General features: G+C 53.5%; 50 protein-coding genes and 3 pseudogenes (2 of these 53 only partly in view). 37 read left to right on the top strand and 16 right to left on the bottom strand.

What is annotated here, in order from left to right; translation table 11 throughout:
• Positions 1–4025 carry the 5' portion of a hypothetical protein gene (locus AC6I6U_RS00525; RefSeq protein ID WP_497880151.1) on the bottom strand. It extends 1432 nt beyond the left edge of the window, so the window shows 4025 of its 5457 coding nt (coding positions 1–4025); its start codon is at positions 4023–4025; its stop codon lies beyond the left edge, outside the window.
• A gap of 171 nt (positions 4026–4196) precedes the next feature.
• Here AC6I6U_RS00525 and ssp4 (AC6I6U_RS00520) point away from each other — a divergent pair, with 171 nt between their 5' ends.
• Together ssp4 (AC6I6U_RS00520) and AC6I6U_RS00515 are read left to right on the top strand one after the other, a co-directional pair.
• Positions 4197–5117, top strand: coding sequence for an Ssp4 family T6SS effector (gene ssp4 / locus AC6I6U_RS00520; RefSeq protein ID WP_497880150.1), 921 nt, complete (start codon positions 4197–4199; stop codon positions 5115–5117).
• Complete coding sequence (locus AC6I6U_RS00515) at positions 5117–5566, top strand: hypothetical protein (RefSeq protein ID WP_497880149.1); 450 nt, start codon at positions 5117–5119, stop codon at positions 5564–5566. The genes ssp4 (AC6I6U_RS00520) and AC6I6U_RS00515 overlap by 1 nt, the downstream gene beginning before the upstream one ends.
• 10 nt (positions 5567–5576) lie before the next feature.
• Here AC6I6U_RS00515 and AC6I6U_RS00510 read toward each other — a convergent pair whose 3' ends face one another.
• Positions 5577–6065 (bottom strand): Hcp family type VI secretion system effector, encoded by a 489-nt coding sequence (locus AC6I6U_RS00510; protein ID WP_497880148.1) that lies wholly within the window; start codon positions 6063–6065, stop codon positions 5577–5579.
• Between the two features lie 191 nt (positions 6066–6256).
• On the opposite strand from AC6I6U_RS00510, the gene ssp4 (AC6I6U_RS00505) reads away from it, so the two are divergent.
• The 4 genes from ssp4 (AC6I6U_RS00505) to azu all read left to right on the top strand — a co-directional run bounded on the left by ssp4 (AC6I6U_RS00505) (position 6257) and on the right by azu (position 9096).
• Positions 6257–7171 carry an Ssp4 family T6SS effector gene (gene ssp4 / locus AC6I6U_RS00505; protein WP_497880147.1) on the top strand — a complete coding sequence of 305 codons (915 nt, stop codon included), beginning with the start codon at positions 6257–6259 and terminating at the stop codon, positions 7169–7171.
• Positions 7168–7602 carry a hypothetical protein gene (locus tag AC6I6U_RS00500; protein ID WP_497880146.1) on the top strand — a complete coding sequence of 145 codons (435 nt, stop codon included), beginning with the start codon at positions 7168–7170 and terminating at the stop codon, positions 7600–7602. The genes ssp4 (AC6I6U_RS00505) and AC6I6U_RS00500 overlap by 4 nt, the downstream gene beginning before the upstream one ends.
• A 78-nt stretch (positions 7603–7680) precedes the next feature.
• Entirely contained in the window at positions 7681–8136 is a 456-nt protein-coding gene (locus AC6I6U_RS00495; RefSeq protein WP_497880145.1) for a hypothetical protein, read from the top strand.
• A gap of 513 nt (positions 8137–8649) precedes the next feature.
• Entirely contained in the window at positions 8650–9096 is a 447-nt protein-coding gene (gene azu / locus AC6I6U_RS00490; RefSeq protein WP_497880144.1) for an azurin, read from the top strand.
• Between the two features lie 31 nt (positions 9097–9127).
• Here azu and AC6I6U_RS00485 read toward each other — a convergent pair whose 3' ends face one another.
• Together AC6I6U_RS00485 and nadE are read right to left on the bottom strand one after the other, a co-directional pair.
• Entirely contained in the window at positions 9128–9823 is a 696-nt protein-coding gene (locus tag AC6I6U_RS00485) for a hypothetical protein (RefSeq protein ID WP_497880143.1), read from the bottom strand.
• Between the two features lie 145 nt (positions 9824–9968).
• Positions 9969–10268, bottom strand: a pseudogene (nadE, locus tag AC6I6U_RS00480) (NAD(+) synthase); the annotation flags it as partial.
• A gap of 316 nt (positions 10269–10584) precedes the next feature.
• Between nadE and AC6I6U_RS00475 the strand changes: the two are divergent.
• Together AC6I6U_RS00475 and AC6I6U_RS00470 are read left to right on the top strand one after the other, a co-directional pair.
• Entirely contained in the window at positions 10585–12237 is a 1653-nt protein-coding gene (locus tag AC6I6U_RS00475) for an NAD+ synthase (protein ID WP_497880142.1), read from the top strand.
• A 285-nt stretch (positions 12238–12522) separates the two neighbouring features.
• Positions 12523–14184: a hypothetical protein gene (locus AC6I6U_RS00470; RefSeq protein WP_497880141.1), complete on the top strand. Its 1662-nt coding sequence runs from the start codon at positions 12523–12525 to the stop codon at positions 14182–14184.
• Positions 14185–14401: 217 nt separating this feature from the next.
• Here the strand turns inward: AC6I6U_RS00470 and AC6I6U_RS00465 are convergent, their stop codons facing one another.
• Entirely contained in the window at positions 14402–14812 is a 411-nt protein-coding gene (locus tag AC6I6U_RS00465) for a sigma-70 family RNA polymerase sigma factor (RefSeq protein ID WP_497880140.1), read from the bottom strand.
• A gap of 296 nt (positions 14813–15108) precedes the next feature.
• On the opposite strand from AC6I6U_RS00465, the gene AC6I6U_RS00460 reads away from it, so the two are divergent.
• From AC6I6U_RS00460 to AC6I6U_RS00450, 3 genes are all read left to right on the top strand, one after another.
• Positions 15109–15489, top strand: a complete 381-nt coding sequence (locus AC6I6U_RS00460) for a hypothetical protein (RefSeq protein ID WP_497880139.1) — start codon at positions 15109–15111, stop codon at positions 15487–15489.
• 3 nt (positions 15490–15492) lie between these two features.
• Entirely contained in the window at positions 15493–15888 is a 396-nt protein-coding gene (locus tag AC6I6U_RS00455; protein ID WP_497880138.1) for a DUF6957 family protein, read from the top strand.
• Between the two features lie 74 nt (positions 15889–15962).
• Positions 15963–16691 carry a metallophosphoesterase gene (locus AC6I6U_RS00450; protein WP_497880137.1) on the top strand — a complete coding sequence of 243 codons (729 nt, stop codon included), beginning with the start codon at positions 15963–15965 and terminating at the stop codon, positions 16689–16691.
• 1472 nt (positions 16692–18163) lie between these two features.
• Here AC6I6U_RS00450 and AC6I6U_RS00445 read toward each other — a convergent pair.
• Positions 18164–19687: a M81 family metallopeptidase gene (locus AC6I6U_RS00445; protein ID WP_497880136.1), complete on the bottom strand. Its 1524-nt coding sequence runs from the start codon at positions 19685–19687 to the stop codon at positions 18164–18166.
• Between the two features lie 51 nt (positions 19688–19738).
• A complete protein-coding gene (locus AC6I6U_RS00440) occupies positions 19739–21040 on the bottom strand; it encodes an MFS transporter (RefSeq protein WP_497880135.1) in 1302 nt (433 codons plus the stop codon).
• Between the two features lie 145 nt (positions 21041–21185).
• Between AC6I6U_RS00440 and AC6I6U_RS00435 the strand changes: the two genes are divergently transcribed.
• The gene (locus tag AC6I6U_RS00435) at positions 21186–22097 is read left to right on the top strand and encodes a LysR family transcriptional regulator (protein WP_497880134.1); all 912 of its coding nucleotides are present in this window, start codon (positions 21186–21188) and stop codon (positions 22095–22097) included.
• Positions 22098–22982: 885 nt separating this feature from the next.
• On the opposite strand, the gene AC6I6U_RS00430 is transcribed toward AC6I6U_RS00435, so the two are convergent.
• Positions 22983–24133, bottom strand: a protein-coding gene (locus AC6I6U_RS00430; RefSeq protein ID WP_497880133.1) for an IS3 family transposase whose coding sequence is annotated in 2 segments (ribosomal slippage) — positions 22983–23899 and positions 23899–24133 — 1152 coding nt in all. Because the reading frame shifts where the segments join, the coding sequence is not laid out codon by codon here.
• Positions 24134–24561: 428 nt separating this feature from the next.
• Between AC6I6U_RS00430 and AC6I6U_RS00425 the strand changes: the two genes are divergently transcribed.
• The 6 genes and pseudogenes from AC6I6U_RS00425 to AC6I6U_RS00400 all read left to right on the top strand — a co-directional run bounded on the left by AC6I6U_RS00425 (position 24562) and on the right by AC6I6U_RS00400 (position 30427).
• Entirely contained in the window at positions 24562–25611 is a 1050-nt protein-coding gene (locus tag AC6I6U_RS00425; RefSeq protein ID WP_497880132.1) for a homoserine dehydrogenase, read from the top strand.
• A gap of 2 nt (positions 25612–25613) precedes the next feature.
• Complete coding sequence (locus tag AC6I6U_RS00420; protein WP_497880131.1) at positions 25614–27029, top strand: aldehyde dehydrogenase family protein; 1416 nt, start codon at positions 25614–25616, stop codon at positions 27027–27029.
• 85 nt (positions 27030–27114) lie between these two features.
• On the top strand, positions 27115–27492 hold the full coding sequence (locus tag AC6I6U_RS00415; RefSeq protein WP_497880130.1) for a RidA family protein: 378 nt from the start codon (positions 27115–27117) through the stop codon (positions 27490–27492).
• A gap of 160 nt (positions 27493–27652) precedes the next feature.
• Complete coding sequence (locus tag AC6I6U_RS00410; protein WP_497880129.1) at positions 27653–27913, top strand: hypothetical protein; 261 nt, start codon at positions 27653–27655, stop codon at positions 27911–27913.
• Positions 27868–29205 (top strand): annotated as a pseudogene (locus AC6I6U_RS00405) (amino acid permease). The gene AC6I6U_RS00410 and the pseudogene AC6I6U_RS00405 overlap by 46 nt, the downstream one beginning before the upstream one ends.
• 16 nt (positions 29206–29221) lie before the next feature.
• Positions 29222–30427 (top strand): trans-sulfuration enzyme family protein, encoded by a 1206-nt coding sequence (locus AC6I6U_RS00400; protein WP_497880128.1) that lies wholly within the window; start codon positions 29222–29224, stop codon positions 30425–30427.
• Positions 30428–30528: 101 nt separating this feature from the next.
• On the opposite strand, the gene AC6I6U_RS00395 is transcribed toward AC6I6U_RS00400, so the two are convergent.
• A complete protein-coding gene (locus tag AC6I6U_RS00395; protein WP_497880127.1) occupies positions 30529–31131 on the bottom strand; it encodes an XRE family transcriptional regulator in 603 nt (200 codons plus the stop codon).
• A 46-nt stretch (positions 31132–31177) separates the two neighbouring features.
• On the opposite strand from AC6I6U_RS00395, the gene AC6I6U_RS00390 reads away from it, so the two are divergent.
• The 4 genes from AC6I6U_RS00390 (at position 31178) to AC6I6U_RS00375 (ending at position 34333) form a co-directional block, all read left to right on the top strand.
• The gene (locus tag AC6I6U_RS00390) at positions 31178–31864 is read left to right on the top strand and encodes a B3/B4 domain-containing protein (RefSeq protein ID WP_497880126.1); all 687 of its coding nucleotides are present in this window, start codon (positions 31178–31180) and stop codon (positions 31862–31864) included.
• Between the two features lie 91 nt (positions 31865–31955).
• Positions 31956–32276, top strand: a complete 321-nt coding sequence (locus tag AC6I6U_RS00385) for a DMT family transporter (RefSeq protein ID WP_497880125.1) — start codon at positions 31956–31958, stop codon at positions 32274–32276.
• Positions 32277–32515: 239 nt separating this feature from the next.
• Positions 32516–33886: a pyridoxal-phosphate dependent enzyme gene (locus tag AC6I6U_RS00380; RefSeq protein ID WP_497880124.1), complete on the top strand. Its 1371-nt coding sequence runs from the start codon at positions 32516–32518 to the stop codon at positions 33884–33886.
• Between the two features lie 9 nt (positions 33887–33895).
• The gene (locus AC6I6U_RS00375) at positions 33896–34333 is read left to right on the top strand and encodes an Lrp/AsnC family transcriptional regulator (protein ID WP_497880123.1); all 438 of its coding nucleotides are present in this window, start codon (positions 33896–33898) and stop codon (positions 34331–34333) included.
• Positions 34334–34385: 52 nt separating this feature from the next.
• Here the strand turns inward: AC6I6U_RS00375 and AC6I6U_RS00370 are convergent, their stop codons facing one another.
• Both AC6I6U_RS00370 and AC6I6U_RS00365 read right to left on the bottom strand, forming a co-directional pair.
• Positions 34386–35816: an amino acid permease gene (locus tag AC6I6U_RS00370; protein WP_497880122.1), complete on the bottom strand. Its 1431-nt coding sequence runs from the start codon at positions 35814–35816 to the stop codon at positions 34386–34388.
• Positions 35817–36198: 382 nt separating this feature from the next.
• Positions 36199–36591 carry a hypothetical protein gene (locus AC6I6U_RS00365; protein WP_497880121.1) on the bottom strand — a complete coding sequence of 131 codons (393 nt, stop codon included), beginning with the start codon at positions 36589–36591 and terminating at the stop codon, positions 36199–36201.
• Positions 36592–36643: 52 nt separating this feature from the next.
• On the opposite strand from AC6I6U_RS00365, the pseudogene AC6I6U_RS00360 reads away from it, so the two are divergent.
• Positions 36644–37318, top strand: a pseudogene (locus tag AC6I6U_RS00360) (dihydrodipicolinate synthase family protein); the annotation flags it as partial.
• An 18-nt stretch (positions 37319–37336) separates the two neighbouring features.
• Here AC6I6U_RS00360 and AC6I6U_RS00355 read toward each other — a convergent pair.
• The 3 genes from AC6I6U_RS00355 to AC6I6U_RS00345 all read right to left on the bottom strand — a co-directional run bounded on the left by AC6I6U_RS00355 (position 37337) and on the right by AC6I6U_RS00345 (position 40566).
• Positions 37337–38233 (bottom strand): LysR family transcriptional regulator ArgP, encoded by an 897-nt coding sequence (locus AC6I6U_RS00355; protein ID WP_497880120.1) that lies wholly within the window; start codon positions 38231–38233, stop codon positions 37337–37339.
• 304 nt (positions 38234–38537) lie between these two features.
• Positions 38538–39170, bottom strand: coding sequence for a LysE family translocator (locus tag AC6I6U_RS00350; RefSeq protein ID WP_497880119.1), 633 nt, complete (start codon positions 39168–39170; stop codon positions 38538–38540).
• A gap of 388 nt (positions 39171–39558) precedes the next feature.
• Positions 39559–40566 carry a GntR family transcriptional regulator gene (locus AC6I6U_RS00345; RefSeq protein WP_497880118.1) on the bottom strand — a complete coding sequence of 336 codons (1008 nt, stop codon included), beginning with the start codon at positions 40564–40566 and terminating at the stop codon, positions 39559–39561.
• Positions 40567–40866: 300 nt separating this feature from the next.
• Between AC6I6U_RS00345 and AC6I6U_RS00340 the strand changes: the two genes are divergently transcribed.
• The 8 genes from AC6I6U_RS00340 (at position 40867) to AC6I6U_RS00305 (ending at position 48634) form a co-directional block, all read left to right on the top strand.
• A complete protein-coding gene (locus tag AC6I6U_RS00340) occupies positions 40867–42225 on the top strand; it encodes an amidase (RefSeq protein WP_497880117.1) in 1359 nt (452 codons plus the stop codon).
• Positions 42226–42289: 64 nt separating this feature from the next.
• Positions 42290–43171 carry a polysaccharide deacetylase family protein gene (locus AC6I6U_RS00335; RefSeq protein ID WP_427123285.1) on the top strand — a complete coding sequence of 294 codons (882 nt, stop codon included), beginning with the start codon at positions 42290–42292 and terminating at the stop codon, positions 43169–43171.
• A gap of 59 nt (positions 43172–43230) precedes the next feature.
• Positions 43231–44589, top strand: coding sequence for an MFS transporter (locus AC6I6U_RS00330; protein WP_427123284.1), 1359 nt, complete (start codon positions 43231–43233; stop codon positions 44587–44589).
• A gap of 14 nt (positions 44590–44603) precedes the next feature.
• Entirely contained in the window at positions 44604–45365 is a 762-nt protein-coding gene (locus AC6I6U_RS00325; protein ID WP_024652025.1) for an SDR family NAD(P)-dependent oxidoreductase, read from the top strand.
• A gap of 47 nt (positions 45366–45412) precedes the next feature.
• Positions 45413–46162, top strand: coding sequence for an SDR family NAD(P)-dependent oxidoreductase (locus tag AC6I6U_RS00320; protein WP_497880116.1), 750 nt, complete (start codon positions 45413–45415; stop codon positions 46160–46162).
• Positions 46163–46170: 8 nt separating this feature from the next.
• A complete protein-coding gene (locus AC6I6U_RS00315; RefSeq protein ID WP_497880115.1) occupies positions 46171–46470 on the top strand; it encodes a hypothetical protein in 300 nt (99 codons plus the stop codon).
• Entirely contained in the window at positions 46467–47456 is a 990-nt protein-coding gene (locus AC6I6U_RS00310; protein WP_497880114.1) for a CobW family GTP-binding protein, read from the top strand. Before AC6I6U_RS00315 ends, AC6I6U_RS00310 begins: the two co-directional genes overlap by 4 nt.
• Entirely contained in the window at positions 47453–48634 is a 1182-nt protein-coding gene (locus AC6I6U_RS00305; RefSeq protein WP_497880113.1) for an ABC transporter substrate-binding protein, read from the top strand. Before AC6I6U_RS00310 ends, AC6I6U_RS00305 begins: the two co-directional genes overlap by 4 nt.
• Before the next feature lie 25 nt (positions 48635–48659).
• On the opposite strand, the gene AC6I6U_RS00300 is transcribed toward AC6I6U_RS00305, so the two are convergent.
• Positions 48660–49541 (bottom strand): LysR family transcriptional regulator, encoded by an 882-nt coding sequence (locus AC6I6U_RS00300; protein ID WP_497880112.1) that lies wholly within the window; start codon positions 49539–49541, stop codon positions 48660–48662.
• 116 nt (positions 49542–49657) lie between these two features.
• On the opposite strand from AC6I6U_RS00300, the gene AC6I6U_RS00295 reads away from it, so the two are divergent.
• From AC6I6U_RS00295 to AC6I6U_RS00270, 6 genes are all read left to right on the top strand, one after another.
• The gene (locus AC6I6U_RS00295) at positions 49658–50755 is read left to right on the top strand and encodes an NADH:flavin oxidoreductase (RefSeq protein ID WP_497880111.1); all 1098 of its coding nucleotides are present in this window, start codon (positions 49658–49660) and stop codon (positions 50753–50755) included.
• A 126-nt stretch (positions 50756–50881) separates the two neighbouring features.
• Entirely contained in the window at positions 50882–51505 is a 624-nt protein-coding gene (locus AC6I6U_RS00290) for a DsbA family oxidoreductase (protein WP_497880110.1), read from the top strand.
• Between the two features lie 150 nt (positions 51506–51655).
• A complete protein-coding gene (locus AC6I6U_RS00285; protein ID WP_497880109.1) occupies positions 51656–52561 on the top strand; it encodes an MFS transporter in 906 nt (301 codons plus the stop codon).
• Positions 52562–53000: 439 nt separating this feature from the next.
• On the top strand, positions 53001–53375 hold the full coding sequence (locus tag AC6I6U_RS00280; protein ID WP_497880108.1) for a RidA family protein: 375 nt from the start codon (positions 53001–53003) through the stop codon (positions 53373–53375).
• A gap of 57 nt (positions 53376–53432) precedes the next feature.
• Positions 53433–54863, top strand: coding sequence for a Na+/H+ antiporter NhaC (nhaC, locus tag AC6I6U_RS00275; protein WP_497880107.1), 1431 nt, complete (start codon positions 53433–53435; stop codon positions 54861–54863).
• Between the two features lie 882 nt (positions 54864–55745).
• The gene (locus AC6I6U_RS00270) at positions 55746–56711 is read left to right on the top strand and encodes an SLAC1 family transporter (protein WP_497880106.1); all 966 of its coding nucleotides are present in this window, start codon (positions 55746–55748) and stop codon (positions 56709–56711) included.
• An 85-nt stretch (positions 56712–56796) separates the two neighbouring features.
• Here the strand turns inward: AC6I6U_RS00270 and AC6I6U_RS00265 are convergent, their stop codons facing one another.
• A protein-coding gene (locus tag AC6I6U_RS00265; RefSeq protein ID WP_497880105.1) for a MalY/PatB family protein crosses the window boundary here: on the bottom strand, positions 56797–57671 show its 3' portion. Its footprint extends 298 nt past the window's final position; the window shows 875 of its 1173 coding nt (coding positions 299–1173); its start codon lies off the right edge, out of view; its stop codon occupies positions 56797–56799.

Raw genomic sequence — 57671 nt, 5'->3', positions numbered from 1 at the left:
CTGTTGAAGTCACGGAACTGTCGCAGGTGGGTCAATGGGTTCGGCAGGGGCCCGCCGACCTGGGCGATAAAGTTGTCGTCCTCGGCCAGGAACAGTCGGGAGTAGAACTCCACCTGGCTGAACCGGATGCTTTTCAGTTCGCTGCGGTAACCATCGGTCGCCTGTTGCCTGACCCAGAGTTGCTGATGGGTTTCGTAGCGTTTGGCATGCTGATCCAGCAGGTTGAGATGGGTGCGCAGGTAAACCTCGTGGGCGATCCTGGCCACCCTGCGGGCGTTTTCGTCAGTCGCCTGCCTGAGGGCGTCGAGCATTGGGTTTAGCCGGTTCTGTGAGGCCTGCACCGCGCGGTGGTGGGTTTCCAGCTCCAGGAGAAGGTTGTTGTCCTGCAGCTTGCTCGCTTCCAGCCGGCCCAGCTTGCGCGGCATGCCGCCCGCACCGCCTACGACAATCCCGACCCATTGGCCGTCGGCGCGGCGAGTGATCGGTTCGCTTCTCCCGGGGCGTGTCGCGACGTAGCGATTCTCGGGGTCGGTGGCCACCGGATCTCCCGGCTTGACGATGCGGTAGACATTGCGGTCCGGCGTGGAGGCCTCGCGATCATCCATGATCTGATAGGCCCCACCATCGATGGTCGCGTAGCGCTTGCCGGCGAAGTTGTACAGCGATGGCTCGTCGTCGGCGATGGGCAGGTGTTTGTCCTGACGAAAATGCGCGAGTCGGCCAGGCGTGAGCAGGTACTGGTCGTCAATCGGGAGCAGGTCCTTGAGGTCTTCGCGATGCCCCTGTGCGACCTGCAGCAGATCGTCGACCAGGCGCTGCTGCTCGTCGAGTCGATAGCCCAGGGCATCCCGCTGGGCGTCATTGAGTGAGCGCAGCAGGCTGTCGGCCAGGTTGTGTTCGGCCGAGGCGCCGTAGATCAAGCTGCCGGTGGCGTCGATACCCATGTAGCGCTCGCCGTTTCTGAACAACCTGAGGGTGGTCGTGGCATCCTCCAACCCGTAGCTGCGCGAGGGGGTTGCCGAGATGATGGGGCGGCCATTGCTGTCGATTCCGGAGTCGATGCGGATCTTCAGGTGACCGGGCCAGCGTGGCAGGGTGCACAACAGCCGGCAGAACAAGGCTTCGCTGTCTTCGCCAAGGCCGCGCTCGCTCCTGTCCGCCCAACTGGCCAGCGCACTGATGATCCGGCTCTGTTGTTGGGACGCCTGCACGGTCACCAGCACCGAGGGTTCGAGTCGGCTGTCCAGGTCGATGCCGTGAAGCGACGGATGGGTGTTCACAAGGTCGATGGCCGCTGCTTGGCTCAACCCCGGAAAGCGTTCGCGCAGTATGCCGACGGCGGGCTGGAGGGGCGTACCGGGTAGGCTGACGGGCGCAAAGGCGTAGGCCGGGTGGCTGGGCTTGAGTTGGGCGCGCGTCGGGGTGTCGAGCAGGGCCAGGTACAGGGCATGCTGGTGATTCTGCAGGTCGCTGGCGAGCGCCTTGCGCAAGTTTGCCAGGCGTCGTTCGAAGTTCGGTTCGACCACCTCCGCCGTCTCGCTCGCCCAACTGCGCCGGTTGAGGTGTTCATGGGCCTTGAGGGTGGTTTCCAGCAGCGTACCCGTTTCGCCCGATATCGGTTCATAGGCGGGTCGGTAGCGCCCTGGGTGGACTTCGATCAGCGTGATCGTCGGTTTCGGCCTGGCATCCGGGCGTTGCACGTCGGCGTAGCGGCTGAGGGTGCCCGACTCGTTGTTCTCGATCAGCAGGGGGGCCTGCATCTGCCGGGCGAGGAGGGCGGGCAAGGCCCTGTCGGCATGGAGCGGCAGTTCGGCGTCGGGGCTGTCGAGTGCGGCTTGCAACTGATCGAGGGCCTTGCGCACCTGCAACTCGCCAATGGCCTGATTCGCTTCCCAGGGGGCGGTTTCGTCGCCCTGCCAGATCTTTTGCAGTTTCGAGCGGGAAAGGTCTGACCATGACATCAATCGAGCCAACTCCTGCTCACTGAGCGACGGCAGATCGCGCCGCAGCATTTTTTGCAGCAACTGGGTATCGGAGAGGGAACTGATATCGACCGGTGCCAGTTTCCAGTACCGGGTGGCAGGATCGAACACCATGGCCGGCCTGTAGCGCCCGGCATCCGCGTGCATCAGGTGATAACGTCCGGTGTGGGTGTCCAGGATGACCTCGCCGATTCGCACCTCGGTGTCGAACTTGACCTGGACATAGAGCCTGCCGTCTTTTTTGAACAGGCCCTGGGCATCCATCGCCAGCCCGTCCACGATGGTTTGGGCGAGTGGCGTGTAGGGTCGCAAGTCACTCAGCCAGAGGTTATCGCCGGCCGCCTGTGTCACGGTGCGGGGTCTGCCCAGGGACTCGATCAGGGTGCGGGTGCGGCGGGCCGAAAGACGTGCGCCGATCGCCTGGATTCGAGCGGTGATGAGCAGCTCGGCGACATCGGTGACGGCCTGGACGAATTCCATTTTTCTACCGCTGGCCAGCTCGGTGGTGGCCACGAGGCTCTGGTAGGCCAGGGTACCGAGGCTGGCGCTGATCATGAGCGGGTTGAGGCCCAGCACTCCGCCAGGCAAGGGCAGCAGGAGCAGTTCCAGGGTCTCGCTGGCCATCCATTGCAGCGTGTTGATCAACGTTTGCCAGTCGAGGCTGCGTCGGGTGGTGGCGATGTTGGTGATGTCGGCGAGCAGTCTCAGGGATTGGGTCCGGGTCAGGGTGCCCAGCACGGAGCTGTCTTGCTCGCGTTCCGACTGCGGCGTCCTGACCAGGTTGATGCGCCGGGCCGGTGGTTCGGTATCGCCAAAAGCCCGGTGCAGCCATCGGGCAGGGGTGGTCAGTTCGTTTTCATCGACACTCGGGGCCTTGAGCTTGCCGTAGAAGTCGGCCTGGTTCATCAACGACAGGGTGCGTGTGAGCCAGGTGATCTGGCCTGTGCCCGCATCCTCGCGGATCTGTTTGCGCAGATCCTCGAGTGCCAGCGCGGGCGTCAGGTGGTAGCGCAGGGCGCCACCCGGACGGTCCGGGAAATAACTGAACACGCCCTGGGGTGCTCCGCGCTCGAAACGCATCAGGCAGAAGGGCAGTGGCAGCGATTGCAGGTCGCCGAAATTGGGCAGGTAGTCGCGACCAAAATCAAGGCTGTAGAACTGCGCGCTCATGAGCTGTTTGTCAGCCACCGCCCGCATGAATGTGTCCGCCGAGGGCTGATCGGTGCCGGGCAATGTCTGCTGGCGCAAGGCTTCCAGGACGGCAAGTTCCAGGCTGGCTTTCTGGTGGGCGCGCAGTGGGTCGCCGATCAGGTTGATCATTTGTTCGTGCAGTTCGCGTCTCAGGCGCGACCCCAGGTCCAGGGAGCGAACGATCGAGATGAAGCGATCCACACCCAGGGACACTTTCTGCGCAGGGTCTTCGCAGACGACACTGATGCTGCTGTGTCTTTGGAAATCGAAGCCGGAAGGAAACGAGGCCGTGGCCCCGGTAAAGGAGAAATTCTCCTTGGCCGCCTGCCACAGGGAAATGGAGATGATTTCCTCTACCGGGGCGCTCGGGTCCAGGGCTCTGCGGTGCCTGGCTTTCTGATATTGCTCGATGATCCTGTAGATCAGTTCGATCGGGTCCTTGGCGTCGGTACGCGGGGGGACTTTCAGCGTTCTGGTATTGAGCCGGGACTTTTCCGGATCGATGTACTGGCCGGTTTCCTCGTGGAGTGCCGTGCGCAGATCGCGCCTGGCATTGCGTTCGAAATCGGCCTTGAACCCTTGCAGGGATTCGGCCAGGTTTTTCTTGAGTCGTGGCTCTTCCCGGCACAGTGCCAGGTAGCGTTCCCGTTCCCCGGCCTTGAGTGGTGCGAGGAAAGTGGTCAGTTGGTTTTCGATGGTACTCAGCGCGTCGTAGTCGCACCAGGTATCACTGGACATCAGATAGTCGCCAGGTGAGTCGGCTACGGGCAAGGGGGCGATTGCGGTCATGGAGACACTCTCTTCAGTGGCCTTGCCGGCATCGGTCAGGGCCAGAAACAGTCGGAGTGTCATCTAAGGACGGCAGGGCGTTGCCAAGGTGGCAGATATCTATGGCGGTATTGGCTTCCCGCCGGATAGCGGGGGCCTGGCGCGATACTGGCGTTTTGCTTTCTATCGAAGCGTGGGTTCGTTTGTTAAGGTTGCCACGAATTTTCCACCGTTCGACTCAAGGATGAATACCGCGTGAGCTCTTCGCTACCCGGCATCGGCATGGACTCCAGTCCCTCGCAGTTCTTCGCCCGCAAACGCATCGAAAGCCAGATCGACCTGCCTCGGCTGTTCGCCGCGATCGACGCCGACCCCGGCATCGTCGGTGCGGGCGTGGTGTATATCGATGCCGAATTCAACGTGGTGACTTTGCGCGAGTTCCAGCCGATCTGCAGCATCAAGCCCAAGCGCGTGATCCTGCGCGAGGCACAGAAATACATCGCGCCGAAGCAGTTTGCCCAGCAGGTGCAGGACAATCCCCGGGAGTCGCGGCTGGTCAGCGAGGCGATCAATACCAGCCTGTCGTGTGCCGGTGCGGTGATCGGTTGGGTGGTGGTGCTCAGTGGCTCGGTGGCCGTGCCGTTTTCGGCCGGCGCCAGTTCGGTGCTGGTTGCCATCGGCTATACCGCTGCGGCTGCCAGTACCGCGCAGTGCCTCGTCGGTGGCTATCGGACGGTCAACGAAGTGACCAATCCGGCACGCAACGACTATCTCGACAGCGAGGCCTGGTACCAGTACACCTCGATCGCCCTGGATGCCGCTTCGCTGCTGGGTGTGGGGGCCTCTGCGCTGACCTCCATCAAGTTGGTGCGCCTGACCAAGGCCACTACCGGCAAGAGTGTTCGTGACGTGCTGCGTGGGCTCAACCGGCAGGAACGGGCCAAGCTGACCAAGGAACTGCTGAGTATCAACGACCCGCGCCTGACTTCGAAAATGCTCAAGCTGAAACAACTGGCCGGCGAATTGCCCAAGCGCTTCACCCCGACCGAGATCCGCCACGCCACCATCACCCAGATCAAGGACTCCCTGGGCGCGGCGATCGGACTGACCGGCAGTGCCTTGTCCGGCAACGTGAAAACCGTTGCCGTAGGGCTTTACGAGGAGATCGACGAGTAATGGAAACGTTGAGCCTGCGCCAGTTCCTCGCACGCTACTTTCCCACCTTCATCGGCGGGATCTTTGCCGCGCTGATCGGCATCGCCTGTGGCGTGCCGTTGGCGGGTGATCATTACTTTCCAGCGGCTTCACTGGAGGAGCAGGCGACCGGTATGTTCGCCGCGATCATGCTGTTGGGGTTCGTGGTAGCCCACTGCAACTTCATGATCGTGCGCGGCCGTCCGCAGTGGGTGCGTGGCCTAGTGTTGGTCTTCGCCCTATGTCTTCTGGCTGTCCTGCCGACCATCACCTCGCACCCGCATCGGATCGTGTACGCATTGGCCGTCTTCGCGCCGCTGTTGGGCCTGCTGTTGCTCAACAGCAGGCGCCACCGTGAGATGCGCGAGCGCCTGGTGGAGATCCGCAAGCAGCGCGAAAACCTGCGTCGCAAGTTGCCAGGGCGGCGTTAGCCGGCTCGTTTCAGATCTTCGCATTCTCGCGAATGTTCCAGCCGTACTTGATACTGCCGCCGTCCTTGCCGCCGTCGGCCTTCTGCGGCTGGTAGCTGACTTCGACCCTGGCGAAGTTCAGCCCCACATCCTCGTGCAGCGCGTCGCGGCCCTGGTTCCCGTCGGTCGAGTAGGAGGCCACCATCACCTCCTTCAGGGTGATCACCAGGTATTCCACAGGCGCTGCGCCACCGGACTTGCGCACAGTCAGCGTCGCTTCGGGGTAGTGCTTGCCGCTGGAGCAGGCCGCCATGAGGTTGGGTGATGACTTGTCCATGGCCTTGCCGATCGACAGGTTGCCGATGCTGACCTTGCCGGCACCACCGCCGCTGCCGGTGTGCATGGAGCCGGACTGGGTCATGCCCCATTGAATCGACTGTATTTCGATCGCGTCGCGGTGCTGCTGGTCCCTGGACTCACCCTTGATATCACCGAGCTTCAAGAACATATCGGTTGCCATATTCACTCCTTGTCGTTGATTCGCGCCAACAGGCGGTCGGAGCAGACTTTCCGCGCAAGGGTGGGTACTGAACAAGGTGTTGAACGTCGAAAGGGAAGTAGCCTTCCTGATTAACTCCAGGATCCTACAGTTACGGCTGATTGGACTGCCTATGCTCGCAGACCTGTGATAACGGGTCAGGGAGTGACGGCATGGTTTCCGAGTTATTGAAGAGCGGCGTGCCCACAGCGCACCGCAATGCTCGCCAACGGGTGCAGGGCAAGGTCGATCTGCCACGGCTGTTCCAGGCCATCGACGCCGATCCGGCCATCGTCGGGGCGGGGGTGGTCTACATCGAAAGTGACCTCACGGTAGTGACGCTGAGAGAGTTTCAGGCGGTTTGCAGCATCGCGCCGAAGAAAATCGTTCTGCGTGAGGCGCCAAGGCACATGGCTCCGTTGGAGTTCGTGCGTGAGCTGGAAACGCAGCCGCGGGAGTCGCGGTGGATGGCGGAGGCCGTGAGTATGGGGTGGACATGCTCCGGAGTACTTTTCAGCATCCTTGCGGTCGGCTTGGGTAAGGCTCTTATTCCATTCACTGCTGGAGCCAGTACCGTCATTGTTCTTGTTGGTGCCGTTGCGGTCAGAGCAACCTATGCCCAATGCGTGATTGGCATTGCGCGTACATTTTCGGAGGCCTTCACACCTGAGGTTAATGATTACCTAGACCAGCAAGCGTGGTATTCGGCGATGATGGATGTGCTGGATGCTATTTCTTCGCTCGGTGCTGGTGTTTCTAGTCACACGACATGGAAGGTAATTAATACTGCGAAAAAATCTACGGGTAAACCGTTGAGAAGTGTGCTGAAGGGATTGACGCGCCAGGAGCGCGCAGCATTGAATCGAGAGGTCCTGAAAATAAAGAATCCTGAATTGACGCACAAGCTGATTAAGCTGAAGCAGGCGTCTGGCGAAATGGCCAAACGTTTTACACCGACGCAGATCCATCAGTTCACTGCCCATCAACTCATGAACTCTTTAGGTGCATTTTCAAGTTTGGCGGGTAGCGTCCATTCCGGGAATATCGGAGCAGTTGTCATCGGGTTGTATGAGGAATTCGAGCAGTGAAGAATGGTGCTGATCCATTTGCGCTTTTAGTCCGTCACAGTGTGGAGAGTGCTTTGGTATATTTTGTAGAGCTTGTCTGTATAAGCTCCAGTGTTGCGTTGATATATTTTTCCTGTTGTGGTTATTTTTCTCTTGGTGTGAATTTTCAGGTGCTTTCCAATGTTGGATTGCTTGTTGCCGTGGTAATGTTGGTTGTCAATATTTTGATTGTGTGGGGAAGGACTGGCTTGGTTTGGTTTGAAGCTTCCTTATTTGTCTTGTGCTTTGTTTTGAGTTTGCCGGCACTTTCATATGGAGTCTCTCGCGAGCTTTATATCTTAAGTGTTGTTTCTCCTTTGGTCGGGCTACTCGTGCTGAATAGCCAGGCGCAAAGGGCGATGAGGCAGGATGCATTAAGGCTTCGCCGCTGGCGCGAGTCTTCAGACAGATAAAACACTCTGGCGTGCCGAGCAATTTTTCAGGTAGCGCTAATGCTGTAAATCTAAAAGCTGTTGCAGTGGGTTTGCTATATGAACCGGAAGATTGATATTGAAGAGGGAATTCAAAATTTCAGGTCGCGCTATTTTCCGATTTTTATTTGTGTGGTCCTTGCTAGAATTTTTTCTGCTGCCTCTGCTGTTTTCTTTTTGGGACTAACTCATCTTAGGTATTTCCCTGATCGACTCAAGTTTGAATTTATCGCAATGGCTGGGGCATCGGTCTGGATAACTATCTGGAACTTCCTTGTCATTCGCGGACGTCCCGGCGCTATCAAGGCTATTGTGGCATTCAATGTGCTTTGCTTGCTCTTGATCCTATCCACGCCTGGATACAAATTTGAAATGTGGCTTTGGACACTGGACCTTTGCTTTCCGCTGCTGAGCCTGTTGTGCATAAACAGTCAACGGCATCGTGAAATGCGCGAACTAACGAACGAGATCCGTCTGCAGCGAGAACGATTTCGTCGTACTGGGCGGCGTCGCTGACCAGAAGTTGTAGTGCTGTGAGCCGTTAATGGCGTGATGACTTTTCAATCAGGATCGGGCGGAAGCCGATCCTTCGGGTAAAAGCAATTCCCGCCTGACCGGGCTGAACTGTCTGTGGATCGGTGCCGGGCTGACCCTGTGGGGCTGACGATCCATGCGCTCACGGTGGTGGTGCTCGACGGTGAGTTGCCCTTCGGCATCAGTTGGTAACGAGCCAGCTCCCGGCCTCAACGCGGCCGGGCAGGCGTTTCGCAGGTGCCGCTGGCGCCGCAGGCATAGGCGGCGAGCAAACTGTACAGCAGGCTGTTGGTGGACATGGCGCAGACTCCGATAGAGGACGATGGACTAATGTTAAGCCGTGCGGATTCGTCTGGCTGGTTGATTGTATCCATCGAAGCGATAGCTTAGGATTGTATACAATTTCTTGATCCAGATCATGGGAACGCCTCCTGGCCCCAGGTAGCCTTCCTGCATTGATCCGCCGATTTTCATACCCTGCCTTGGAGATTCACGATGTTTGCCAAAGTTGTCGCGGTATCCCTGCTGGCCCTGGCCAGCGGCCAGGTGTTCGCAGCCGAATGTAAAACCACCATCGATTCCACCGACCAGATGTCCTTCAATACCAAGGCCATCGAAATCGACAAGAGCTGCAAGACCTTCACCGTCGAGTTGACCCACGGCGGCAGCCTGCCGAAGAATGTCATGGGCCACAACTGGGTACTGAGCAAGGAAGCCGACATGCAGCCGATCGCGTCGGACGGCATTTCCGCCGGCATCGACAAGAACTACCTGAAAGACGGTGATGCACGCATCATCGCCCACACCAAGATCATCGGTGCCGGCGAGAAAGACTCGGTCACCTTCGACGTGTCGAAGCTGAGCGCTTCGGAGAAGTACGGCTTCTTCTGCTCGTTCCCAGGCCACATCTCGATGATGAAAGGCACCGTTACCCTCAAGTAATCGCCTGCACCTGGTCCCGCCTCGCGCGGGATCAGGACTGTTCGTTTTTCCTCAGTTCCAGCCGAATCCTTTTCCCTTCCAGTTCCTGCCGACTGAATATTCCACCCAATTGCTTGCGTTTATAGTCATTGCCCAACGCCTGCCACTGCTCGTCGACGCTGTAGCAATTCAGACTCTGCTGAGGTTCCAGGCCCGCAGGCGCGCTGTGCTGCTGCCAGTCGCATAGGCCGCGATAGTGTTTCTCCCCCGATGACGGAAACCCCGAAACCCCTGGGCGCAACTCGTCGCGCAGGGTGATGGCGCCGCTGCTGGTGATGCTGCGCTGATGGTTGTCCTGTCCATAGAACGCCTCGGTCTCGAAGCTGACTTCACTCAGGTAGAGCTTGCAGTCGGGCAGTTCATAGCCGGTGGGAACCGTAAAGTCGAACGCACGCGGTGCATCCAGCGGGACGGTGTCGAAATGCAGGGTCGGATGCTGGTAGGGGCAGCCGCTCTGCTGGCTACCGGGCGTATAGCGGGCGCTGGCGCGCAGGGCTGTCTGGGTCGGCATGCTGCCGCTGAGGATGAAGTGTTCCTTGCTGGGGCGGCCGTTGGCCGGACGATCGGGTTGCCGGGTGGCAATGGCGATCCAGCAGAGGCAGGCGATCAGTCCGAACAGCGGAATGACCCATGGGCGCTGGAGCAGTGGGGTGGTTCGAATATGGGGAGGCTTTTGCTTGAGCAACATCGGCAGCAGTCCTGGCCAATCTGGATGGCGAAGACTGCTCCGCAGTGGTGAGGGCCTCAACAGTTGCCGGGAAAAACAGAAGAATCCTACGGCAAACTGGCCGGTATCATGCCTTTGAGGCCTTCACCTTGAGGCTTTCCGGATCTTACGGCGCGAATGGCATCTCGCGCTTGTGATGGGTCTTTTCATAGGTCCGGCAAATGATGTCGAAGGCCTCCTGGCGCACCGGCTGGCCGTGCAGGAATGCATCGATTTCCGCATAGGTCACGCCGTGGGAAGCCTCGTCCGGCTTGCCCGGTGCCAGGTCTTCCAGGTCGGCGGTGGGAACCTTTTCCACCAGCGGCTCGGGTGCCCCGAAGCTGCGGGCGATGGCCCGAACCTGGTTTTTCACCAGGCCGCTCAGGGGCGCCAGGTCGCAGGCCCCGTCACCGAACTTGGTAAAGAAATTACCTTCTACCCCCCTATAAAGTGCACAACACACATCTCTACAAGGTTTATATATAGGGTAGGAAGCTGTGCAAAAAACACAACTGCACAACCCCAAAAAAGTGTAAATTTTTTTGACCTGCCCACTCCCGGCCTAGAAATGGGGCGATGAGGATAGGGCATAATGGGGAGGTATATCGCAAGATGCCGCTCCTGCCTCAGAGTAAATGGCCACCATGAGCTTCACCCTGAAGCCCAAATCCCCACCAGGTCGCCACCCCTCCAATCCGGCCCAGCACTGCATCTTGCATCCCGCTCAAGGCATAGGAGGAACCATGCAGAATTTGAGAGTGGTAATGGCTCAGCTGAATATCCGAGTAGGGGATATTCAAGGCAACGTCGAAAAGGTCATCGAAGCGGCGAAGCGAGCCCGTGATGAGCTCCATGCCCAAATTATCGTTTTCCCCGAACTAACTCTCTGTGGTTATCCGCCAGAAGATTTGCTGTTGCGAACCAGCATGCAGCATCGGATTGAAAAAGCTTTAGAGCAAGTTAAAAGCGCTGCTCAAGATATCGCGATCGTAGTGGGCTTCCCATGGGTTGAGGAAGGATCTGGCCACGAAGAGCTTCAGAGTCATCGCTATAACAGCTGCGGGATATTCGCGGATGGTAAGGAAGTTGCTCGCTACTACAAACAGCAGCTTCCAAACTATCGAGTGTTCGATGAGAAGCGCTACTTCGTGCCTGGTAATGAGCCGAGCGTAGTTGAGCTTTTCGGTGTAAAAATTGCGCTGGGTATTTGTGAAGATATCTGGTTCCCAGAACCTCTTGGTCAAGCTTGCAGTGCCGGCGCGCAGCTTATGCTGACTCTGAATGCCTCGCCGTTCCATAGAGGTAAACAGGTTGAACGTGAAGAACTGTTGGCTGAGAGAGCGAGTGAATGCTCGATCCCAATGGTTTATGTCAACCAAGTCGGCGGCCAAGACGAGCTTGTGTTCGACGGGAATAGCTTTGTAGTTGACGGAGGTGGGAAGGTTACTCAGAGAGCTCCAGCCTTTGAAGAAGGTCTGCATACTGTAGACTTTGAAGTCGATGGCAAAAGAGTTACACCGATTTCAGCTGAGAAGTCGGAGCTGCTGAGCATCGAAGCCAGTGTTTATCAGGCACTGGTAACTGGTGTTAGAGACTACGTGCAGCGCAACGGTTTCAAAGGTGTTGTGCTAGGTCTGTCTGGCGGTATCGATTCGGCTTTGAGTTTAGCCGTTGCAGTTGATGCTCTTGGCGCTGAAAATGTTGAAGCGGTGATGATGCCGTATCACTACACCGCACAGATGAGTCAGGACGACGCGAAAGAAGAAGCTGATTTGCTAGGCGTGAAATATAGCGTGATGCCAATTCAGCCTATGGTTGAAGCGTTTCTCGCTACTCTAGCGTCTGAATTTGAGGGGTTGGCTAAAGATACCACTGAAGAGAACTTGCAAGCGCGCTGCCGTGGTGTAATTCTCATGGCAATCTCCAACAAGAAGCGCTACTTGGTACTGACTACCGGTAACAAGAGTGAGATGGCGGTTGGTTATGCAACGCTCTATGGTGACATGGCTGGCGGCTTCGATGTCTTGAAAGATGTTCCGAAGACACTTGTATTCAAGTTGAGCGAGTATAGGAACACGCTTGGATACGTAATTCCACAGCGCGTGATTGATCGTCCGCCATCAGCAGAGCTTGCGCCTGACCAAAAAGACGAAGACTCGCTCCCACCGTATCCTGTTTTGGATGAGATCTTGCGCCTTTATGTTGAGCATGACTATTCAGCGGATGCCATCATTGAAGAGGGCTTCGATAAAGAGGTTGTGTACAAGGTTATTAGGCTTGTCGACCTTAACGAGTATAAGCGACGTCAAGCTGCTGTCGGCCCTCGCGTAACTGAGAGAGGGTTTGGTAGAGATCGTCGTTATCCAATTACTTCTAAGTGGAGTATTGGCGAATAACTGCAAAGTCTTCGTAAGTAAGTCCCAGTAAGACCTAGTAAGTCAGCAAGAATGTAAGTCAGTAAGAAAAGTAAGTCAGTAAGCCAGCCCCATCCGAGATGGGGCCAGGCGAAGAGTCACAACGCTCCCGAATCCTCTCCGAGCCGGCCTTCGAGGCTGCATTGGCCCTCCACGGGTCGAAACGATACCAAGCCAACTCAAATCCCGCCTCCATTCAAGCCATCGCAATCCGGATGATTTCCTAGCATCATTTGCGCGTTCGTTTTCTGCTACCTAGGGAAGTGCATGAGCAATCCAAAATCAGAAAAGCAGCCGCGCGTGGCGCGAATTCGCGACGACTTCACCGGCACCACGGTTCAGCGCCTGCGGGATAGCGCTGGAAACGTATGCGCTTTTCCTGGCTGCTTCGTGCACACCCACGGTGCCAACGCCGCGGGTGATGGAGTTGTGAACCTAGGGGTTGCGTGTCATATCAAGGCTGCAGCACCGCTAGGCCCCCGGTATGACTCTGAGCTGACCTCAGATGAGCGTAAGCACTTCGACAATGGGATCTGGATGTGCCAGACCCACTCGAGGCTCATCGATGCAGACCAAAGCAATTACAGCGTCGAAGAGCTGCAGGAGTGGAAGCGGGCTGCTGAGATAAGAGCGAATGCGCAGCTCAACCAGAAAAGCTTCACGGAAAAGGAAGTCAGGGTTGCGGTGGACGAGGGTTCGATTGCCTTACTGCAGCGCTTTTCGAATATGTCCGCCGATCCTGTGAACGCACCTGTCGCCGAGTTGATGAGAGGGCACGAGCTGAGTCTCGCGAACCTGGATCCGCGCTTCAGCGTCGAAGTGAACAAGAATGGCGATCGCTTCGAGTACTTCATTCAGCCTGTAGCGGAAGAGGTCAGTCTCCAGCTGATCATCGAAGGCACGGACAAGATCGAAGGCTACCTGGCAGGGGAAAAAGCGCTGTTGGAGGAAGGTCGGGAGCTTGTGATTCCGAGTGACCACTTCAGGTTGGAGGGATCCAGGCTGATTGAGGCACTGCATGGCAAGGTTCTGGGAGGCCAAAAGGGCACGCTAACAATGGGGGCGCCTAAGCGCGAATTGCCCGGTACCTTGTATGTTCGAACCGAGGAAGGAAGTGAGACGCTAGTAGATACCTTCACGTTCTACTACACCTCCGGCACGTTGCGTACGGTGTTTGAAGGTGCAGCGTTAGGAGGGCTCGTGGCTATCAGCGCTCAATGCTCGCATGACGGGAAAGATAGCAAATTCGATCTCTCGATCTCCCTCGAATCGTGGCGGGGTAAGGATGTCCTCGAGTTCCCCCGTTTCTCTCGGTTGGTCAAGGCAGCCAAACATCTTTCCACTGGTCGGTTGGTATTTGAGCTCGAAATAAATAATCAGCTCGTGCCTTACGACACTCGCGCTGCTGAGGGCAGTGAGGAATTCCACTCGCAGATTGATTGGATGATTCACTATCTTGAGTTGGCGCGGAAAATTGCTGAGAGCTGCGATGCTCCTATTGTGATGATCAGTACGGAGATGAGCCCTGATATCTATCAGATTATGAGAAAGTACAATAAGCTGCTCGACGGCCCACTGATCAGCCCTCGGGAGCCAAATATGCTCTGCAAGGGAGAGTTTGATTACACTACTGGGTGTACGTTTGAGTCTCTCGAGAAGCAGGGGATCTTTGCGATGATCCGGATCTCAGAGCCTGAAGGGATGAAGTTCAATCTGTTCGGTCAGGGGATTCAAGCTCCGCGAGCATCGAGGATCTTCACGAACGTAGAGTATATTTTCTATACGGATCTGGAGACCAAGGGAAAACCAAAGTTTGAGGTGCACACCACGCTAGATACAGCGGTTACTACGCTCCTTCACCCTGATGATAAATGGAGCGTAGGTGAGGCGCTCGTCGACGTTTCTGAGGCCTCTCATCAAGATGACTGAGGGCTAGAACGAGAGCCGGCTGCGCCGGATGGGCGATGTATCAATTATGAGCGCGGCGGAGGTCGAGTTGGCCTCATAGAACGGTACAGATGAATTTGCCTAGGCCGGCTCAGTATCGTCTATCCGTGGCTACCCAAAGCCAGGGCGCGAGCAGTGGAAGTAGGCTGTGAAATGCTGGACAGTCTTTCATCCGCTCCCTCAACTGAAGATCTCAAGCCTATCGATCAGCATCCTTCCGATGCCAAATCTTGTGCACCGTCGAGGGCGGCATGCCTAACTTCACCGACGTCTCTTTCTGAGTCAGCCCCTCACCTTTGCAATCCAGCACGGCTCTGATCTTGTCGGCGGAGGTAGCTGGCTTACCCCCTTTGGCCGGGATCAGTACGCCGTCAGAGAACTGCGCTGGCACGTTCTCCATGACCCTCATATCACGCAGCTTATGGAGCTCGCTCCACAGGTAGGCCATGAACTCTTCAAAAGTCTCCTGACGGTCGAAACTCGATGCTGCTGCTAGCAGTGCTAGAGGGTCGACGTCCAGGTGGCCGCTGATACCTTCAAGCATCTTCAACGTCATGTTCGTCGAGCCGTGCTCTACGTTGTGCAAGTGTCGGGCATCTAGCGTTTTCACCAGCTGCTCTTGAGAGAGGCCACGAGCAGCACGCACGGTGCGCAAGACCGCTGCTAAGGAGTGGGGCGATGGCATCAAGACTTCCGCGTAAAGGGAAGGATAAGGCCACATCGCGAAATTCACATCTATGAAATATAGTCAGGGAATGTGAATCGGTGCTATTGTGCCTCACCTATCCCGGAACGTAAGAAATTCAGCTTCTTTGCAGCTAATGGCCGGGAAAAGTGTCAATTTATATCAATTGTTGAAGGGCTTAACACTAGCTTACAGCCCGAGAAATATGCGGAGTATGAGTAGTGTTGGTGACTAAGCGAGCCGACTTGCAAGGGCAGTTTTTGGCGCCGGATCACCTGCGTTTGCTCTGGGACTCGGCAAGCCTGAACGCAGATTCCTACTATTTCCTTGTAGAAGGGAGTGGCTTCGTCGACGGATGCCTTGGGCCTTCTATGCGCATCGTCTCGAGCGTCGAGGCTGTCGATTCGTTGTGTAAAGGCGACTCAGTCGATTTCCTGAGCGTCAACAAAGTTCAGCTGCTCGCTCCACCCGCGATGACCAATCAGACTGAGTTCTCAATGAGGCTCCTCTCAGAGATCCGTATCAAAGACGGTACGGAAGCGACCCCAATCTACGAGTTTGTCACCCATGATGGGCAAGTTTTTTCGAGCGCCAGGGGGTAAGAGATGTCTGTGTCCCTTGATGACGCTATGGAGTTTCTCTACGGCGCTGGCGAGGTTGTCCATGGGTGGTCTGGCGATAAAGCAGAGCTGGTTCAAGCTGCAGAGCAGCGCTTTCCTGGAAAAGCGTTTTGCCTTGTGAAGCGTTGGATCATTGTTGAAATCCCACCGAATGAGGTTGAGCCGCTGCGGGGTGCAATCACACCGATGGTCGTGCTCGCTCATGAGGTCATTTACGACAGCCAAGGACGGTTCGTACCTGGCAGCTGGGTGCGTTCCACGTACGCGATCTCCAATGAGCATCTATCTATGTTTGAGACTCGCAATACGGTCTATCTGCTTGTCGGCGACGGATACAAGAAGCAAGCCTCGCTCGAGATGGTTCTGTCATTTCGTCCTTGAACATTGCAGATTTTGCAGCCCGGTCGTCCTTCGGACTGGCCCGGGAGCAGCGACGCTACCCTATGGAGCGCGGTATGAAGATTGCGGTCTACTCCGACCTACACAACGAGTTCTCCGAGTTCATGCCACCTAAGCTAGACGTCGACCTGGTCGTGCTCGCCGGAGACATCTCTGTGCGTGGGAGGGGAGTGACATGGGCGAACGCCACCTTCGACTGTCCAGTCATCTACGTCTGCGGGAACCACGAGTACTTCCGGGGCCATCTCGACCGTTCCCTGATCAAGATGAAGCAGGCTGCAGCTGAGCACGTGCATGTTTTAGAAAATCAGGTATTGGTCATTGGCAACACGCGCTACCTCGCCACGACGGCCTGGACAGATTTCACCTCGACCGGGAATTACAAGCTTGCGATGTACCAGTGCTGGGAGAGGATGAACGACTTCCAGTGCATCCGGTTTGGGGATGGATTCAGGAAGCTCCGGCCCGTCGATTTAATCGCCCGAAATATCTCGGCGAAGGAGTTTTTGGAGGAAGAACTCGCTAAGAATTTTGACGGGAAAACGGTAGTGATCACCCATCACTGTCCGATCCAAGAGGTCGCGGGTGATGGGCACGAAGGGCACCTTGGAGCAGCGTATTTTAACGAGTGGGGTCAGCTGGTGGCGAAGGCTGACGTTTGGATTTTTGGCCACACTCATCATGCTGTAGACACCGTCGTTTCCGGGTGTCGGTTGATATCGAATCCGCGCGGGTATCCAGGCGAATGCACGGGCTTTTCGGCAGATTTCACCTGCGACATTTAATAGCGTCAGTGGCAGAGCGGAGTATAAGGGATGTTGTGGTTTTACGGGCAGGAGCGGTTAGTACGAGTGTCAGATGAAACCGCCGAGTACAACTCGAACGGGCTTTCGGCTTTTCAGCTGAGGAGAGTCATTCGAGCCATGGCTCAGACGTACGATGTGCCGATCAGTGCTTACCTCGGCAATGTGTTCATCTCGTCGGAGTGCGCTGTTGGTGTGGTGTTTGGCCAAGGCAATCCGGGCGCGGCTGAGCTGCACGTTACTGGCTACATCTTACAGACGATGCCGATCTTCGAGCTGCGGAAAGTGGGTCGGTTTTGGGTCGCTTCAACGAATTGTGGTGAGTACGTACTTACATCTTTCGAGCGTACGAGTGGAAGGGCAGAGCTCAGAGCTATGCTCGCAAATGCCGACGCTCCTGAAGGGCATCCGGCGTCTTAGCCAGGCGCCTTTGCGGGCGCCTGAACATGCGACTCAAAATCCAGGTGAGTCGAGCGTCGAGAGCTGCTCACGCAAGAAGTCGCGGCGGCAATGAATGGCGCTCAGGATCACATAGTCGTGCTCTCGATCTGCCCGCAGATGTCCGCACTCGACTAGACCGATTATGAATTCTTCGGCCAAACAGCGAGCTTCGCGAAGATCTTCGAGTGCGGTACTACTATGGACGTCGTCAACAAGACGTTTTGAACGCTCGGCCTGCCGTTTGCCGAAAGGGTCGCTGGAGAACGTTGGAGCGTGAAGCAGTGACTCGTAATAACTGGGGCACTAGCGTGCTCAAGCGGTTGCTCCAGAGATTAAACTTGAGGCAAGGTGATCATGCGTACACTCAATAGTCCGTTACTACTCCCCAGGGCAGCCTACCAAAGCCTTGCCGCTCGACGCTGAGCCTTAAGTTGCGGCGCGGTCTTAGGTTGACATCGGGAAGGTGCGATTCATGCTTGTAGAGGATACCGGAGGTGCTGAATGAAGGTCGCACAAGCAAGTGAGCCCGTTGGGGTCGTTGACGTGGTATGCGATGCTTGCAGTATGTCTAGCCCGGTAGAGTAAGCTAAAAATTCTTCGACACTGACCGAACGTTTGTTGACCACATCGAATAAGCTACCGCTGTTGCGCTTTGTTTTGATCCCAAAATGAAAAACAGCCTGCCTAATGGTTGCTACCTGTCCAAGCTACAGGTCTGCGTGCTGTCTGAACGGGGATACTTTCAGGGGCGTCATATGCAGAAACGCACGGAAAAGCGGTGGCAAGCCAAATGATGAAATTAAAAACAAGCGGATGAAGAGTACAAAAAATTGTTTTCGCGGACTTTTCGAAAAAACATTTAATAAAAGGCATGAGGGTGGTGTGGATGAAACTATGAACATCTGACGCTCCTCCAAAAAGAATAAACCTGTGGATGAAGCGTCATGTTTGATACGCCAAAAATTTACTTTTGGGAGCTATTTCATTACGCTGGTCTAAGGCGTTCCAATATGTTAGCTTTTTATGAAAACCTTGCCGCCAGGGCTGAGCCTCATGCCTTCCCCTAGATTTTTCCAAGGTAAATCTGCTGGATCAGCAGTCATGGGCCCTGGAGCTTTCGCAATAAGTGTTGCTCGGGCTATGCTATCGAAGTCCGCGCGGAAATGTACCGAGCTTTTATTAACCAGAATGCTCATTGTTTCGGGCTTGATCCCTACAGCTCTGTAAAGTGCTCTATCCAGCATCTGTGCTTTTGTGGAGCTAATGGCGATATAGATATCATAGATCCTCACGCAAGCCATTGGGCCAAGTTCCGCAATCATGCCGTGTTTCATTGGGCCTTCGTACTGGCACCTGCCATCACTGAGGGCTAGCACTTCGAAAATTCCAGTGAAAGGTATGTCCTCCGCAATGCCGCATTTACCACCGAACGTTAGCTCTAGGAGGGAGCCGATGCCGCCTTTATGACAAGCGGAAGCTATATCGGGATCATAATAAAGTCCTATTGCCGCATTGGTCGCCTTAGCGTCAACAAGCGCTCTGAGCATCCCTGCTGTATTAGAATCGGCACCTCCACCAGGGTTGTCCTGAGTATCAGCAATGACAACTGGGCCTGCGCCTAAAGATGCGGATAATCTAACGGCTTCTTCGACAGCTTCTTTAGGCTCTAGAAGTGGCATTCTCCACTGGGGCTCGGAGTTCAGTAGATAAGAATAAAAGTTTGTAATGACATGGGTTATGCTGCGCTCATCGATTCCGTAACCCCAAATGACAGGCCCGCATTCTGGAAAATCAGATGCCGGAAATCCTGTGGCAAATGAAACGGATAGGATTCCGTTAGTTTCTAATTCCACTAAGGATTCAAAAATTCCCTTGGCTGGTTCGGTTAAAGTGCACATGCTGTTAACGGGTATTAAGAATGGGAGGCGCAAGGCAAACTTTGAGGGTCGAGCCGGATCATTAAGTATACTGTCAAGAAGCTCTGCAGATCTACGGCCTGTATCAGCCATGTCAACATGAGGGTATGTGCGGTACGCTATCAATCCGTCAGCGTAATGTATCATGGCTTCTGTCACGTTTGCATGGAGATCGAGCGATGCGACGATGGGGGTTTCAGCTCCTACAACCTCTCTGATACGACGCAGTAGCTCACCCTCGCCGTCATCGTAGAGCTCAGCGACCATCGCTCCATGGAGGTCTAGGAAGATTGCGTCATAACTTTCATTTGAGACATGATCAAGAATTTCAGCGCAAATTCTTTCGAAGGCGTCGTGTGTGACGTGTGCGGAGGGACAAGCACCGGCCCAGACTGTCGGAATGATTTTCCATCCCTTGTCTTTAGCAGCGCTTAAGAAACCACCTATTGGAAGATTGACTGATTCCAAATCAAGGAAGTCATTGCCTCTGGCAAGCGCTGGATGGCCCTCGCCTTGAGCAAAGTTTTGATATGTTGCTTTAGATGGAGCAAAAGTATTGGTTTCGTGTTGAAAGCCGGCGGTTAATATTGTGAGCGGTTTATTTGATGTTTGTAGGTTCATGGGGTTCATCGCTTGAAGGCGCGCAGTTAATTGCGCGCCTTTAAAAATGATTTAGTTAGAGGCGGTTTTAAGGAAGTTGATTTTAGAAAGCAGTGCTCCGCCGATTATCAGTAAAATAACCATAACATAAAGACCTGCATTCATAGAGCCGGTGAAGGAAGTAGCCCATCCAATAATCGTTGGGCTAAAGAATCCTCCCAGAACTCCAATCGTGTTGATGAACGCAATCCCTCCGGCAGCGACATCGCCTTTTAGGTATTCAGAAGGAATAGCCCAAAAAACAACGTAAGCTGCGTACATAAGGAGCGTTGCTAGGGTCATGAACGCTACCGATGCTATCAGGTTACCTGTTGACCAAGTTGCGATGCATAATGAGATTCCAGCAAGAACTGCTGGGATTGCGCTATGCCAGCGTCTTTCACGTTTTTTATCTGAAAGGCGACCGAAAAGTACCATTCCTATAATTGCCGCTATGTATGGGATGGTAGTAATTAGCCCTATATTTAAAGTGCTTTGAACACCATTTGCCTTGAGGATGCTAGGGAGCCAGAAGTTGACTGTGTAGATTCCGCAGATAATGCAGAAATATGCGCCAGCCATTAGATATATTTTAGGATCGCGCAGGACATTTTTGAAAGATTTGTGCGTAGGGTGAGTGGGCGGTACTTGGCGTTCCAGTAGGGCAACCTCCTGACTGTTGAGCCATTTTGCAGTGCTTGGCTTGTCAGAAAGCATCCAATATACGAAGAAGCCCAAGAATACGCACGGTATACCTTCTAGAAAGAACATCCATTGCCAACCGCTTAGCCCAAACGCTCCGTCGGTTTCGGTCATAATCCAAGCAGATAAGGGCCCGCCCAATACGCCTGAAATAGGGCCGGCCATTAGTACCAGGGCTACCGCTCTAGCCATTCGTGACTCACCGTACCAGTATGTTAGATAAAACAACATGCCTGGAGCGAAGCCAGCCTCGAAGACACCGAGGAGGAACCTCAGAAAGTAGAACATGCCTACGCTGCTTACAAACATCATTGCTGCGGAAGTTAAACCCCACAATATAAGAATTCGGCATATTGTTCGGCGCGCACCGACTCGGGGAAGCATTAGGTTGCTAGGGACTTCAAATAATGCGTAACCAATGAAGAAAATGCCTGCTCCAAGGCCGTAGGCTGCATCTGAAAATGCAAGGTCATGTTGCATTTGCAGCTTTGCAAAACTGATATTTTGTCGATCCAGACAGGCAAAGAAGTAGCAAAGCATCAAAATTGGCAGTATTCGCCAGTTTATTCGCCGATACAGGTCAGATATGGCGTCATTGGTTTTGGTAAGTTCGCTGTGAGAAAGCGTGTTCACAGGCTAGCTCCAATTAAGACTAAGTGATTATTTTTATGCTTCCCGACCCGGTCGCGGGCACCTTGATATGGTCGGGGTTTCAAGTCCTGCGTGCAATAGCAACTGATCTGCGCTAGTGTTGCTTTTTGAGCAACGCAGGTGCTTTATGAGGGAGATCAATCAGAGGCGATTACGCTATTTCTACGAGGTGCTAACCCTGCAGTCTATTCGTCGTGCTGCAGAGGAGCTGAACACTGCGCCGTCGGTCGTTACACGCCAAATCAGATTGCTAGAGGAAGAGGTAGGGATGATCCTCTTCGAGAGGCGGGCGAGAGGGGTGGTACCCACTGATGCTGCCAAGCATCTCCTGGAGTATTGGCAGGGGTGCCAAGCGCAGCAACAGCAGCTCAAATGTCGCCTCCAAGCACTTCAGGGTTTGGAATATGGCAGCGTAAGGATCGCCACGAGCGAAGGTTACGTTCAAGGCTTGATGACAGATGTAGTGGGCGAATTTTGTGAAAGGTATCCTAAGCTGGAAATAACAGTTGATGTGCTACCAGTAAACGAAATTGTGGCCGAGGTGGCTGCTGGGGATGCAGACATAGGTCTTGCTTACAACCCGCCTACGCATCCTGAAGTGGTGTATTGCGCAACTGCATCCCGACCAGTGTCAGTAATTGTGAAGCCTAACCATGATTTAGCTCTGTTAGATAGAGATCTGGCCATTTCTGACCTGGTTCAATACCCATTAGCAACCATGCATTATAACTATGGGTTGAGGCAGTTGGTGGATATGCTTGAATTAGCAGAAGGTGCGCGATTTAAATTGGGCTTGTCTACAAATTCATTGGGTGTCCTGAAGCAGTACGTAAAAAGAGGCTCGGGGTTCACGTTGCTGGGCTACTATTCAGTACTAGCGGAGATAGATGCCAACGAGCTCGTTTCTATTCCAATAAATCATGTCCTACTAAACTCTACTAAGGCGCGTATGATGGTGCGTGCGTTGAGAGTACAAAGCCCAGCGGCTACTGAAATGCTCAGTTGGATGAAGTCACGTCTCAAAGTTTTTGAGCTATAGGTCTAGATAGTAGTTAAGAGTATATTGCTGGATTGATTTGCTTTTATGCATGGATTACGCGGATGTTATGTAGAGACTTGACGGAAAGTAGATATAAGTGGGGGGTTGTTAGTTCCTTCTGCAAATTGCCAGTCAGCGAGGGATAAAATTCGAGAAGCTGAGGAGAATTAGTATAACATCGCGTTAATTTTGTGGGTAGGGGTGACGCCTACGGTCGGATCAGAACACCTACTTCAGCTGGTGGCTGCGAGAATACCTGACCGTTTGCCTGATCTCGTTTTAGGTCAAATTATGGAGAACCAATAACTATTGCTTAGAGATAACTCTCGTGATTCTGAATCCGTTGTCGTGCTGCTCCCAGCACCGGTCTGGGGAGGACGCTGCAGCGAGTCTCGAATCGCTGACGAAGGCAGAGCTTCTTCAGACACTTCTGGTCAGTGGGGCGGTCTGCCGGGATTGATTAATCTAGAGATATAGGGCGTGGCCTACGGCACGGCTGTCGTGAACCAAGCCCAGGCACACCTGGTCTCGGCCCTACGGGCTTCCATCCTCACGCCTGCGCGCGTTGCTTGCTAAGCCGCTTCGCGGAGAATTCGACCCTCTGAACCCAGTGCAGGGTGGTCATTGTAGATGACAGGCGCAGTCATAGATTTTTTGCGAGCTAACAGGTCGATCACGCCCTGCGGCTCGGTGAGGAGGAAGTAGTGGGCGCGTGCGAAGCTTTGGCGCTCGTCAGCCGACATCACGAATGTGTATTGCTTGTCGTCATCGTATTGGCCGAGTGTGTAACATCCAAACTGGCTGGGCCAGCATGCCAATGTTGGATTCTACGGAGGCTTTAGCAAAACATTTCTTGCGGTGCAGCACTGAATCGCCCCTGGTTTTCTAGACACTCTCCAAGCTCAGGAAATAGCGTTTCTCATACTCTACTGGAGACAGCTGCATAGCACTGCTGTGTCGGCGTTTAGGGTTATAGAACATCTCGATGTAATCGAAAATATCACTTCGGGCTTCTTCACGGGTTGTGTAGATCTTTCGTCGGATTCGCTCTCGCTTCAAAAGCTGGAAAAAGCTCTCGGCTACGGCATCGTCGTGGCAGTTTCCCCGCCGGCTCATGCTGCTGATTACATTGTTGGCCTTCAAAAAGCTTTTCCAATCCGAGCTACTGAACTGACTGCCTTGATCTGAGTGAATCATAACTTGCTGCTGAGGCTTGCGTCGCCAAACAGCCATCAACATCGCGTCGATAGCCAGGTCGCTGCACATCCTTGGCTTCATTGACCAACCAATTACTTGGCGTGAGAACAGATCCAGCACTACCGCGAGGTAGAGCCACCCTTCATAGGTGCGGATGTAAGTGATATCTGTCACCCAGACCTTGTTCGGCTCACTTACCTTGAACTGCCGCGCGAGGTGGTTGGGCGAGGCCACTGTTGGTTTTCCACCATAGAACCCTGGACGCCGCCGATAGCCCGTTTGAGAACGCAGCCCCTCCGCCTGCATCAAGCGCCTGACTCGATTTCGGCCGCATTCCTCTCCCAGCTCACGCAGGTCATCGTGAATTTTGCGGTAGCCGTATACACCTCCGCTTTCCAGCCAAGCGTGTTTGATCAAGCCAAGCAGACGTTGATCTTCTTTTGCTCGGGCAGATTGAGGCTCGGCCAGCCAGGCGTAATAGCCGCTGGGGTGCACCTTGAGGGTTTGGCAAAGGCGCCGCACCGGGTAATCAGTCGAGTGCTTCTTGATGAAGGCGTACTTCAGCCGCACTCCTTGGCAAAGTACGCGGCGGCCTTTTTTAAGATGTCTCGCTCTTCCGTCACGCGCTTGAGTTCAGCGCGTAGCTTGCGCAGTTCGGCCTGCTGATCGTCGTCTTGCTGACGCTGCTCTTGGGGCTTGCTGTAGACCTTGATCCAGGCGTAAAGACTGTGCACGGACATGCCCAGGCGCTGGGCGACATCGGCGACAGGTTTGCCTTTCTCGGTCACTTGCTTGACCGCTTCGATCTTGAATTCTTCGGGGTAACGCTGACGACTCATGGCACCTCCTATTTGGGCCTCATTATGAGGCTTGGAGGTGTCTACGAAACCAGGGGCGATTCAGCGCAACCATAAATTCCCAGAACCCATACCGTGTCGTGTTTCGACCATTTCAATACTTCAGATGCGGACTGAACCTCAACTTTGTAAGCAACGGACTCGCTCATGCTGTTCTCTCCGGATTTTATTGCGCTCCCTTTGGAGCTGATTATTTAAGGCAGAGAAATAGATTGATTTTTTCGCTAAGCCCATGGCGATTTTTGTAAGTAAGCTCATTGGGCGTTAAATCATACAAAATAGTGCACAAGCAAAGCGACATACTATACGAGCATTTTGCTAGCAAGATCTGTCTGTTTGGCATATTCGGTTAAGCAGGGTTGCAGCTTACGATTTCCTCCAGTGGTAAACAACAAAATGAGGCCGTTGCTGTGACTGAATACAAAATTGCTTTGCTGGGTTTCGGCGGTGTTAACCGCGCTCTGGCCCAACTGGTTGCCGAAAAGAATGAGCTTTGGGCTGAAGAGCTTGGCTTTACCTTGAAAATCGTTGGCGTCAGCGACATCTTCTTGGGCTCGGTGATTGGTAAAGACGGCCTGGATCCTAAGAAACTGGTAGCCGTTCCTGCAGCCAAGGGTGCTTTCGCAGCGCTGGAAAATGGCAGCGCAGAGCCGGCCAACGAAACCGTCATTCGCTTCTCTGGTGCCGATATCGTCGCTGAAGCCACCTTCACCAATCCGGTTGATGGTGAGCCAGCAACCACTTTCTGCCGCTGGGCTCTGGAAAAGGGCATCAGTGTAGTCACTACCAACAAGGGCCCAGTAGCACTGCACTCTGCTGCGCTGAAGAAGCTGGCCGCTACCACCGGGGCTGCATTTGAGTTTGAAGGTGCTGTGATGAGCGGCACTCCTGTTATCCGCATGGCGCAGGAGACTCTGGCTGGTTCGGAAATCACTGGCTTCAAAGGCATCCTGAACGGCACCTCCAACTTCATCCTCAGTAGCATGCAAGCCGGTTTGGACTTCAGCGATGCCCTGGCGAAGGCTCAAGAGCTCGGTTATGCCGAAGCTGATCCGACCGCTGACGTAGAAGGTCACGACGTCCGCTTGAAAGTTGTAATCCTGGCAAACGAACTGCTGGGTGCGAAGCTGACCCCGAGTGATGTGTGCTGTGAAGGCATTTCGAACATCACCGCTCAAGACATCCAGAATGCAGCTAGCAAAGACTCTCGTTGGAAGCTCATTGGTAGTGCTCAGATCACTCCAGCTGGCACCGTGACTGCCTCGGTTAGCCCGCAACTTCTCCCGAATACTGACGCGTTGGCTGGTGTAACTGGCGCTACCAACGCTGTCAGCTTCGAAACCAATCTGCTGGGCCCTGTCACCGTAGTAGGTGCCGGTGCTGGTCGCATCGAAACTGCCTACGCACTGCTGTCCGACATCATCAGCATTCACAAGAACAAAACCAAACAGGCGATCTGAACATGAATAGCTTGAGTATGGCTCTGTCCACAGATTACGAAGAGATCACGGTATTCAACCCGTTCGATGGTTCTGTGATTGGTGAGGTGGCAAAGGTTCCTGCGACTTCTGCTCACTTGGTGATCGAAGCTGCCAAGCACGGTGCTGTGACCGCTCGTAACCTCTCTCGTGCCGAGCGCTCTCGTATTCTGGAGCATGCAGCGGCGCTGGTTGAGAAGGACAAAGAGGCTTTCGCCAAGCTGATTTCGGCAGAGTCTGGCAAGACAATCCGCCAAGCGCGTAAAGAAGTTCTTCGCTGCGTAAACACGCTTAAGCTGTCGGCAGAAGAAGCCAAGCGGAATGCCGGTGAAGTGATTCCGTTCGACTCCTATGTGGGTTCGGAATCGCGTCAGGGTTGGTTTACTCGTGAGCCTCTGGGAATCATCTTGGCTATCACTCCGTACAACGACCCGTTGAACCTGGTTGCCCACAAGCTTGGCCCTGCCATCGCTGGTGGCAACTCGGTAGTGCTGAAACCTTCTGAGCTTGCTCCTCTGTCTGCAGTGAAGTTGGTCAGCTACCTTAACCAGGCCGGTTTGCCTGCTGAGGTTGTTTCGGTCGCCACTGGTGATGCTGAGCTGGGTAAAGCGTTGGTTGCTCACCGTGCTGTGCGAATGATTTCGTTCACTGGCGGATTCGTGACGGGCGAGCAGATCACTAAGACTGCCGGCTTGAAGAAGATGGCCATGGATCTCGGCGGTAATGCGCCAGTGATTGTCATGGGCGATTGTGAGCTCGAATCCACTGTTGAGTCTTGCGTTTCTGGTGCCTATTGGGCCGCAGGGCAGAACTGCATCGGTACTCAGCGAATCCTGATTGATAGCAAAATCTACCAGGCCTTCAAGGAGAAATTCGTAGAGCAGTCTCGTGCCCTGGTCGTCGGCAACCAGGCAGACGAGGCGACTGACGTAGGCCCAATGATCTCTGAGGCAGCAGCCAAGCGTGCAGAAGACTCAGTCAATGATGCTGTCAGCAAGGGTGCCAAGGTTCTGCTCGGGAATAAGCGAGAAGGTACGCTGTTCCACCCAACCGTCCTGGAAGACGTGAGCTTCGAGTGCAAGGTTTGGCAGGAAGAGGTATTCAGCCCGATCGTTATTCTGCAGGAAATCAGCACGCTCGAAGACGCCTTGACGCTCGCCAACGAGCCTGATTACAGCCTGCACGCTGGCATCTTCACCAGCAACCTGAACACCGCTATGAAGGCTGCGAAGCTGCTCGAGGCCGGTGGTGTGATGATCAACGACTCGTCTGACTACCGTTTCGACGCTATGCCGTTTGGCGGTTTCAAATACGGCAGCATGGGTCGTGAAGGTGTGCGTTTTGCCTACGAAGATATGACTCAGCCTAAGGTCGTTTGCCTTAACGGCCCTAGCGTCTAAGGCCCGATATCCCATCAGGCTCTGATGTTCATCACGTTGCATGAGGGGGGCGTCAGCTCCCCTTTTTTCCAGCTCGGGGGCGAAAATGAGCAATCCTATTCAGCGATACCCTAGTCAGGCACCACTGCCACTTTCCAGAGCAGTAAAGGCGGGCGGTTTTCTGTTCCTTTCTGGCCAGATTCCAGTGAGCCCAACTGGCGAGATCATTCTCGGTGACATTAGGGATCAAGCCAGAGCTGTCTGCTTGCGCATTGGTGAAAGCCTGGCTGCTTGCGATGCCAATTTCGATCAGGTCGTAAAGGCGACAGTGTGGCTTTCAGATTTGAGCCATTTTGATGGCTTAAATGAAGTTTATAAGGAGTTTTTTGGCTCCAATCTCCCTGCGCGCTCGACAGTGGTCTCTGAGCTTGTGTTGGGTGTTGATGTAGAAATAGAAGTTCAAGCCTTTATTGGTCAGCCATAATAAATTATGAGCGTTGCTTAAAATTTGCCCGTTCGTGCGCGTCCAGGCATTTGTTGCCTTGAACGAGCGGGGGCTGGTTAATTCTATATGTGAATATGCTGCTTATGTAGGGCGTGTGTTTATTGCGTCTTGCTGTAATACAATAACAAGGTGTTGGCGTATGAGCTTTAAAGAAGGTGTGCCTGCTGGCTCGGTAACTGAGAGTGCAAGCAGGGTAAAATATGTTGGTGCAGAAGATTTTGGCTACAAAAAGACATTGCGTGCCCGCCAAATACAGATGATTGCAATTGGTGGTGCTGTTGGCAGTGGTTTGTTTTTGGGCGCGGGGGCTCGGCTATCCGAAGCTGGCCCCTCATTGGTGTTTGCATTTGCGGTATGCGGTGTATTGCATGGTTTATCATTCGGGCTCTCGGTGAGCTAGTGCTCCATAGGCCCTCTACAGGGTCTTTTGTGTCTTACGCTCGAGAGTTTTATGGAGAAAAACTGGCGTATGCAGCAGGGTGGATGTATTGGACGAATTGGGTAACGGTCGCGATCGCTGAGCTTACCGCAACAGCGCTCTATCTTAATTTCTTCAAGGCATATATTCCATTTCTTGGAGATGTCCCACAATGGGCCTCCGCACTTGGTGTGCTGGCGATTATCACTGGCATCAACCTAGTATCTGTCAAGATTTTTGGTGAGCTAGAGTTCTGGTTTGCTTTCTTCAAAGTGGCAGCCCTGGTTACATTCCTTTGTGTGGGTGTGTACATGGTTGTTTTTGGCACTCCAATCAATGGTCATGTGCCAGGATTTCAGCTGATTTCGGATCACGGGGGGTGGTTCCCTTATGGCGTAATGCCTGCTGTAATTCTAATACAAGGCGTCGTGTTTGCTTACGGTAGTATAGAACTCGTTGGTACGGCAGCAGGGGAGGCCAAAGATGTTGAAAAGGTCATGCCTAAAGTAATTCGTGCAGTTGTCTTCCGTATTGTTGTTTTCTATGTTGGCACTATATTGCTTCTTTCGTTGCTTTTGCCGAGCTAATCTTACATCCCAGGAGTGAGCCCTCTAGTGACTTTCTTCGGTGCCATTGGTGTACAGGGCGCTGATGCAATCATGAATATGGTTCTGTTTACTGCGGCCATTTCATCACTTAATGCCGGGATTTACACCACTGGGCGTATCCTCCGTTCGCTTGCAGTAACGGGTTCTGCACCGCCATTCCTTGTGAAGATGAACAGCAACGGTGTGCCATTTGCTGGGATTATGTTTACGACAATCGCGTCTCTTGTCGGCGTAGCGATGAATGCGTTTCTGCCAGACCAAGCTTTTGAGATTGCCATGTCGTTGACGGCGATCTTGATGCTGGGGGCGTGGGGTGTAATTATTCTTTGCCAACTCAAGCTCTATAAACTTTCTCAGCAAGGCCTTATCGAACGACCAAAATTCAGAATGATGTTCGCGCCCTATAGCGGCTATGTGACTCTCGCGTTCTTTGTTGTGGTCTTTGTCCTTATTGCTTTTGACTATCCAGTGGGTACTTACTCGGCGGCATCTATTCCCTTCTATGCGGCAATTCTTGTCGCTGGTTGGTACATGGTGCGAGGGCGAGTTTATGGTATCGCTAGCGGGAAACTAAAATTTGACGAGAGTCAAGAGTTGGTTGCTACAAATGCGGCTGAGTCAAGCCATGGCTTGAATGTGAAGCCCACACTAAAAGAAGCTCAATAAGCGAGAGGGTATTAAGATGCGTCCTGATAAAGAAAACTTGGCAACATTGGGTGTTAGCAGCCAGGCAGTCCATGGCGGTAACGTAATGGATGTCACTACCGGCGCTGTGCGCACGCCACTGGTCATGGCGAACTCTTATCGTCTTCCGGATGACCCAGAAGACATGGACTGGTCGAGCCCTGATGGCTTGGTATACACCCGCAACGCGGGCCACAACCAGGTATGCCTCGAGAAGAAGCTCGCAGCAATCGAGGGCGGCGAAGCAGCAGCTGCGTTTGCTACCGGGGTTGCCGCGCTGCATTCGGTTTTCTTCACGTTCCTGAAAAGCGGCGATCACATCGTTGTCGGCGATGTGACCTACGAAGCAGTATGGCGCCTGTTTGCCGAGTTGCTGCCGGAGCGCTATGGCATTCAAGCGACCTTCGTCAACATGGGCGATCTGGATGCTGTGCGCAAGGCGATGAAGCCGAATACCAAGTTGATCCATACCGAATCGATCGGTAACCCGACCACCAAGGTTGCAGATATTGAAGCCTTGGCAGAGATCGCGAAAGTGCATGGTGCTCTGCTCTCGGTCGACGCCACCTTCACTCCGCCGCCATTCTTCCACGCCTTGAGCAAAGGCGCGGATCTTGTCGTTCACTCGTTGACCAAATACATCAACGGCCATGGGGATGCCATGGGTGGTGTTGTGATTGGCAGCAAAGAGCTGATTGGCAAGATCAAGCATGACGCTTTGGTTGACCTGGGTGCTGTGATTTCACCGTTCAACGCCTGGCTGATCATGCGTGGCTCGGTGACCTTGCCCCTGCGTCTCCGTCAGCATCTCGCAACGGCTGAAAAGGTGGCTGCCTTCCTAGATTCCGATGATCGGATTGCTTACGTCTACTACCCGGGCCTGCCATCTCACCCTCAGCATGAACTGGCCCGTCGTCAGTTAGAAGGTAAAGGCTTTGGGGGAGTAATGGCGTTTGCCGTTAAAGGCTCCTCAGACAAGCAAAACCGCTTCGTTGCGAAGTTGAAGGTCATCACTTCTGCTGTCTCCATCGGCCATGATGAATCTCTTATCGTCCATGTTGGCCCTGAGGCTCGAGGAGGCTCTGAGCATTATCCGAAAGAGTTTTTGGAATATGGCCACCTGCGTCTTTCGATCGGTCTGGAAGACGCTGACGATTTGATTAAGGACATCTCGGCAGCTTTGGACGAGACTTTCCGCGACTAAACGATATCCGGGAGAACTCATGCACTCTCCCGGGTTGCTTCTCTTCGTAGGTAACCCTCTTTGCCTCCCTATCCGGGAGGCTTTTTTATCTCAAAAATTCATCATTGATGAAGCTCTGCAACAGTCATTGTAAAAACCAAGTCTTCCTTTCCACCATTGACATACCGATGAGGGACATCTGTTTTTGCAATCGCTGAGCATCCCTGCATGATGATGAGCTCAGTTTCACCAATGACGAGCCTCAATGTGCCCTGGTCAACATGGAACAGCTCGAATGTGCCGGTGGGGTGTCCACTGGACTCGAAAAATTCACCAGGTTTAATTTCCCATTTCCAGAGCTCGATCATGTTGGGCCCGCTGGTGCCTGCGAGCAACCGGGCTGTTCCGCCTTCAGGCCCGTTCCAGAGCGTTGGAATCTCCTGTGCTTCGATTAGGCGGGCGGTGGGGGCGCTTGCAACATTCACCACATCCGCGACTGACAATCCGAGTGCCGCTGAAATCTTGCACAAGATGGCAATGCTTGGATTGGCGTTGCAGTTTTCAATCTCAACTACCATTCCCTTGCTCACGCCTGAGCGACGAGCAAGCTCATCCAAGGAGATTTTTTGCTGCTTTCGCACCTCTCTAAGGCGCTTGGCTACGGCCTCGCTAACCTGCTGGACGTGGGTAGTCGGATCGGTCGATATATTGACTTTTTTGGTCATTGGTCGATAAAATGCACTAAATTGGTCAGTTTTAGGAGATTCTCTGATGCTTTCTGTACATCCGTCAATTGACTCTAGGGTTGCCGAGCTAGCTCCAGGTTTTCGAGCTGTCAGTGTGGTCGTTGAGGCAGCTCCTATCGTTAATCCTGGTGTAGCAGCTGAGGCGATGGAGCGAGCTTATCAAGTGGTTGAGGCCGGCACCTCGGATTGGGCTGAAGCTCACTTGGCTGCTTGGGGCGATGCATTCCGGAAATTTGGTGTTAAGCCACAGCGGACACCCTGCTCTGCAGAAGCACTCCTCAAGCGTGTCAAGAAGGATGGTAAGCTTCCAACGATTGACCCAGTAGTAGACCTTTACAACGCTATCAGTATTCAGTATGCGATTCCGGTTGGCGGTGAAAATTTTGCTGCTTATGTTGGGATGCCGCGACTGACCATTGCAGACGGCAGTGAAGAGTTCGACACTATGAAAAGTGGAGAACCTGCAAATGAGCCGCCAGAAGCTGGTGAAGTTATTTGGCGAGATGACCGAGGTGTAACCTGCCGTCGTTGGAACTGGCGCCAGGGTGTGCGAACCCGTCTGGATGCCGAAGCCAAACAGATGTGGTTTATTCTTGAAAGTCTGCCAGAGATGCCAATTGAGGCGCTGAATGCAGCAGCGGATGACCTCGTTACCGGTCTGTCGAAAATGATGCCAGGCGCGGTTATTACAACCGAGCACATTGAAGCCTGATTTAAAATCTAACTCTTTAGTGCCCAGGGGACGACCCCGAAGAATTGGGTTAATCTTGCCGGGACGACCCGGCTTCTTTATGGAGCCGATGATGGCTTGGTTTAGTTTGATTATCGCAGGAATTTTGGAGGTCGTATGGGCCTTCTCGATGAAGCAATCTGAAGGTTTCACAAAACTTGGAGCTTCAGTAATAACTATCATTATGGTTATTGCTAGCTTCGTTTTGCTTTCTTATTCAATGAAAAGCTTGCCTTTGGGCACGGCCTACACTATTTGGACTGGTATTGGTGCAGTTGGTGCATTCGCCGTGGGTATCGTGTTTCTGGGGGAGCCAATCGGCCCGCTTAGAATTCTGGCTGCCGTTATGATTATAAGCGGTCTATTGCTGATGAAATTTTCGTCAGCAGCTTGAGCAGACCGAGAGAGAGAAAAAGGCCGCCATTGAGCGGCCTTTTTTGATAAAAAATTTCAGCGATACGTTTCACAGATTTTCGGGATGAGCAAAATGCTCGATAACGAGCTTTTTGACCATTAAATAATGCGATTTAGCCTATTCAGTTGCTGTCGTTGCGTGCATAAAGTGCTTCTAAAGCTGCATGATAATGAATCTGCAGCACAGGATAGACGCTTAATTTTTTATTTGGAGTAAATATGGACTACGTAAGCACTCGTGGTTCTGCACCACCTGCCAATTTCCGTAGCGTTGTCCTTTCGGGCATGGCGTCCGATGGGGGACTCTATGTGCCAGAACGCCTTCCGCATTTTGACAGCGAAGAGATTGCTAGCTGGTCATGGCTTCCGTTCGATGAGCTGGCCTTCCGTGTTATATCACCATTTGTAGGCGATGAAATCGAAAGCTCTGTCTTGAGGAAGATGCTCAAGGATTGCTATCAATGCTTCGACCATCGAGCGGTAGCTCCCCTGCAGCAGATTGGCCCGAATGAGTGGGTTCTGCAGTTGCACCATGGGCCTACCCAGGCATCGAAGGATTTTGCTGCTCAGCTCCAAGCTCGCTTGGTGGCTCATTTTCTTACCCCTCCCGGCCAAGCTGTCGTTATTGGTGCGACTAATGGCGATACTGGGCTTGCGGCCATTGAGGCCTTCAAAGATGTGAGCAATGTGAAAGTGGTGGCCCTCTATCCTCGAGATGGGGTGCCTGCTGATCGACTGGCTGGCTTGTTGGCGTCTAGCTCAGAGCATGTTCAGTTGCTCGAGGTGGCTGGGAGCTTTGATGACTGCCAGACGCTGGTTTCCAAGGTATTAAGAGACTGGCCGATCGAGAGTCTTCTTCCTATTAGTTTCAACTCTACGAATTGGGTCGGTGTTTTGGCTCAAATCGTCTTTTTCTTTCATAGTGCCTTGCAACTGGGGGGAGGCGTGCGCCCGGTTGGTTTTAGTATTCCAGGCGCAAGCTTTGCCGAAATTTATGCCTGTTTCGTAGCCCAGAAAATGGGGCTGGCAATCAATCAGGTCATCGTGTCGACAAACACCAATGACTCTTTGCATCGCTTCATCAATCAGAACAGCTACTCAACCCGTGAGGTGAGTCATTCGCTGTCTCCTTCGATGGATTTCTCACTCTTTTCCAATCTCGAACGGTTCATCTGGGAGCTCTATGATCATGATGGCTGCACTGTGCAGCACCTCATGGCCATTTTCGAGGACTCAGGTAAGCTGAGCATTGGGAACAAGCAGTGGCTACAGGCTCGGATGCTGTTTGACTCCTACGCGGTTGCAGACGAGCAGGTAAGGGAGGAGCTGCTTACGCTGTTCAAGGAAGCAGGAACAGCGGTTGATCCACAGACCGCGACTGGTGCACTGGCGGCTCGGCTTCACCGTCGCAGCATTGCAAGCCCCATGGTGACCCTGGCACAGCTTGCCCCCAGCAAGTCTTCACAGCTTTTGGCTGAGTTGAACATGTGGGGTGGGGAAGTGCCCGAATCGCCAACCCTGTCCATGGAGCATGTTGTGCTGAGCAAAGGTGATGTTGATGGTCTCTCCCGATTTCTGCGGGGCATATAGGAAGAACGTATGAAACGTCTTCTCGATCCTCAAGATGAGCGGATCCTGGCTGAGCTGACTGCTAACGCCAAGATTTCCCATGCTGAGCTGGGCTCCAAGGTTAACCTTTCGCGTAATGCAGTCCGTCAGCGTATCGAGCGCATGGAGCGGGATGGGGCAATTCAGGGTTATACGATCCGTGTGGGGGAAGGGCGAAAGCCTTCTGCACCAATCAGCGCGATCATATTCGTGTATCGCCATGACCGAATGCGCGGTGAGGATGTTGTGAGGGGGGTGAAAGCCATTCCAGAAGTGACCATGTGCGAGGTCATGAGTGGTGAGTTCGATCTGATGGTGAGGATCGAGGCCGCCCACCCGGAGCGTGTTCACATGGTGTGGAAGCTGATTGCGGCCATGCCTGGCGTAGAAAATACCGTCACCACATTCGTGCTGAGCAAGCTCATCTAATCCAGCATAGAATAAAAGGGCTACCAGAGCATCACCTGGTAACCCTTTTGCGTTAGGAGACGGAGGTCTCGCTAGTCAACTGCGGTGCCTTGTCTTTTCGGCGATACGCCACAGCCAGAATTGCAAACCAGACAGGCATGCAAAGCATCGCGTGTAACGTGTCCGGCTCCAGGGCCAGTAGCACAATCACGAAGGCGAAGAATGCCAGGACGAGCCAAGGCATGATCAGGCCACCTGGCATTTTGAAGCGAGATGCAATGTGCAGTTGAGGGTCAATCCTGCGGTAGCGGATGTACGCAACCACGATCATTGCCCAAGCAAAAATGAAAAGGATTGCGGAGATAGTCGTTAGCACTGTGAACGCCTTCATCACCTCTGGGATGATGAACAAAATCACAAGGCCGGCGCCCATGCACAAGCAAGAGAACACCAGTCCTCGCATGGGAATGGACGACTTGGAGAGCACGCGGAAAAGCTTTGGCGCCTGTCCTTTCCCCGAGAGGCTGTAAAGCATCCTGCTTGTTGCGAACACGCCGGAGTTAGCAGCGGACATTGCCGAGGTCAGCACAACCATATTGATCATGCCGGCTGCAGCAGGAAGGCCTGCAATCAGGAAGACCTGCACAAATGGGCTTTGATCAATGTTGATTTTTGCCCAGGACGATACGGATATGATGCAGCCCAGGGCCAGTACGTAGAAAATGATGACTCGAACCGGTACCGAGTTGATGGCTTTCGGCAAGGTTTTATGTGGGTCGTGGCTTTCAGCTGCGGTGGTACCGATCAGTTCAACGCCTGCAAAGGAGAAGATCGCGATCTGGAAGCCGGCGAAGAATCCGCTAATGCCATAAGGGAAGACGACCCCGTCCTGGGTCAGGTGGCTAAGGGACGCGACCACACCCTGTGGTGAGGTGACTGACAGGCTGATCATCACTATTCCGGTCACGATAAGTGCAATGATCGCTACAACCTTGATCAGAGCGAACCAGAACTCGACCTCGCCGAACATCTTCACGGCAAACATGTTCAGGGCAAACATGATGGCGAGGACGCTGAAGGCGGGAGCCCAGGTTGGGATATCCGGGAACCAGAACTTCATGTAGCTGCTGATCACTGTGCAGTCGGCGATTGCTACCACCACCCACGCTAGCCAGTACGACCAGCCGATGAAGTAGCCGGCCCACTGTCCGATGTACTGAGTGCAAAAGTCAGTGAAGGTCTTGTGCTTCAGGTTTGAGAGCAGGATTTCACCCATGGCTCTCATGACGAAGAACATGAAGAAGCCGATGATGGCGTAGGTGAAGATAATCGAGGTGCCAGATACGCTGATGGTCTTGCCCGAGCCCATGAACAGGCCTGTGCCGATTGCACCACCAATTGCGATTAGCTGGATATGTCGGTTTTTCAGGTTTCGCTTCAGGGATGAATCATCCGATGTGTCGTCCGCTGCTTCATGCGATATTGGAGTGTTGCTGTACTTCATGCCTCATACCTTTATATTGTCTTTTTTAGAAGGGTGCTGATGCTGCTGTAGGTTTATGTTGTCCTTGTGTTAATTACTGAAGGGCGCTAGGCATTTAACTGGAAGCTTAAATCAATTTAAAAGCGGGCCACTTGGGATGGATTTTTTGGAGCATGGTCTGCCTTGTTCATCTAGAGCTACTTCTTCATTGACCTATTTATCCGCTGTGCCTGTTAAAGGGTCAGAGAGGGAGGATATTCTAATTGGCAGGAAGTTCTGAATAGGCCAAAATGCTGTTTTTTGTGGGCAAAATGGCAGATTCGTGCGCATTTGTAGTTTTTCCCTCCAAAAGAAAAAGCGCCGTAAGCGAAATGCTCAGGGCGCTTTTTTGATCTTGGTCTAATCAGCATTGACTGACGAAAACTGCGATAAGGAAGAAGATCAGTAAGGCAGCAGCTGCATATGGAAGCAGTTCTTTGTATACAATTCGCTCTTGACCGCGACCATCGGCAAGCCCGGCAGCTATAGACATACGGACTGGCGAGAAGATACTCATGCAGGTGCCTGATGCATGTTGGAGGGCAGCGACAGCCGGGACGCTGAGCCCAGCTTGCAAGGCGAGCGCGTATTGTGAGGGCATGAACAAGCTGTTGGGGGCGTTGCCGCTGTTAGCTAGGATGCCCAATGCAGCCGAGGTGAATGGAGTGATGAGAATGGCGAAGGACTCCAGGTTGCTGAACATACCCTGAGCAAAGGCATGAGAGATGCCGGCCACCGAAAGAATCTCGGCCATCATGGCAAAAATGAACACAGTCAGTATGGCGTGTCTTCCTGTCTTCACTGCAGCTTTATCTGGGAACAATCTTCGGGAAATCCTGGCTTTCCAAGAGGAAATTCAGAAGCGCGAACTGGCAGGGCTTTTGGTGCCTGCCCCATATTACATCCGGCCTTCTCAGGCGGGTTTGGAGTCGTTCTTCATGACCGTTGCTGATTCGGCACGGGTGCCAGTGATCGTCTATGACATCCCTTACAGAACGGGCGCGCGGATCGAGCGAGAAACCTTACGGAAAATAGTTCGCCACCCCCAGATTGCGGCTGTGAAGGACTGTGGTGGGGATATGGAGACCACAATGGCCTTGATCCAGGATGGGGCTGTACAGGTTCTGGCTGGCGAAGACTCCCAACTGTTCAACAGCTTATGCTTGGGTGGGTCAGGAGCGATTTCTGCGTCAGCCCACATCAGGGCAGATCTCTACGTCAAGTTGCATCAGCAGGTTAATGGGGGGGATTTAGAGGGGGCGCGTCTGACTCACTACCAGTTGCTCCCCTGGATGCAGATTGCCTTTGCTGAGCCAAACCCAGCTGTCCTCAAAGCTGCATTGAATCTACAGGGGTTAACGAGTGCAGATCTGCGTCAGCCGATGCAAGCCTGCACGCCGGCAACGCGCGTTGCTTTGGCCAAGGTCTTGAGCCTGTTGGGCGCTCAGGGCTGGAGTGGCCATCTTCCGCGAGATGGCCACTGACTCAATCACTTCTCCCTTTCACAGGTGCATATTTTTCGAGGCGGCTTTGAGGATGCCCTTGGTTATGAGCTCCAAGGTGGTGGAACGAATTGCAGCATGCTGCCAATACATCGGGACATCGATGTGGTGGCCAGGGGCGATGTCGACAAGACGCCGTGCATCCCGGGCAGCTTCGAATAGCCCTTCAGCCATCATGCACCAGCCGAGTTGACGCTCTGCGGCTTCAACAAGCCCTACGGTTGAGGGGATGTAATGTATTGGGGGTTCAAGCGGCTCAGGGGAGATGGACTGGAGGAATCTCCATTGCAAATCGTCCTTTCGGTTGTAGGAGATGAGCGGCGCCTTGGACAAGCTTGCGGTATCGATGCCTGCACCGAAGAAGCGGTCAACAAAGAGGGGGGAGGCAATGGCGTGATAGCGCATTGCTCCCAGGAAGTGCACCTGACACCCTTGTAGAGCCTCGCTTTCTGATGTGATAGCGCCAAGCACGGCTCCGCTTTTCAGAAACTCCAAGGTATGCTCCTGATCATCGCGGTGTATATCAAACAGGTAACCATAGTCCTGATGAAGGCTGGCAAGTGCCGTTAATAGCCAGGTGGAAAGCGAATCGTCGTTGACTGCGATGGAGATGGAACTGGCAAACGCTGAGGTGCTTGAACCGGGTAGAAAATCTGCCAGAGCTTCGCTTTCCAGGATTTGCATTGGACGAACCCTTCGCAGCAGTCTTTCTCCAGCAGGGGTGGGGCGGCATGGAGATTCTCTGACGATCAGTACCTGGCCAACCCGATCTTCCAGTGCCTTGATGCGTTGAGAGACAGCCGAGGGAGTGATGGAGAGGCGACGAGCTGCAGCCTCGAAGCTGGTCTCCTCTAGGACGGCTGTGAATGCAGCAACCTGCGGGCTGATCAGGTGCATCTGCAGAACCCCTCATTAGCGTTTCTTAACCTGCTTAAGATTATATAGCTTTTCTAATGTTTGGCCGCTGGATAGCCTCATCACTGTGTTCGAGGTGTGAAATTACACATCTGGGTTTGATCATTAATTTAAGGTAAGTTTCATGATTGCAAAGGTTAAGAGCTTTTACAGTGTGTTGTTAATTTGTGCTGAGGGTTGGGGTGATTACAACATGCGAAATATCAGTCGGTAATTGATCAGTACGGAAAAAGGCGCATTGAGCGCCTTTTTTTGCGCCATGAATAATTAGCCAAGCGATTTCGTTTCAGAATTTGCTGAACAGCAGTTTCAACCCCGCAGATCCGAATACAATTGCCAACGAGGCCTCGATCCAGCGGCGCGCACGCCGGTAGGCGCTCACCATTGGAGCGGTAGAAAAGACAATTGCATACCCAAAGAAAATTGTGATGCTGAGCAGGGCGCAGCCAGCCAGGATCAAGGCAATTGTTGAGTTAGTAGCCGCAGGGCCCAACCCCAGTGTCATGGTAGCAATCCATCCAAGCAGCGCTTTCGGATTGGTTAGGTGCATGAGCAGCCCTTTTTGGTACAGCTTGATGCCCACATCAGAAGTGGGCGGTATCTCTTTTTCAATTTGAGCATCTGTTATAGACGCTGAGCGTGCGGCTTTGAATCCGAGGTAAAGCAGGTAAGCGCCGCCGAGGATGTTCATGAAAACTAGCACGTGGGCGTATTGCGTGAGCACAGCTGAGATGCCAGTAGCTGCCAAGGTGCCCCAAAACAAAGATCCGCTAACGACTCCCGCCGCTATGCATACGGCTGCTCGTCTTCCTTGGCGCATTGCGGTGACCATTATTCTCATGGTGCTCGGCCCGGGGCTGGCTGCTCCAATGATGTAGACCGCGAAGACAAGCGCTAGATGGTGAAAATCGGCGGTCATGGAATCCCTGCTATTCCGACAAAGCTCAAATATAGCGGAATGACCGTGACGGTCAATATAGCGACCGCGCATCTTTGCTGTGAATTCTTTATTGCAGCGGGGGAGCTCACGCGGCTTACATTAACCGTACACTGCTGAGTCCGCTGATGCGGCCTGACGTATCTATGGCGAACCGAGAGTCTCATCGCACGAAAGGACGCCGCTGCGTGAAGAGCTAACGCCATTATGCAGCCTTCAGGTTGCCAAGCATCTTCGCTCGCCGCAGGACTTGTATTCGCAGTTCTTGATCCAAAGCGATGGGCAGTCAGTGCAGTGGAAAGGTTAGTTTACGGCCAACGGCAGAGGGGGGGGCATGCCGGATTGCAGAGTGCACGCATGCCCTTTTCATTCAGGCCAGTCTTTCCAGGTAGTTAGGTACATCCGGTTCTGGCAGAACTGAGAGTACTTTGAGTCTTTGGAGCGTGCGCTCACGGGCTTTGGATATGTGATCCCGCAGGCATGAACAGGCAGTTTCAATCGTTCCATATAAGAGAGCTTCGAAAATCAATCGATGTTCCACCAGCATAGCTTCGTCGTTGCTTGACTGCAGGGCTTCATGGAGGACGCGTCCGACGTTCATGGGGATCTGGCATTGACGAATGACTGCTGCCATACGGGTATTGCTTACCCCCGCTATGCAGGTCACATGCAAATCCTGCTCAAGCTTCTCTATGTCTGCTCGCTGAACACCACGACCTGCTTCTTGGGCCTTAACTACCCGACTCAACATCCCTTCAAGATCACTGCGAGACACGTGCTCGACGCCTTGGCGCAGGGCATCAGGTTCGAGGAGCATCCGTAATTCGTAGTCTTGCTTCACGGCCTGGGCAGTCAACGGCCCGGCTAGCCACTGTGAGTAAGGTTCTTTTTCTACCAGGCCTTTGTCCCTCAGTCGCATCAGGGCCTCCCTGACTACGTTTCGGCTGACGTTCAATTCTTCGGCTGCGCTCTGCTCATCGATTCGGTAATGGCCAAAGACCATGAATCGGATGACCGTTTGGGCGAGATGATCGTAAATGCGTTCACCAAGCGGTCGATAATCGATGAGGTCTTCTTGAGGCTCTAATCCCAAGAGCTTGCGAGTGAGGGGTACCCGTAAAGGCGTATCGGTAGTTCGGTCAGGGTCAATGAGGAAGCCACGTCCAGCGAACCGGCGTATGAGGCCTTCCTCATGGAGCAGATTCAGGGCATGGCGAACCGGCACGCGACTGGTGCCAAAAAGTTCCGCTAGCGGCCCCTCCACCAACACGAGTCCGGGAACCGTCTGCCCGCTGAGGATCGCATCACGCAGCGTAATGCGGATTGTCTCGTAGCGGGATGCAGCAGGACGATCTTCCAAAGGCTGTGTGGCAGACATCAGGCGGTTCTCATGAAGCGTGGTGGGTAAGTTTCTCACAAGCAAGCCGGAATGTGATCGAACACCGGTAACACTGCTATGAACGATTTTGGAGCAGGCTGTTACTAAAAAACCCAAAATGGATCATTGTCTAAAACATACATTTTTTGGGCCAGCTGTAGTCTTGCGCTCACAAAAACCCGATCGCCTCAGCGCTAGAGCCATTCATACGCTCCTCCCCGTTTTCGGGAGAAAACTTGGCACGGTCGATGCTTGGGGGAAATGTAGGTATTTTGAAAATGTACATTTTAGAGGTGCTCCATGCTTGCCGATGCTCATTCCTTGGCTCAGCGATTCGCCGATGGAACAACCGACCCAGTAGCGGCTCTTAAGGAAGCGCTTCGGGGGGCGCAGCAGATTCCCACAGCGTTCATCACCATGTGTGAGGAGCGAGCGCTGCGCGAAGCGGTTGCTTCCAAGGCACGTTGGCAGGCAGGTCAACCCTTGTCTCCTTTCGATGGCGTACCGGTAGCCTGGAAAGACCTTTACGATCTGGCTGGCTGCGTAACGACCGCTGGTGCAAAACTGCGTTTGCACGACCAACCTGCATTGCGTGACTGCTCACTGGCCGCAGCACTCAGCCGGGCGGGGATGGTGAGTATCGGAAAGACCAACCTCAGCGAACTGGCTTACTCGGGCCTGGGCCTCAATCCCCATTTCGGAACGCCAACCAATCTCCGCTTTGCCGGCGGAGTACGTGCACCAGGAGGATCGTCCTCCGGTTCGGCTATAGCTGTTGCGCAGGGCGTAGCTCCGATCGGCATGTCAACTGACACTGCAGGCTCCATTCGAGTGCCAGCTGCTTTCAATGGCCTTGTGGGTTATCGAAGCAGTGCAAAGCGTTACTCGTTTGACGGCGTCACTCCCCTTGCAAGTTCTCTCGATTCGCTGGGGCCTATCACCAGCAGCGTTCGTGATGCCATCGTTCTCGATAACCTCCTGCTAGGTAATCAGGAGGGCATGTCGCTGGACACCACGGGTCTTGCCATCGTTGGGCTCAAGCTGTGTGTAGATGCCGATCTGCTCAGTGATTCGCGCATTCAGCCTGGGGTCAGCGCAAATCTTCTTGCGGCACTTGAGCGGTTGGCTTCTGCAGGAGCAGTAGTCGAGCAAAAAAAGGTCAAGGCATTTCAAGAAGCACTGGACGTCATCGAGCAAATTGGATGGCTTGGGAGTGCAGAGGCTTTTGCCCTTTACCAAGAGCTTCTCGACAGCCCGGATGCCGAACAACTAGACCCGCGAGTTCGTAGGCGGCTTGAGGCTGCGCGAGCCTATCCAGCGAGTAAGCAGGTGCGTTTGTACCAAGCTGCTGCGGCACTGAAAGCGCAGATCGCGCATGAGTTAGATGGCGCATTTCTGGTGACCCCGACGGTAGGTCATGTCGCTCCGCTTCTGGCACCGCTCGAAGAAGACGTCAACCTGTTTGTTGCTACCAACTTGGCAACGCTGAGGCTGACGATGCCAGGCAGCATGTTGGACATGCCTAGCGTTGCGTTGCCAAGTGGAACAGGGGAAGCAGGGCTTCCTACGAGTCTCCTTCTTTCAAGTTTTAGTGGGAATGATGAGGAACTGCTCCGAGCTGCCCTGGCAATCGAGCCTTATGTTCGAGGCGATAAGTAACAGGTCAACCGGAGTGCGGGCAATTTTTGCCTGCCAATATTTGAATAACAAAGAGGTATAGATCATGGCGAAAGAAATTTTTGTATCAATTGGCGTTGATGTTGATGCGGTAGCAGGTTGGCTCGGCTCCTATGGTGGGGAGGATTCGCCTGACGATATCTCCCGTGGTCTTTTTGCTGGTGAAGTTGGTTCCCCGAGGCTCTTGAAGCTTTTTGAAAAATATGACCTGCGTACAACGTGGTTCATCCCTGGCCACTCGGTGGAAACCTTTCCCGAGCAAATGAAAGCTGTGGTTCGGGCAGGCCATGAAATTGGGATTCATGGTTACAGCCATGAGAACCCGATCGCGATGACGCCTGAACAAGAAGAGATCGTCCTCGACAAGTCGATTGAAGTCATCACTAAGCTTTCTGGCAAGCGCCCTACCGGATACGTGGCACCTTGGTGGGAGTTCAGCAATGTCACCAATGAGCTGCTCCTGAAGAAGGGCATCAAGTACGACCATAGCTTGATGCACAACGACTTCCACCCTTATTACGTTCGGGTGAAGGATAGCTGGAGCAAGATTGATTACAGCCAACATCCTGATACCTGGATGAAACCGCTGGTTCGGGGTGAAGAGACTGACTTGGTTGAAATTCCAGCGAACTGGTATTTGGACGACCTTCCTCCGATGATGTTTATCAAGAAGTCTCCTAACAGCCACGGATTTGTAAATCCACGCCACTTGGAAGAGATGTGGCGTGATCAATTCGACTGGGTTTATCGTGAAAATGACTACGCGGTATTCCCCATCACAATTCACCCTGATGTTTCTGGTCGACCTCAAGTATTGCTCATGCTTGAACGCTTTATTGAGCACATGAAAAGTCATGAAGGCGTGAAATTCGTCACTATGGACGAAATCGCTGACGACTTCATCCGGCGCCAACCGCGCAAGCGTTGAATAAGACGCCTCGGTTAGCAAGTTTATAAGTGCATGAAAAAAACAAGAGAAATGCCGATATGACCACTACGCAAGCCACCACGACTACTCCAGTCACTGAGTCTGGTGCATGGAAGCCCATACAGCTGGAATCCAAAGATGTCAAATACGCGACTTGGATTGCTTTCTTCGCTTGGGTTTTTGCAGTTTACGATTTCATCTTATTTGGCACCCTGCTGCCGGTCATGGGCGGGCATTTCACTTGGAGCGAAACTGAACAGGCGGAAATCGCCACGTGGGTAGCGGTTGGCGGCGCAGTCGTCGCGTTCGTCGTAGGCCCTCTTGTGGATAAGATCGGTCGACGCGGAGGGATTATCTTCACCATCGGTGGTACCGCGCTGTGCTCAGCGCTCACTGCAGTATGTGCCGGGATGGGTAAAGGGCCTTTGATTGCGGTTCGCTCAGTCGCTGGCTTGGGCTATGCCGAGGAAGGTGTCAACGCGACATACCTTACCGAGGTATATGCGGCCTCGACCGATCCAAAGCTGATCAAGCGCCGGGGGTTTGTCTACAGCCTGGTGCAAAGTGGTTGGCCGGTAGGTGCTTTGATTGCCGCAGGCCTTACTGCGCTGCTGCTGCCCCACATTGGCTGGCAGGGTTGCTTCATCTTTGCTGCGGTACCGGCGCTGATTGTGGCGATCCTGGCTCGCAAACTCAAAGAAAGCCCTCAGTTCCAGGTGCATCAGCGGATCAACCAATTGCGCAAGGCGGGAGACGAGTCCGCAGCGCGCAGCCTGGCTCGTGAGTACCACGTCGACTATGACGAGCATGCCAAAGCAGGCGTTGCTGCAGCATTTCGTGGCGCAGCACTGCGACCCACATTGGTTCTGAGCTTGGCGATTCTCCTCAACTGGTCGGCCATTCAAGTCTTCAGCGTTCTGGGCACCTCAGTCATCGTGAGCGTTCACAAGCTGTCGTTCCAGAACTCGTTGTGGATCCTTGTCCTGTCCAACCTGGTGGGTTTCATTGGCTATCTCGTTCACGGTTGGCTGGGCGATCGGATTGGACGTCGCAATACTGTTGCTCTCGGTTGGATGTGTGGTGGATTGGCATTCTTCGCCATGATCCAAGCGCCAAGTGATCTGATCACTGTCATCGCCTTGTACAGCTTGGGCCTCTTCTTCCTTACCGGCCCGTACTCCGCAATGTTGTTCTTCATGGGTGAAAGCTTCCCTACCAGTATCCGTGCAACGGGGGGCGCAATCGTCCATGCCATGGGCCCTATCGGCGCAATTGTCGCTGGGCTGGGGATCACCAGCGTGTTGTCAACCGGTGGTGAATGGCATAGCGCGGCCCTCTGGTTTGGAGCGCTGCCTTGCTTCCTTTCGGGATTGATTATGTTTGCAGCCCGGCACGTTGAACCCCATTCAGTCAAATAAGAAGGAATGTACCTATGTCTCAACCCGTAGCGTTGGTCACCGGGGCTGCCAGTGGCATTGGCCAAGCGGTTGCAGTTGCGTACGCGAAGAAAGGTGTACGCGTGGTGGGCGGCTACCTGGCAGCTGACTCACATGATCCATCTCAAACTCAGCGACTCGTGGAAGAGGCAGGCGGCGAGTGCCTTATGGTGGCGATGGACGTAACAAATAGCGCCTCCATGGACGCCCTTGCCGCAGCCGCTGTCGAACGGTTTGGTCGACTCGACTATGCCGTCGCGAACGCTGGGCTTTTGCGTAAAGCCCCGCTGCTGCAGATGTCGGATGAGCAGTGGAATGAAATGCTGAATGTCGACCTTACAGGCGTGATGCGCACTTTCCGAAGCGCGAGCCGTTACATCGGTGAAGGTGGAGCCATGGTCGCGATTTCGTCGATCGCTGGTGGTGTCTACGGATGGCAAGATCATTCTCATTACGCAGCTGCCAAGGCCGGCCTTCCGGGGCTTTGCCGTTCTCTTGCGGTGGAGTTTGCGTCCAAAGGCATCCGTTGCAACACCATCATCCCTGGCTTGATCGAAACCCCTCAATCGCTGGACAGCAAGAATTCGCTAGGGGCGGATGGTCTGGCTAAAGCAGGCAAAGCGATTCCTCTGGGTCGGGTCGGTCGAGCAAGCGAGGTTGCTGACCTGGTTTGCTATTTGACCGGTCGAGAGTCGAGTTACATCACTGGACAGAGCATCATCATCGACGGCGGTCTGACCGTGCGCTGGCCTGAGTAAAGATTACAGCGCCGCAAGGTCTCCTTGCGGCTGCGAGGAGAATAAGAATGAAGCCATTGCAAAACCGACGTGCGGTCATTACCGGAGCGGGCAGCGGTATCGGTGCGGCGATCGCCTATGCGTATGCTGAGGCAGGTGCCAAGCTCGTGTTGTGCGACCGAGACTCCGACCGCCTGGCTATCGTTGCGAACCACTGTCGTGACCGTGGCAACTTGGTGATCGAATGTGTTGCTGATGTAGGCAGCAGGGAGGGCGCTCAAGCTGGTGTAGATGCCTGTGTTGATGCCCTCGGTGGCATCGATATTCTGGTGAACAATGCCGGTATGCTGACTCAGGCTTCGTGCGTGGATCTCACCCAGGAAATGTGGGATGAAATGCTGCGGGTGGATCTAACCAGCGTGTTCGTGGCAAGCCAGCGTGCTCTACCTCATATGCTGGAACAACAATGGGGTCGCATCATCAACATCGCCTCTCAGCTCGGAATCAAAGGTGGTGCTCAACTGACTCACTATGCTGCAGCCAAAGCAGGGGTGATCGGCTTCACTAAGTCTCTGGCGTTGGAGGTGAGCAAGGACAACGTCTTGGTGAATTGTGTAGCGCCAGGGCCGGTTGAAACCCCGCTTGTTGAAGGGATCAGCCAGGAGTGGAAGGCTGCCAAGGCTAAGGAGTTGCCATTGGGCCGATTCGGCAAGGTTGAAGAGGTGGCCCCGATCGCGGTGTTGCTTGCCTCTGAGCCTGGCGGAAACTTGTTCGTTGGCCAAACCCTTAACCCGAATTCGGGCGATGTAATGCCTTGAGGTGAGCTATGTGTGGACTTTGTGGCCTGATCGGTGAGGACGTTCACTGGAGCGATCCTATAGACATAAGCCTTCCCGCTCGCCGCGAGCGCTTGCGTCGAATCGCCTCGATTAATCAGGTGGTAGCACCCTTCAGGCTCAAAGTCAGTGACGTCCAGGGCGCTTCTTATCTGGTTCAGGGCCCTACGGGGAAACAGGGTGTTGCCTCAGGTTTGGAACAGCTTTGGCAGACAGCCGAGGAGATTCTAGGGCGCAAGCTTGATCCCCTTGATCCGAGAATTCTCGATCACTTGGAGACGCCGGCATGAGCCTTCAGATCAATGTCCTGACCGGTTTTCTAGGAAGCGGTAAAACCACTTTGTTGCAGCGAGTTCTTGCCAACGAAGACATGGGCGAGACGGCTCTGCTCATCAATGAATTTGGCGAGGTTGGGATCGACAATTTACTTGTGCAGGAAATCGCTCCCAACACGGTTCTGCTGCCAAGTGGGTGCGTCTGCTGTTCCGTGCGTGGGGATCTCAAGCAAGCGCTCATCGATCTGCATGACAAGCGAAGTCGCGGGGAGATCCCTGCTTTCCGTCGAGTGCTTTTAGAAACGACTGGCCTTGCCGATCCTGCACCGATTCTTGCAACTTTGCAGCGGGATCCCCAACTGCGAGGTCGGTATCACGTAGGTCTGATGGTGACTGTTGTCGACGCGCTGCATGCCTCTCTTCAGGAGCGGATTCATCCCGAGTGGTTGGGCCAGGTGACAGCTGCTGATCGGCTTCTAGTGAGTAAGGCGGATCTGGTCAGCGCAGCAATGCTTGATCAGTTATTGGAACACCTGCAGACCCTCAACCCATCTGCTTCGATAGAGTTGGCAAGTACAGTGGTGGAAGGTGATGAGCAGCTTCTGGGCGAGGGGCTCAAAAGCCTGGAGCCCGACGAGGAGGTCGCGAAGTGGCAACTTTTTGCACCCGCCAAGCAACCTCAGCACGGCGGCGCACAAGTCTGTGCACTTGAGTACGATGCGCCTCTGGATTGGCTTGCCTTCGGGGTCTGGCTTTCGATGCTGTTAAGATGCCACGGAGAACGAATTCTTCGGGTCAAGGGGATCTTGAACGTGATCGACTCTGAGCAACCTATCGTGATTCACGGTGTGCAGCACTGCCTTCATTCGCCAGTTCACCTCAGCAGCTGGCCTGATGGACTGCGTCGATCCCGTTTGGTAATCATCGTGCGTGATCTGGACACCAAGCTTCTGCGTAGATCGTTTCAAGCCTTCTTGAATCGGCTTGGGCGTGCTGCATGAGCGCCCATGTCACGTTGAGAGTACTGGGTACCTCTGTCACCTTGCTGGAATCCATTCGCTTACGAGCGGAGCAAGAGCTGGGCATCCGGGTTGAATACCAAATCCACGACGTGCAAACGGTTCAGCGCATTGCGTTGATGCATCCCGAAAGCTACGACCTTTACGATCAGTGGTTCCATAGCATGGATTTTGTCTGGCCTGCCGGCGCTATCCAACCCATCGATATCAGGCGAGTCGCGTTGTGGGATGAGATCAATGATCTGGCCAAGCGGGGCAGACTTCACGCTGACGATGAGCTGGCGGGCGGTAGTCTGCCTTGCGACCGTTTGTATGTTCAGCATGATCGTAGCTTGGCCAATCGCCCAACCGACTCCATCAGCATGCTACCGCTCACGCACAACGCGGACAGCTTTGCCTATAGACCAGATCTTCTTCCTCCAGGGTTTGCCATCGAGAACGAAAGTTGGTCGTGGCTTGTTGATCCCAGCTGGTGCGGCCATGTGGCTTTGCAGAGTGATGCCGCTATCGGGGCATTGGACGCTGCGTTGGCAGTCCAGGCGAAGGGCCTGGCCAAGTTCGACTGCATTGCCAACCTCCGGCTGGATGAGATCGACCAGCTTGCTGATGTGCTCATCAAGCTTCAGCGCCAAGGCCATTTTGCCGCCTTTTGGTCTGATGATCGTGATGCGGGAAAGCTCATGCTGGGCCCTAGCGTTCACATTGAGAGTGTTTGGTCTCCAGCGTTGATGCAACTGCATCGCGAAGGGATTCAGTATCGCCAAGCAGTCCCTAAAGAAGGCTACCGGGGCTGGTTCGGCGGCTTGTCGTTGTCTCGCGCTGTTGATGGGGCAGTGAAAGATGCGGCATACGCCTATCTGAACTGGTGGCTGGCAGGTTGGCCAGGCGCGATGATGGCTCGACAAGGCTTCTACATTTCCAATCCATTGCGAGCTCGCGATCACCTGTCGGTTGCGGAGTGGGATTACTGGTATGAAGGCAAGCCTGCCCGCGAACAATTGCTTGGGAGTGATGGTGAACCCCTCATCGAGCTTGGAGAAACCCGAGAGGGTGGCTCTTATGCCGAGCGCGTGAGCCGTATCAGTGTCTGGAACTCAGTGATGGATGAACATAACTACCTAGTTCGCAAATGGGCCGATTTTCTTAGGGCGGGCAAATGATTGAGCCTACAGGGTCTTCCCACCATCACTCAGGGGTGGCAAGTACTAGGCTAAGTTTATCGAGGAAGGCTTTGACCCGGTAAGGTACCTGCTGCCGTGTGGGCAGGAGGGCTGTAATGGACAAATTTTCCGGGACAGCGTCCGTCAACTTAATCTCCTGCAGGCTCCCGTCCGCCAAGTCGGTGCGGACATCCCAGTAGGAGAGCATCACAATCCCGAGTCCGACTTTCCCAGCTCTTCTCACAGCTTCCACGCTGTTGGCGCTGAACGCAGCATCGGCCTTGACCGAGCACCCTTCTCCATCTTTCATGAGTGGCCAATATGGCATTGAGTGCAGGCCTATGCAGTCGTGCGCCCTCAACTCCTCCAGTGTGCCGGGAATGCCCTTACGCTGTAGGTAGGATGGGCTTGCGCAGATCACGCGAGGGTTTGGCGCCAGATGACGAGCGACCAGGGCTGAGTCGCGGAGTGTGGCGATCCGGATGGCTACGTCGATACCCAGGCCAACGATATCGACAATGCTGTCTGATAGTGTCAGGTCTATCCGTAATGCAGGGTTCTCCTCAAGGAGTTCCGGAATCATTGGAAGGATGACAGCCTGCCCAAACACCGTGGGGGCGGTTACCTTTAGAAGCCCACTGGCGGCCCCAGGACAGGTAAGGATAGCTGCCCTCGCTGCTTCGTTGGCGTCAAGCATTGCTTGGGCATAAGGAAGGTAGAGTTCGCCTTCAGGTGTCAGCGACACAGACCGGGTGGTTCTATGCACTAGTCTCACCCCCAGTTCTTCTTCCAGAGAGGCTAGCCTCCTGGAGATGGTCATTGGCAAAACGCCTAGTCTTCTGGCGGCGCCTGACAAGCTGTTACTGGCCGCGATCGCAACAAAGGCTTCAACTTCAGCGACTTGCATCTTAATATCCTATTTCGTTATGCCGCCTTATCGCTTAGCGCGGCTTTCACTAGTCCCGCAATGGCGATACCTTCGTCAGCAACCCAGCTTTCCATCCTAACTGGCGAGGTTTTGAGATGACTACCAACACGCAACAGATTCTAACTCCTTTCGATATTGGTCAGGTAAATCTGAAGAATAAATTCGCAGTGGCGCCGATGACCCGCATCAGTGCAAGCGAAGAAGGTCTCGCCTCCCAGCGTCAGGTTGAGTACTACGAGCGTTTTGCGAAGGGCGGCTTCGGGCTGACGATCACCGAAGGCATTTATACCGATCAGAAGTTCGCCCAAGGCTACCAGTTCCAGCCTGGTATCACTGATATTGAGCAAGCTCAGGCTTGGCGTGCAGTGACCAGCGCGGTTCATAAACATGATGGCAAAATCTTCGCCCAGTTGATGCATGCCGGTGCGCTCAGTCAAGGCAACCGCTTTTCGCAAATCACCGCTGGCCCATCGGCTGTCACCCCCAAGGGTGAGCAAATGGGCTTCTATTACGGGAGCGGTCAGTATCCAACTCCTAAGGCTATGACCGACGAAGATATCGCTGACGCTATCGATGGCTTCGCGAAATCAGCTCTGCGCGCTCTGGAGATTTCAGGCTTTGACGGCGTTGAGATTCACGGTGCAAACGGCTACCTGCTTGACCAGTTCTTGACTGACTTCTCCAATCAGCGAACTGACAAATGGGGTGGCGACGTTCCGAATCGTGTTCGCCTGATTCTGGAGGTCTACAAGGCCGTACGCCAAGCTGTTGGCAGCGCGGCTGTGGGCGTTCGTATCTCCCAAGGCAAAGTTAACGACTTCTTCCATAAGTGGGCTGAAGGTGAGGCTGGTGCGGAAGTGGTGTTTGGCTCTCTGGCAGATGCCGGCGTCGACTTCATTCACGTTACTGAATTCGAGGCTTGGCAACCTGCGTTTGCGACGGGGGGCGACAGCTTCGTCAAGCTCGCACGCCGCTATGCTCCTAACCAGGTCATCATCACCAACGGTAGCCTGCACCGAGTGGATCACATCGAGGACGTCATCAAAGATGGCGCAGATATCATCGCGCTGGGTAAAGGCGCGTTGGCGAACCCGGACTTCCCTAACCGTTTCGCCCGTGGTGATTCGCTGGTTGATTTCGATCCCTCTATCCTCGGCCCGGTCGCTAACATCAAGGACAGTGAGCTCGCTTAACATTTCTATCGGCTAACTAGCCGAGCGGCACTACTCACCATGGGTGCCGTTTTTTCCACTGAAATCAGAACTTGTCAGCGTCTTTTCATATTGCTACCGCAAGGTGCGTGATTACAGAGGTGTTTAATGACTATGGTTGAAGGTTCTCAGCCCCAGAGCTCCAAACTCAAAATACAGGTATGGATCGACTTCGTGTGTCCTTACTGCCTGCTAGGCAAAAAAAGCTTGGAGACCGCAGTTGAGGGGCTTGATGTTGATATTGAAATGATGCCTTTCGAACTCCGCGAATACCCCACGCCAACCCTCCGTCCTGAGGACGAGTATCTCCCCTCTGCTTGGAAATATGGCGTGTATCCGGCAGCGGAAAAAATGGGCATCTCCATTAAGCTACCCAGCGTTTCACCGCAACCCTACACCCGTGATCCTTTGTTAGTACTGCAGTATGCCAAAGAGCACGGTCTAGGAAACGAATACGCTGAAGCTATGCTCAAAGCTTTCTTCCAGGAGAATCTCGACATCGGGGAATTCACTGTTATCCGAGATGTGGCCGCGTCTGTAGGGTTGCCCACAGAATCGCTGCAGGAGATCCTAGAGTCCGCAGCTCGTGGCCAGCGGCACGACAAAGAACTCGAATACGCTCAGCAGATTGGTATCCGTGCAGTGCCTAGTATGGCGATTGGCCAAAAAGTTTACTCTGGTATGCTTGATGCTCAGAAGCTCAGGGAAGTAATTATTTCGAGTATTTCGTGAGCGACTCTGAACGGGCTAGCTGATAGGACTTGAAGGCCTTTGTCATTACCCATAATTTAAATTATGGGTGTGCTGCTAAATGTTGATTTTTAATCTGTTTATTTATAACTCAAGCTCCGGGCCTTCGCGCTAACTTTCCGGAGTTTTACAATGCCTTTCGTGATTTACATATTTGCAATAAGCGCTTTTGCGCTTGGGCTTGCAGAGTTTGTGCCCATTGGCTTGACTAGCATTATGGCTGATGAATTAGGCGTCGGGGTTGAAACCGCAGGCGCTACAGTGACGGCTTATGCGCTAGGTGCAGTTTTCGCAGCACCAGTCCTGACTGCGCTAACTGCCAACTGGCCGAGAAAGAAGGTCATGCTTATCGCAGCTTTCGTATTTACTGTGGGCGCACTGGTGGCTCCTGTAACCGCAAACATAGGCGTCATCCTTCTGGCGCGTTTTGCAGCGGGTATGGGACATGGCTTGTTCATGGCCGCAGCGTCAAGTACTGCAGCGCGACTGGCAGGGCCGCACCGGGCTGGTAGCGCTGTTGCAGTGGTTTTTGGTGGTTTTACGCTCGCACTCGCGGTAGGTGTGCCAACCAGCATTTACCTCAGTGAAACCGTCTCCTGGCGTTTGATCTTGGGAGCGATCGGCATTTTTGGGGCTATTGGCTTCATTGGTCTGCTCTTTGGGATACGCGATCCGCTCCCGACTTCGTCTGCCGGAAAGAACTCCCCGTGGGTGAACTTGGGTACTCTCTTGCACGGGAAGCTGCTTCTCGGAGCTCTGGTTACGGTTTTCGCGTATGCTGGCTCGTTCGCCGCCTACACCTACATTACCCCTCTTTTGAATCAGGTCACGGGCGTTGAAAAGACCTCAATTAGCGCATTTATCCTGTTGTACGGGGTCACAACAGCTGTGGGAACGTCTTGGGCGGCAAAGTCACGGACAGACTGGCCATCCCCGCGCCCGCAGAACGAAGGGGTGTCGCTGCTCGCGAGCGTGTTGAAAGAGCTGCCACTCGGTGACGCCCGCTATCTAGATCGAGGCGCATTCACACCGCCGTGACTGGGAGGAGTGGATCTTCGAGCTCCTGCAGTGTTGGTGCGCTGCTCACCTGACCGAAATTTGAGGGCTACGCTCTGGCGCCCTTGAGGAACGAGGAGTCTGGCCTGTATCAGCTGCTGCTTACCCTGGCATCACAAGCAGCTTCGAAGAAAAATTTCATGAAGGCTTCAAGTCATTTTCTCACCGAGCCTTCTCTTATAGAAGGCTTCTAAAAGCTCTGCAGTGTTCTAGGGATGTGTGGTGTCGATCACCGCCTCATGGTGCGGCTCAGACCTGATGGGTGGGTCAACTGATCTGGACGATGACCAGGGATTTCCCGAGCTAGTCCAGCCAAAAAGGGCTGTGCAGAATGAACAAAAGTATTGTCAATGAATAAAAATTCAGTCAAGATGCAACGGCTGGCTGACCCAGTCCGCATTTCTCACTGATGGAGCTTTTCATGAAGACAATAGAAACGCCCTTGGCGCCCGCTGCTATCGGCCCGTATTCGCAAGCCAAAGCCCATGGAGACCTGCTGTTCATCTCTGGGCAAATTCCACTAAACCCCACTTCTGGTCAGGTTGTTGAGGGCGGCATCCATGAGCAAACGCTTCAGGTGATCAAAAACCTGTCGGCTATTCTCGAAGCTGGTGGAGCTGGCTTTCAAAATGTCATCAAGACATCCTGCTTCTTGAGCGACATGGCGCATTTTGCTGAGTTCAATGCCTTGTATGAGCAGCATTTCATTTCTAAGCCTGCTCGCAGCTGTTTGGCGGCCCGCGAATTGCCTAAGGGCGTATTGGTAGAAATTGAAGCTATCGCCGTCCTTGACTAATCATTGCTATTAACTCCCACGCCCTGAAATTATAAAGATAAAATATTCGGTGATGTTATGCATGCTCCCTCATCTGATGTTGGCGGTATATCTGCTGTCACGTTAAGTAAGGCCTTGATCGGATTTTGCTTGCCGTTGTCCTGTGTCATTCTCTTGGTGCTAAGTGATGTGCCGATAGTGATTGCTTTGCTAGGTGCAATATGCGTAAGTAGTCTCTTTAGTATGTATCTTGGTTTGAAATGGGATGATATTCAGGCGTCAGCAATGAAAGGTGTGGCGCGGGTGTTTCCAGCAACCTTCATGATGATTCTTGTCGGCGTCATGATTGCGGTTTGGATTGAGTCAGGGAGTGTGCCGACACTGCTCTATTATGGGATTAAAATGATTAATCCTACTTTCTTTCTTCCACTAACTTTTATCGTGTGCGTCCTGACATGCCTTACCACCGGCACATCGTGGGGTACTGCGGGTACTGTCGGTTTGGCATTAATGGGTGTATCTGAGGGCTTGGGCATACCACTGCCAATCACCGCTGGAGCAGTGATATCAGGTGCGTTGGTGGGAGAAAAGATGTCGCCTATATCTTCGACGACAATACTCACTGCTGCAAGCACCGGCACCAACCTCATTGATCATATCCTGTCAATGATGAATACGACTTTACCTGCTACGGTGGTGAGCTTAGTTTTATTCTCGTATCTTGGGTATATCCATTCGGCGACTTCAGCAGATATCCATACGATCGTTGCGCTGACTGACGGGCTGAAAAGTAATATCGTAATCAGTCCAGTGCTGCTAGCCCCGCCTCTGTTTGTCTTGATATTTAGTGCACTTCGAAAGCCTGCAATACCAGTCTTTGTAGGCGGTATAGTATTGGGCGTGGTCTGTGCGATTCTCGTTCAGAAATCCTCACTCACTCATGTGTTATCCAGTGGGATGAATGGTTATGTCAGTAAAACAGGGCTTGAATCCATTGATAAACTTTTGAGTCGAGGCGGGGCACTCAGTATGTCGATGACTGTTTACCTGTGCTTGTGCGCGGGTATTATTAGCGGAATACTCGATCGTCAAGGCATTCTGTCAGTGCTTATGAATGGGATCCTGCGTTATGCGACTAGCATCGGTGGTCTAGTGCTTTCCACAACGGCGGCCTGCCTGGCTTTGATGCTGGGGGGGGCCGGTCAGTACTGTACCTTGACACTTCCAGGGGTTGCTTTCCGCCAAGCATTTGAGGATCGTGATGTCCATTCGAGTGTTCTGTCACGCACAATGGAGGACAGCGGGACTATGGTCGGGGCCGTAATCCCATGGGATGTGGCATCCCTTTTCTACGCTTCAGTACTAGGGGTTAGTATGTTTGAGTATGGCCCCTACGCTTTCATCGCCTGGATGAGTCCAATTGTCTCTATAGTTTGTGGCTACCTTGGAATTGGAGTCTTCCGCCGTACTCAAAAGATAAGGCCATTGACGCGACGAGCAGCAGCATAAGGAGTGATTGCTAGGCCAACCTAAATCTCTCATGCCAATCGATAGCTGCCAAGCGTCAACCCGAGTTGTTCCTGGCTAGTCCGAGTTCCACGCAAGACCCGGACTAGCCGTTTTTTTAAATCGGGTAAATTGCTTTTGGGATTTATTTTTTGTACCGAACTGCGTTGTCGTGTTCTCCGAAGGGCCCAGTTAGGAGCAAATCTACAGAGGTTTTGCTAGACTCCCCAAGTCCCAGTAGTTACTGACGTCGCTTGATGGATATGTCTACTCATTGTTGTAGTGCTAAACGAGCATTATATAAAAACGTTATCTCCCTAAGCTTGAGTTGGGTGGTCTGACATTCTTGCAGCATCGATCGGATGCGCATGGCTGGCGCCTGGAGGGCACCACGCTATTGGCGATATCGATATGGTCGCAAGGGCTAAAGGGTGCTTGAATATGAATGACTAGGAACTCATTTGCTAAATCGCCAATTACAATGTCTTCACTGCGGGGGACGTGTATGAGAAAGGCGTTGCTGTTAGCGGGTAACATTCAATGCCTGGTCGTATTGCTGTGGGGTGCCAAGTGATCTTGATTGGAAATAGGTGCTTGAGAGCTATGTATAGGGTGTATGAGTTTGGTAATAAAATTTGGGCATCATATTCTTGTCGTGCCTGAATGATGGTAAATGATTTGCCCGTTGATCCGCAGATGAATGAGCGGGGCGATAATTCCCATGCCTACAGGACATGAATAACTTGCTGTTGGTCTAGGTAATTCTAAGGGCGAATTTGCTGCATATTTCAAATTGATATTGCAAGTAATGAGCGTGCTAGTATTGAAAAATTGAGAAATACATAGCTGCTTGGGAGGTTTAAACTTAACTAGGAGGCTAGGAATTTGTTTTTTTTTAAAGTGCGGGATATCGGATTTGACTACTTTTCCTCTGTGATGGGGTTGGCAGGCCTCGGTTTGGCCTGGCGCTCGGCTGCACAGGGGTTTGGCGTGGTAGAACTGGTGGGGGAAGGAGTTCTCGCTTTGGCGGGTTGCGTATTTATAGCCTTGATCCTGATTCAGTTCTACCGGGCAATCCATACGCCTGGCGAGTTAATAGTGGAATGGAGAAGTCTGGCGAGGCGAAACTTTTTTTGTGCAGCTACTATTTCCAGTGCGCTGCTCGCATTAGGTTTGATTCCTTACAGTCGATATGCAGCGCAAGTATTGTGGGTGGTGGGGGTTTCAGCTCAACTGCTTTTTTTGATATTAATGATGCGGCACTGGCTTGTAGACAAAGTTGATCCTGTCGAGTTGAGTCCAGCTTGGTTGATTCCAATGGTGGGAAATGCGTCACCTAGTTTTGCAGGGGTTACTCTAGGATATGGCCCGGTGTGTGAGATTTTGCTGATCTCGTCGCTTTTCTGTTGGGCTGTATTCATGCCATTGATTTTGTATCGCCTTATATTTGTCCCTCCGAAGACTCCGGAGCATGCGATGCCAGGATTAGCAATCTTAGTCTCTGCTCCTGCTGTACTAGGCCTATCAATACATTCTTTCACGCAAACCGCTAACCAGGCGGTTCTATTCTTGACCTGGACATCACTCTTCTTCGCGATTGTCATTCTGAGCTTGGGTAAGCGGCTTGTTGCTACCCCGTTCTCGCGAAGCTGGTGGGCATTCACATTCCCAAGCACTGCCCTGGCTTCGTCCTTGATACGGGTATATCAGACGGTGCCGAACGAACTGAATCAATGGCTTGCCATAATTGCTTTGGCGGGCTGCTCGCTCGTTGTCGTCATTGTTTCCACAGCTGCAGTACTGAAAGGTTGGAACTCAATCCGAATTCGGGCGCGGTTGGCTGAGGGATAGGTCTGATCGTTGTCTGGCCGGTGCAGGCTATTGCAAGAAGGAGACCACCCCCCGCAGATCAACACTGGGGGGGCTGTCTGATTCTTTAGGACGAGCGAGTTTCAGCTAGAGCCACAGCCATACGATTTAGAACTTCACTCAATACGGAGCGGGCGCATGCCGGGTTGAGCCTGATAAAGTGGCGACCTTCCTCCCCGTATTCGATGCCAGGGAAAATCAGTACGTTAGCTTTGGTCAAAAAGAACTCCCGCAGCTCTCGACCGTTGATCTGCATTGCGGAGCAGTCAATCCATACAAGGTAGGTACCTTCTGCGCTGACGATTCTGAACTCCGGGATATGTTGTTCAGCGTAGGCGACTATGTAGTCAGTATTTGCTTTGATGTAAGCAGTAACGTCATCCAGCCATGCCTCACCTTTTTCATATGCGGCTTTGAAGCCGGCATGAGCAAAGATATTTGGCCGCTTGCTGTCTCGGGAGATCAGATCTTTTTCAAATCGAGCGCGCAACTCAGGGTTGGAGATCACGTTTACCGATGTCTGCAGGCCCGCCATATTGAAAGTTTTGGTAGGTGAGAGGCAGCTAATGGTGATGTCAGCAATCTCTTTGCCCAGTGAGGCGATGGGGATGTGTTTGTGCGGTGCGAAGACCATATCGCAATGGACTTCGTCAGAGACGATGAGGACGTGATGCCGTAGGCAGATGTCAGCAATCCTCTCAAGCTCGTCACGCGTGTAGACACGGCCTGTGGGGTTCTGCGGGTTGCAGAGTAAGAGCATTTTGGCTTTGGGATGGCTGACTTTGGCTTCTAGATCCTGAAAGTCGATGTTGTAACGTCCGTCTGCGTAGATCAATGGGTTCTGGATCGAAACTCGGTCATTTGTGCGTGTCAGTTCGTCGAGCAGATAGAATCCTGGCGTCTGATAGATGACGTGGTCGCCGGGCTGCGTAAGCGCCCGCA

Source organism: Pseudomonas sp. UTLPPB19802, from assembly GCF_059730225.1.
The sequence above is the reverse complement of the archived record's forward strand: the minus strand, read 5'-3'. Positions and strand labels throughout refer to the sequence as shown.

Coding starts and splice junctions, on each gene's coding strand:
- AC6I6U_RS00470 (WP_497880141.1), top strand. CDS start 12,523: ATGAGCAATCCAAAATCAGAAAAGCAGCCGCGCGTGGCGCGAATTCGC.
- nhaC (WP_497880107.1), top strand. CDS start 53,433: ATGCATGCTCCCTCATCTGATGTTGGCGGTATATCTGCTGTCACGTTA.
- AC6I6U_RS00290 (WP_497880110.1), top strand. CDS start 50,882: ATGACTATGGTTGAAGGTTCTCAGCCCCAGAGCTCCAAACTCAAAATA.
- AC6I6U_RS00375 (WP_497880123.1), top strand. CDS start 33,896: ATGAAACGTCTTCTCGATCCTCAAGATGAGCGGATCCTGGCTGAGCTG.
- AC6I6U_RS00515 (WP_497880149.1), top strand. CDS start 5,117: ATGGAAACGTTGAGCCTGCGCCAGTTCCTCGCACGCTACTTTCCCACC.
- AC6I6U_RS00455 (WP_497880138.1), top strand. CDS start 15,493: ATGTCTGTGTCCCTTGATGACGCTATGGAGTTTCTCTACGGCGCTGGC.
- azu (WP_497880144.1), top strand. CDS start 8,650: ATGTTTGCCAAAGTTGTCGCGGTATCCCTGCTGGCCCTGGCCAGCGGC.
- AC6I6U_RS00385 (WP_497880125.1), top strand. CDS start 31,956: ATGGCTTGGTTTAGTTTGATTATCGCAGGAATTTTGGAGGTCGTATGG.
- AC6I6U_RS00350 (WP_497880119.1), bottom strand. CDS start 39,170: ATGACCGCCGATTTTCACCATCTAGCGCTTGTCTTCGCGGTCTACATC.
- AC6I6U_RS00370 (WP_497880122.1), bottom strand. CDS start 35,816: ATGAAGTACAGCAACACTCCAATATCGCATGAAGCAGCGGACGACACA.
- AC6I6U_RS00310 (WP_497880114.1), top strand. CDS start 46,467: ATGAGCCTTCAGATCAATGTCCTGACCGGTTTTCTAGGAAGCGGTAAA.
- AC6I6U_RS00450 (WP_497880137.1), top strand. CDS start 15,963: ATGAAGATTGCGGTCTACTCCGACCTACACAACGAGTTCTCCGAGTTC.
- AC6I6U_RS00295 (WP_497880111.1), top strand. CDS start 49,658: ATGACTACCAACACGCAACAGATTCTAACTCCTTTCGATATTGGTCAG.
- AC6I6U_RS00400 (WP_497880128.1), top strand. CDS start 29,222: ATGCGTCCTGATAAAGAAAACTTGGCAACATTGGGTGTTAGCAGCCAG.
- AC6I6U_RS00330 (WP_427123284.1), top strand. CDS start 43,231: ATGACCACTACGCAAGCCACCACGACTACTCCAGTCACTGAGTCTGGT.
- AC6I6U_RS00415 (WP_497880130.1), top strand. CDS start 27,115: ATGAGCAATCCTATTCAGCGATACCCTAGTCAGGCACCACTGCCACTT.
- AC6I6U_RS00300 (WP_497880112.1), bottom strand. CDS start 49,541: ATGCAAGTCGCTGAAGTTGAAGCCTTTGTTGCGATCGCGGCCAGTAAC.
- AC6I6U_RS00305 (WP_497880113.1), top strand. CDS start 47,453: ATGAGCGCCCATGTCACGTTGAGAGTACTGGGTACCTCTGTCACCTTG.
- AC6I6U_RS00445 (WP_497880136.1), bottom strand. CDS start 19,687: ATGAACCTACAAACATCAAATAAACCGCTCACAATATTAACCGCCGGC.
- AC6I6U_RS00390 (WP_497880126.1), top strand. CDS start 31,178: ATGCTTTCTGTACATCCGTCAATTGACTCTAGGGTTGCCGAGCTAGCT.
- AC6I6U_RS00280 (WP_497880108.1), top strand. CDS start 53,001: ATGAAGACAATAGAAACGCCCTTGGCGCCCGCTGCTATCGGCCCGTAT.
- AC6I6U_RS00380 (WP_497880124.1), top strand. CDS start 32,516: ATGGACTACGTAAGCACTCGTGGTTCTGCACCACCTGCCAATTTCCGT.
- AC6I6U_RS00340 (WP_497880117.1), top strand. CDS start 40,867: ATGCTTGCCGATGCTCATTCCTTGGCTCAGCGATTCGCCGATGGAACA.
- AC6I6U_RS00420 (WP_497880131.1), top strand. CDS start 25,614: ATGAATAGCTTGAGTATGGCTCTGTCCACAGATTACGAAGAGATCACG.
- AC6I6U_RS00475 (WP_497880142.1), top strand. CDS start 10,585: ATGCAGAATTTGAGAGTGGTAATGGCTCAGCTGAATATCCGAGTAGGG.
- AC6I6U_RS00345 (WP_497880118.1), bottom strand. CDS start 40,566: ATGTCTGCCACACAGCCTTTGGAAGATCGTCCTGCTGCATCCCGCTAC.
- AC6I6U_RS00495 (WP_497880145.1), top strand. CDS start 7,681: ATGAACCGGAAGATTGATATTGAAGAGGGAATTCAAAATTTCAGGTCG.
- AC6I6U_RS00285 (WP_497880109.1), top strand. CDS start 51,656: ATGCCTTTCGTGATTTACATATTTGCAATAAGCGCTTTTGCGCTTGGG.
- AC6I6U_RS00485 (WP_497880143.1), bottom strand. CDS start 9,823: ATGTTGCTCAAGCAAAAGCCTCCCCATATTCGAACCACCCCACTGCTC.
- AC6I6U_RS00320 (WP_497880116.1), top strand. CDS start 45,413: ATGAAGCCATTGCAAAACCGACGTGCGGTCATTACCGGAGCGGGCAGC.
- AC6I6U_RS00510 (WP_497880148.1), bottom strand. CDS start 6,065: ATGGCAACCGATATGTTCTTGAAGCTCGGTGATATCAAGGGTGAGTCC.
- ssp4 (WP_497880147.1), top strand. CDS start 6,257: ATGGTTTCCGAGTTATTGAAGAGCGGCGTGCCCACAGCGCACCGCAAT.
- AC6I6U_RS00355 (WP_497880120.1), bottom strand. CDS start 38,233: ATGCACCTGATCAGCCCGCAGGTTGCTGCATTCACAGCCGTCCTAGAG.
- AC6I6U_RS00410 (WP_497880129.1), top strand. CDS start 27,653: ATGAGCTTTAAAGAAGGTGTGCCTGCTGGCTCGGTAACTGAGAGTGCA.
- AC6I6U_RS00325 (WP_024652025.1), top strand. CDS start 44,604: ATGTCTCAACCCGTAGCGTTGGTCACCGGGGCTGCCAGTGGCATTGGC.
- AC6I6U_RS00365 (WP_497880121.1), bottom strand. CDS start 36,591: ATGATGGCCGAGATTCTTTCGGTGGCCGGCATCTCTCATGCCTTTGCT.
- AC6I6U_RS00315 (WP_497880115.1), top strand. CDS start 46,171: ATGTGTGGACTTTGTGGCCTGATCGGTGAGGACGTTCACTGGAGCGAT.
- AC6I6U_RS00395 (WP_497880127.1), bottom strand. CDS start 31,131: ATGACCAAAAAAGTCAATATATCGACCGATCCGACTACCCACGTCCAG.
- AC6I6U_RS00435 (WP_497880134.1), top strand. CDS start 21,186: ATGAGGGAGATCAATCAGAGGCGATTACGCTATTTCTACGAGGTGCTA.
- AC6I6U_RS00335 (WP_427123285.1), top strand. CDS start 42,290: ATGGCGAAAGAAATTTTTGTATCAATTGGCGTTGATGTTGATGCGGTA.